45 protein-coding genes, 1 tRNA gene and 1 pseudogene (1 of these 47 only partly in view) are annotated in these 57,671 nt (G+C 40.8%); 22 read left to right on the forward strand and 25 right to left on the reverse strand.

Annotated features, from left to right (window positions below; all coding sequences use genetic code 11):
• Window positions 1–300 precede the first annotated feature (300 nt).
• On the reverse strand, window positions 301–1,884 hold the full coding sequence (locus NIES592_RS16590) for a CHAT domain-containing protein (protein ID WP_073556327.1): 1,584 nt from the start codon (window positions 1,882–1,884) through the stop codon (window positions 301–303).
• Between the two features lie 138 nt (window positions 1,885–2,022).
• The gene (locus NIES592_RS16595; RefSeq protein WP_073556328.1) at window positions 2,023–4,377 is read right to left on the reverse strand and encodes a PP2C family protein-serine/threonine phosphatase; all 2,355 of its coding nucleotides are present in this window, start codon (window positions 4,375–4,377) and stop codon (window positions 2,023–2,025) included.
• 528 nt (window positions 4,378–4,905) lie between these two features.
• On the opposite strand from NIES592_RS16595, the gene NIES592_RS25960 reads away from it, so the two are divergent.
• Entirely contained in the window at window positions 4,906–5,031 is a 126-nt protein-coding gene (locus NIES592_RS25960; RefSeq protein WP_256678157.1) for a hypothetical protein, read from the forward strand.
• 233 nt (window positions 5,032–5,264) lie between these two features.
• Here the strand turns inward: NIES592_RS25960 and NIES592_RS16600 are convergent, their stop codons facing one another.
• Together NIES592_RS16600 and NIES592_RS16605 are read right to left on the reverse strand one after the other, a co-directional pair.
• On the reverse strand, window positions 5,265–6,623 hold the full coding sequence (locus NIES592_RS16600; protein WP_073556329.1) for an esterase-like activity of phytase family protein: 1,359 nt from the start codon (window positions 6,621–6,623) through the stop codon (window positions 5,265–5,267).
• A gap of 108 nt (window positions 6,624–6,731) precedes the next feature.
• Window positions 6,732–7,115, reverse strand: coding sequence for an NAD(P)H-quinone oxidoreductase subunit M (locus NIES592_RS16605; RefSeq protein WP_062244906.1), 384 nt, complete (start codon window positions 7,113–7,115; stop codon window positions 6,732–6,734).
• Window positions 7,116–8,361: 1,246 nt separating this feature from the next.
• Between NIES592_RS16605 and NIES592_RS16610 the strand changes: the two genes are divergently transcribed.
• Window positions 8,362–8,643, forward strand: coding sequence for an Npun_R1517 family heterocyst differentiation transcriptional regulator (locus tag NIES592_RS16610; protein ID WP_009458549.1), 282 nt, complete (start codon window positions 8,362–8,364; stop codon window positions 8,641–8,643).
• Between the two features lie 720 nt (window positions 8,644–9,363).
• Here NIES592_RS16610 and NIES592_RS16615 read toward each other — a convergent pair.
• The 4 genes from NIES592_RS16615 to ctpB all read right to left on the reverse strand — a co-directional run bounded on the left by NIES592_RS16615 (window position 9,364) and on the right by ctpB (window position 13,859).
• Window positions 9,364–10,059, reverse strand: coding sequence for a response regulator transcription factor (locus NIES592_RS16615; RefSeq protein ID WP_009458589.1), 696 nt, complete (start codon window positions 10,057–10,059; stop codon window positions 9,364–9,366).
• 177 nt (window positions 10,060–10,236) lie between these two features.
• On the reverse strand, window positions 10,237–10,947 hold the full coding sequence (locus NIES592_RS16620; RefSeq protein ID WP_062244903.1) for a GAF domain-containing protein: 711 nt from the start codon (window positions 10,945–10,947) through the stop codon (window positions 10,237–10,239).
• Window positions 10,948–11,411: 464 nt separating this feature from the next.
• Complete coding sequence (locus NIES592_RS16625; protein ID WP_062250453.1) at window positions 11,412–12,380, reverse strand: glycosyltransferase; 969 nt, start codon at window positions 12,378–12,380, stop codon at window positions 11,412–11,414.
• Between the two features lie 138 nt (window positions 12,381–12,518).
• Complete coding sequence (gene ctpB / locus NIES592_RS16630) at window positions 12,519–13,859, reverse strand: carboxyl-terminal processing protease CtpB (RefSeq protein ID WP_073556330.1); 1,341 nt, start codon at window positions 13,857–13,859, stop codon at window positions 12,519–12,521.
• Window positions 13,860–14,163: 304 nt separating this feature from the next.
• On the opposite strand from ctpB, the gene NIES592_RS16635 reads away from it, so the two are divergent.
• Entirely contained in the window at window positions 14,164–14,868 is a 705-nt protein-coding gene (locus NIES592_RS16635) for a YdcF family protein (protein WP_073556331.1), read from the forward strand.
• Window positions 14,869–14,899: 31 nt separating this feature from the next.
• Window positions 14,900–15,037: pseudogene (locus tag NIES592_RS24625) on the forward strand (DUF72 domain-containing protein); the annotation flags it as partial.
• 273 nt (window positions 15,038–15,310) lie between these two features.
• Here NIES592_RS24625 and NIES592_RS16640 read toward each other — a convergent pair.
• Window positions 15,311–16,174, reverse strand: a complete 864-nt coding sequence (locus tag NIES592_RS16640) for a shikimate dehydrogenase (protein WP_178379568.1) — start codon at window positions 16,172–16,174, stop codon at window positions 15,311–15,313.
• A gap of 134 nt (window positions 16,175–16,308) precedes the next feature.
• Here NIES592_RS16640 and NIES592_RS16645 point away from each other — a divergent pair, with 134 nt between their 5' ends.
• On the forward strand, window positions 16,309–17,250 hold the full coding sequence (locus tag NIES592_RS16645) for an alpha/beta fold hydrolase (RefSeq protein WP_073556333.1): 942 nt from the start codon (window positions 16,309–16,311) through the stop codon (window positions 17,248–17,250).
• Window positions 17,251–17,344: 94 nt separating this feature from the next.
• Here the strand turns inward: NIES592_RS16645 and NIES592_RS16650 are convergent, their stop codons facing one another.
• The 3 genes from NIES592_RS16650 to NIES592_RS16660 form a co-directional block, all read right to left on the reverse strand.
• A complete protein-coding gene (locus NIES592_RS16650; RefSeq protein WP_062244886.1) occupies window positions 17,345–18,046 on the reverse strand; it encodes a hypothetical protein in 702 nt (233 codons plus the stop codon).
• Between the two features lie 752 nt (window positions 18,047–18,798).
• Entirely contained in the window at window positions 18,799–19,758 is a 960-nt protein-coding gene (locus NIES592_RS16655) for an aldo/keto reductase (RefSeq protein WP_062244883.1), read from the reverse strand.
• Window positions 19,759–20,014: 256 nt separating this feature from the next.
• Entirely contained in the window at window positions 20,015–20,563 is a 549-nt protein-coding gene (locus tag NIES592_RS16660) for a L,D-transpeptidase (RefSeq protein WP_073556334.1), read from the reverse strand.
• A 723-nt stretch (window positions 20,564–21,286) separates the two neighbouring features.
• Between NIES592_RS16660 and NIES592_RS16665 the strand changes: the two genes are divergently transcribed.
• On the forward strand, window positions 21,287–21,877 hold the full coding sequence (locus NIES592_RS16665) for a DUF1802 family protein (protein ID WP_073556335.1): 591 nt from the start codon (window positions 21,287–21,289) through the stop codon (window positions 21,875–21,877).
• Window positions 21,878–22,814: 937 nt separating this feature from the next.
• The gene (locus tag NIES592_RS16670; RefSeq protein ID WP_039990900.1) at window positions 22,815–23,072 is read left to right on the forward strand and encodes a hypothetical protein; all 258 of its coding nucleotides are present in this window, start codon (window positions 22,815–22,817) and stop codon (window positions 23,070–23,072) included.
• Window positions 23,073–23,448: 376 nt separating this feature from the next.
• On the opposite strand, the gene NIES592_RS16675 is transcribed toward NIES592_RS16670, so the two are convergent.
• Window positions 23,449–25,512 carry a GAF domain-containing sensor histidine kinase gene (locus NIES592_RS16675; RefSeq protein WP_073556336.1) on the reverse strand — a complete coding sequence of 688 codons (2,064 nt, stop codon included), beginning with the start codon at window positions 25,510–25,512 and terminating at the stop codon, window positions 23,449–23,451.
• 85 nt (window positions 25,513–25,597) lie between these two features.
• On the opposite strand from NIES592_RS16675, the gene cobN reads away from it, so the two are divergent.
• Both cobN and NIES592_RS16685 read left to right on the forward strand, forming a co-directional pair.
• Entirely contained in the window at window positions 25,598–29,437 is a 3,840-nt protein-coding gene (gene cobN, locus NIES592_RS16680) for a cobaltochelatase subunit CobN (RefSeq protein ID WP_062244871.1), read from the forward strand.
• 13 nt (window positions 29,438–29,450) lie between these two features.
• Window positions 29,451–30,608: a peptidoglycan-binding domain-containing protein gene (locus tag NIES592_RS16685; RefSeq protein ID WP_073556337.1), complete on the forward strand. Its 1,158-nt coding sequence runs from the start codon at window positions 29,451–29,453 to the stop codon at window positions 30,606–30,608.
• Window positions 30,609–30,730: 122 nt separating this feature from the next.
• Here NIES592_RS16685 and NIES592_RS16690 read toward each other — a convergent pair whose 3' ends face one another.
• From NIES592_RS16690 to lipA, 4 genes are all read right to left on the reverse strand, one after another.
• Complete coding sequence (locus tag NIES592_RS16690; RefSeq protein WP_009458621.1) at window positions 30,731–31,186, reverse strand: Fur family transcriptional regulator; 456 nt, start codon at window positions 31,184–31,186, stop codon at window positions 30,731–30,733.
• 325 nt (window positions 31,187–31,511) lie between these two features.
• Complete coding sequence (gene sigC / locus NIES592_RS16695; RefSeq protein ID WP_062244865.1) at window positions 31,512–32,762, reverse strand: RNA polymerase sigma factor SigC; 1,251 nt, start codon at window positions 32,760–32,762, stop codon at window positions 31,512–31,514.
• Between the two features lie 480 nt (window positions 32,763–33,242).
• Window positions 33,243–34,172: an NAD(P)H-dependent glycerol-3-phosphate dehydrogenase gene (locus NIES592_RS16700; protein ID WP_073556338.1), complete on the reverse strand. Its 930-nt coding sequence runs from the start codon at window positions 34,170–34,172 to the stop codon at window positions 33,243–33,245.
• A gap of 140 nt (window positions 34,173–34,312) precedes the next feature.
• Window positions 34,313–35,185, reverse strand: coding sequence for a lipoyl synthase (lipA, locus tag NIES592_RS16705; RefSeq protein ID WP_073556339.1), 873 nt, complete (start codon window positions 35,183–35,185; stop codon window positions 34,313–34,315).
• Window positions 35,186–35,342: 157 nt separating this feature from the next.
• Here lipA and NIES592_RS16710 point away from each other — a divergent pair.
• A tRNA-Pro gene (locus NIES592_RS16710) sits at window positions 35,343–35,416 on the forward strand.
• 13 nt (window positions 35,417–35,429) lie between these two features.
• Here NIES592_RS16710 and NIES592_RS16715 read toward each other — a convergent pair.
• On the reverse strand, window positions 35,430–39,899 hold the full coding sequence (locus NIES592_RS16715) for a pentapeptide repeat-containing protein (protein ID WP_073556340.1): 4,470 nt from the start codon (window positions 39,897–39,899) through the stop codon (window positions 35,430–35,432).
• Between the two features lie 368 nt (window positions 39,900–40,267).
• Between NIES592_RS16715 and NIES592_RS16720 the strand changes: the two genes are divergently transcribed.
• The 4 genes from NIES592_RS16720 (at window position 40,268) to NIES592_RS16735 (ending at window position 42,473) form a co-directional block, all read left to right on the forward strand.
• Window positions 40,268–40,963, forward strand: coding sequence for a cupin domain-containing protein (locus tag NIES592_RS16720; protein WP_256678158.1), 696 nt, complete (start codon window positions 40,268–40,270; stop codon window positions 40,961–40,963).
• Between the two features lie 353 nt (window positions 40,964–41,316).
• Complete coding sequence (locus tag NIES592_RS16725) at window positions 41,317–41,712, forward strand: hypothetical protein (protein WP_062244849.1); 396 nt, start codon at window positions 41,317–41,319, stop codon at window positions 41,710–41,712.
• A gap of 178 nt (window positions 41,713–41,890) precedes the next feature.
• Window positions 41,891–42,139, forward strand: coding sequence for a hypothetical protein (locus NIES592_RS16730; protein WP_062244847.1), 249 nt, complete (start codon window positions 41,891–41,893; stop codon window positions 42,137–42,139).
• A gap of 94 nt (window positions 42,140–42,233) precedes the next feature.
• The gene (locus NIES592_RS16735; RefSeq protein ID WP_073556342.1) at window positions 42,234–42,473 is read left to right on the forward strand and encodes a hypothetical protein; all 240 of its coding nucleotides are present in this window, start codon (window positions 42,234–42,236) and stop codon (window positions 42,471–42,473) included.
• Between the two features lie 191 nt (window positions 42,474–42,664).
• On the opposite strand, the gene NIES592_RS16740 is transcribed toward NIES592_RS16735, so the two are convergent.
• On the reverse strand, window positions 42,665–43,432 hold the full coding sequence (locus NIES592_RS16740; RefSeq protein WP_073556343.1) for an N-acetylmuramoyl-L-alanine amidase: 768 nt from the start codon (window positions 43,430–43,432) through the stop codon (window positions 42,665–42,667).
• Between the two features lie 158 nt (window positions 43,433–43,590).
• Between NIES592_RS16740 and NIES592_RS16745 the strand changes: the two genes are divergently transcribed.
• From NIES592_RS16745 to NIES592_RS16755, 3 genes are all read left to right on the forward strand, one after another.
• On the forward strand, window positions 43,591–44,421 hold the full coding sequence (locus NIES592_RS16745; protein ID WP_062244838.1) for a PD-(D/E)XK nuclease family protein: 831 nt from the start codon (window positions 43,591–43,593) through the stop codon (window positions 44,419–44,421).
• Between the two features lie 101 nt (window positions 44,422–44,522).
• Window positions 44,523–45,125: a GNAT family N-acetyltransferase gene (locus NIES592_RS16750; protein ID WP_062250451.1), complete on the forward strand. Its 603-nt coding sequence runs from the start codon at window positions 44,523–44,525 to the stop codon at window positions 45,123–45,125.
• A gap of 260 nt (window positions 45,126–45,385) precedes the next feature.
• Window positions 45,386–47,776 (forward strand): single-stranded-DNA-specific exonuclease RecJ, encoded by a 2,391-nt coding sequence (locus NIES592_RS16755; RefSeq protein ID WP_073556344.1) that lies wholly within the window; start codon window positions 45,386–45,388, stop codon window positions 47,774–47,776.
• Here the strand turns inward: NIES592_RS16755 and NIES592_RS16760 are convergent.
• Genes NIES592_RS16760 through NIES592_RS16770 form a run of 3 tightly spaced genes read right to left on the reverse strand, consistent with a single transcriptional unit; the run spans window position 47,773 to window position 48,460 of the window.
• Complete coding sequence (locus NIES592_RS16760) at window positions 47,773–48,015, reverse strand: hypothetical protein (protein WP_073556345.1); 243 nt, start codon at window positions 48,013–48,015, stop codon at window positions 47,773–47,775. The two genes, NIES592_RS16755 and NIES592_RS16760, sit on opposite strands and share 4 nt — an antisense overlap.
• Window positions 48,000–48,218 carry a type II toxin-antitoxin system HicA family toxin gene (locus NIES592_RS16765; RefSeq protein WP_062244827.1) on the reverse strand — a complete coding sequence of 73 codons (219 nt, stop codon included), beginning with the start codon at window positions 48,216–48,218 and terminating at the stop codon, window positions 48,000–48,002. The genes NIES592_RS16760 and NIES592_RS16765 overlap by 16 nt, the downstream gene beginning before the upstream one ends.
• Window positions 48,218–48,460, reverse strand: a complete 243-nt coding sequence (locus NIES592_RS16770; protein WP_062244822.1) for a type II toxin-antitoxin system HicB family antitoxin — start codon at window positions 48,458–48,460, stop codon at window positions 48,218–48,220. Before NIES592_RS16770 ends, NIES592_RS16765 begins: the two co-directional genes overlap by 1 nt.
• A gap of 132 nt (window positions 48,461–48,592) precedes the next feature.
• On the opposite strand from NIES592_RS16770, the gene NIES592_RS16775 reads away from it, so the two are divergent.
• The gene (locus tag NIES592_RS16775; protein ID WP_062244819.1) at window positions 48,593–48,790 is read left to right on the forward strand and encodes a DNA-binding protein; all 198 of its coding nucleotides are present in this window, start codon (window positions 48,593–48,595) and stop codon (window positions 48,788–48,790) included.
• Window positions 48,790–49,188 (forward strand): type II toxin-antitoxin system death-on-curing family toxin, encoded by a 399-nt coding sequence (locus NIES592_RS16780; protein ID WP_073556346.1) that lies wholly within the window; start codon window positions 48,790–48,792, stop codon window positions 49,186–49,188. The genes NIES592_RS16775 and NIES592_RS16780 overlap by 1 nt, the downstream gene beginning before the upstream one ends.
• 73 nt (window positions 49,189–49,261) lie before the next feature.
• Here the strand turns inward: NIES592_RS16780 and NIES592_RS16785 are convergent, their stop codons facing one another.
• Complete coding sequence (locus tag NIES592_RS16785; protein WP_256678159.1) at window positions 49,262–49,531, reverse strand: type II toxin-antitoxin system VapC family toxin; 270 nt, start codon at window positions 49,529–49,531, stop codon at window positions 49,262–49,264.
• Between the two features lie 96 nt (window positions 49,532–49,627).
• Complete coding sequence (locus tag NIES592_RS16790; protein ID WP_016866075.1) at window positions 49,628–49,843, reverse strand: hypothetical protein; 216 nt, start codon at window positions 49,841–49,843, stop codon at window positions 49,628–49,630.
• 206 nt (window positions 49,844–50,049) lie between these two features.
• Between NIES592_RS16790 and NIES592_RS16795 the strand changes: the two genes are divergently transcribed.
• From NIES592_RS16795 to NIES592_RS16805, 3 genes are all read left to right on the forward strand, one after another.
• Window positions 50,050–54,417, forward strand: a complete 4,368-nt coding sequence (locus tag NIES592_RS16795) for an eIF2A-related protein (protein WP_073556347.1) — start codon at window positions 50,050–50,052, stop codon at window positions 54,415–54,417.
• 401 nt (window positions 54,418–54,818) lie between these two features.
• A complete protein-coding gene (locus NIES592_RS16800) occupies window positions 54,819–55,403 on the forward strand; it encodes a thylakoid membrane photosystem I accumulation factor (RefSeq protein ID WP_073556348.1) in 585 nt (194 codons plus the stop codon).
• A gap of 285 nt (window positions 55,404–55,688) precedes the next feature.
• Window positions 55,689–56,300 carry a hypothetical protein gene (locus tag NIES592_RS16805; protein WP_062244807.1) on the forward strand — a complete coding sequence of 204 codons (612 nt, stop codon included), beginning with the start codon at window positions 55,689–55,691 and terminating at the stop codon, window positions 56,298–56,300.
• A gap of 485 nt (window positions 56,301–56,785) precedes the next feature.
• Here NIES592_RS16805 and NIES592_RS16810 read toward each other — a convergent pair whose 3' ends face one another.
• Window positions 56,786–57,671, reverse strand: the 3' portion of a protein-coding gene (locus NIES592_RS16810) for a diflavin flavoprotein (RefSeq protein ID WP_073556349.1). It continues 830 nt past the right edge of the window; the window shows 886 of its 1,716 coding nt (coding positions 831–1,716); the start codon falls outside the window, past its right edge; its stop codon occupies window positions 56,786–56,788.

Here is a 57,671-nt window from a genome sequence, read left to right on the forward strand (position 1 = left end):
GGTATTTACAGCTACACCAGCTTCCATCTAATTTCCGCACACAAAGTTTAATTCTGCTGGTTTTTCTGTAAGCTTTTTGCTGAGATTGAAAAATAGAAATAAAACACGGAGTCAAAAGGCTAGCAGCTAGGGAAAATAAGAAGTTGTAAGGATTTTCTTTACCTGACTGTGGACAATTACTTCTAGTATGTAAGTTGCCCAAAATGGTAAATTCGGCTACAAATAAACTGACTGATAATTACTTGATAGTACAAGCTCCCAGACTAATCCAAAATCTAAAATCCTTTGTGACTCCTCAGTTTAGGAACTCTCAATCATAAACTCCCAAGGATGACTATTTCTACTACCAAACTTTAACTGCATTCCTGGTTCCAGCAGAACTTCCTGGTGGTGGATTTGTTGCCAATCACTATTAGTAGAGCTGGAAATCCAAGTTGTACCGTAGGTAGAGTTTTCTCTTAGGTAATATGTTCGCACTGGATTAGCGCCTGTGAAAGTATTCCGACACAAGATTTCAGCTTGGCGTCGAGAAACAGAGGGTTGTGGAATTACAATGTCATTATCTGTAGTACGACCGATGCGAGTAACTCCGGTTTTCAGTTTATAAGTGATCCCAGCCGATCGCAAGCAAGCCATAGGCAGCAGAGAAGCCATACCAGGTATGGAAGTTTCTGGTAATTCCGTATTACCCTCTTCGTAACTCCGAATCAGTTCGCCATCAAATTGTGGATGTAGATAGAGAACAGGTAATGTCCAAGGCAGTTGGTTAAATCTATAAACTGCCAATAGATGTTGTCTTGCTTCTGCTACAGCATGGTCGATTGGCAGTCGCCTTCGCAAAGCTTGGACAAAGGTATGAATAAAAGTCAGACTTTCCTCGTCAGCAATTTGGTCACGCATTCCTAAAGCAGCAGGAACGCCATTGCGAATCAGCACCTCGATCAAACTGCTGTAAGGTATCGCCTGACCGTTAACAGCAGCAGGTTGCGCTCCCCAACAGGCATTTAAAACTGCTAATTTCACTCCCGTATGGCTGAGAACTTGTGCCAATTCCATACCATTGAGACGCATCCCAGGACGCAAATGCAAATACCCACCATCGGGGCCTCGGGAGCCATGACCTCCATAGAATAAAATATTGTAATTTCTGGTTTCTAGTTCTTGGATCAACTGCTGTGGGGTTGGTTGCACTAGTGTCTTGACTGTACAAGGTGCATATCCTTGGCTATGACTTCCCACTATAGAGCCATTAGAAAGAGTTTGCTCTAAAATAGCAGCTTCTCTATCCAGTTGGAGATTATTTTCATCCTCTCCCAGAACTAGCAGAATATTTAATGATTGATCAGGTCGCAAACGCAGTGGTAGCGGTTCAACCTCATTAGTAGTACGACTAAATAAAATGTTTTGAGACAGTGACATTGCCGACTGACCAACTTCGCGCTGCATAATTTCCCACGGCAAAGCAGTTAAATTTGGGTCACGAATTTCTAGTCGAAAGCGCAAACGTGTATTTTGACCAGCGGCAATACCACTACTGTATTCCAGACTGCCCAAGATTGGCCCATCGAACAACCAACGCCACAGGCTAATTCCCAAATGTTGCATCAAATGACTAGTGTAACTCATCTGACCAGAAGTTGGTGAAAGCAACTCATTTGGGAGTGGATTTGATGTTGTGGGTATGGCTGTGGGGGAAATATCTATGCAACTGTCAGGAGCAAACATCTCCTGCCACTTTCGCCAAACTTGAGTTAACTCCGCTGACCAGACGCAATCATGGATATCACGAGCGCCAGGGTAGGGAGCTTCAAACACACAAATAGCGAAATGGTCGGGACCAGCATTGACGAGACGCTTAACCGCCAAGTTCAGGGATGGATTCATTACATACAAACATCAAAATCAAAATTTTTCAATAACGCAGCTACAAAAGACAACAAAAATAATTGCCTTTTGTTGAATTTTTTCTTTTAACTTTTACCTGTATTATTTCAGGTTTCTACTAGTTTATCGAGTTTTTGACTATTCAGTGTGACGACGGGGTTTAGTCTGTTTAGAACCTGATTCTCGTTGATTCGATGGTGCAAAGGTACGATCAGGCTGTGGCTGACATTGAGCTATAACTTCCTGTGAGGGTGTAGAGATATCCTGTGCCTGTGATAATTTTTGGTATTCGGATAATTGTAGTTTGTACACTTCGCCTGCTTTCACCGCAGGATTTCTCTGTATAGGAGCTAACGGGTCAGATAGGTTTGTAGGTGAAGTGACACCATCTCCAACAGAGCATATCCGCACATAGAGTAATTGATCTGGATTTTGCTGTTGTGCTGTGATTACTTGACTATTGAGAATTCTCAAAACACTGCCAGCAGGTGCGATCGCTTGTTGTGGAGGTGATGTATTTGTTAATAGTTGTATCTTAGTTGTTGTCTCAATGAGATCAAGGCGATCGCTTGGCGTCGATGACCCAACAGCTGGCTCTGATTTTTCCAGGGGAGTATTCTTAATTGTGGGAACCCCAGGCTCATTTTCTTTCTTACCGAAGATTCCGCCATTGAGCATCCATAAAGTCCCAAATAAACCAGCAGCTAACACTAATCCTACAAGGATAATCAACTGTAGTGGCACAAAATTCGGTCGCTTACTTGGCTGGGTATCTGGAATGACTTGGGTTTTTTGATGATAACCACCTTCTGTTTTAGGTTGTAGGGTTTTGGCTGGGTAAACACTGCTAACAGTTGCCATATCGGATATGTCAGACAAAACAAATTGTGGTTTTGTCTGTGGTTCTGAGTATTTAAATTGGTAGTGTACTAGGGCAATGGTGACATTGTCATGTCCATTTTGGGTGTTAGCAATCTCTAGTAACTTCTCTACCACACTCATTGCGTCAGTTTTACCGTGGATTAACGGTAAAATTTCTGTCTCCCAGTGCTGTTCCACACGGTCAAAGTCACTCAAACCATCGGAACACAGTAGAAAAATACAATCTTCGTCGAGAATAAAGCGTTCTGCTGAAGGATGTAATGAACTGCTAGGACTCATTCCTAAAGCTTGTACCAAGGAACCAGAAGCACCCTGTTGGATGGCATCTCGATAAATAGCATAGCCCAACCGTACTTCACGTGAAGCGACATCATCATCAAGGGTTACTTGATAGCAACCATGGCGCGTAATCCAGTAGGCACGACTATCACCAACATGAGCAATATACATTTCATGGGCGACAGGCAAAGCCATTACCAAGGTTGTTCCCATCCGCTGGCGTCCTTGGCGACTCTCGCTATCGTTGCGCTGGCTAATTTTGTCGTTGGCAACAGCAGCCGCTCGTTGTAAATCTTCTAGTAGGGAATTTGGATCAATGTGGTCGTAAGGAACTTTAGTTAGTTCTTGTACCTGCTGTTGAATGGTTTCAATCGCCAGATTTGAGGCGACATTACCACCTTCGTGTCCGCCGATTCCATCACAAACTATTGCCAAAGCGCTGGAGTGGGGTGGTTTGCTGATAATGCTACCACTGGGTGGATAGCAGGCATCTTCGTTGCGTTGACGACTTGGACCTGTGTCACTGACTGTAGCAATTGTGATGGCAGGAGATTGAGAACGCCCTAGTGTTGAGAGTCCTTTATCTAATACTTTCACTAGTTGCTCGGCTGTGTGGATTTCTCCTTTGATCAAGGCATAACAAATTTCTTTGACAAATTCTGCGATCGCTGGTTTTGCTGTGCTTACCAACTGTTGCCAAAACTCTCCTAAATGGGCCAAACTCGCTACAGAATCCTCTTCATAACGCAATTCCAGTAGCCGGACTAAGGAGCCTTCTACCCTTAATAGTTGGGGAGTCAGTAAGCTTGAGGCCACACCTTCACTAGCCAGAGGTTGCCACAATTGTGCTATCTGCCATAACCAATTAAGTTGACGCATTGATGTAGCTTCACGCCACGCCGTAGTTAACTCACCACATAGCTGTACATCGAATGAAGTGGCGCTATATATAATTTTTAGCGGCGGTTTTTCTAAAAGTAATATGTCTTGCTCTTGACTACCATTTGATAAAGAAACTACACCGTATACCTGTGGTACATGTAAGCGGTAGGGAATTAATCTTAAATAAGGTCTGATTGATTGTAATTTTTCTGGGTCTGGCGTTTGGGGTAAATAACCAGGCTTAGTATCTAAAAGAATATATTTATCTATGACTAGATAGCGAGTGGCTAATATCTCTCCAGGATTACCCAAATTCAGACCATCTGCCACAGCCCAGAGGAAGCGTTTGGGTAAAGATGTAGAGCATCGCTGGCAGAAGCTGTGGGTTATAGGGTTGGGAGCCTGACAAAGTTCGTTTGGGCAATAGAGGTTAGCCGCATCATTTTCCATAGTTTTCCCACCGGTCAGCGATTGGCAATTTCTTTAATAGTATTGGCGGCGGTATCTAGACCGCTCAAAATTTTTTAAATTGATATATCCAGACTTTGGAACAATCGAAACAATCATAATTTAAATTTTGATCGATCAAGTCAAGTACGAAGGTGCGCCCCAACAACAATAGTAATTACTCCACCCCACAGTTACTTTGTAGACTGCTCCGTCACCGGAGAGAATAAACTGACTACTTGTCATCCAAATATAACGCCTTCACAGCTACAACTACTGGTTGAGACTAATTACCCCAGAAGAAAGAGGAGATAATACTAGTCTTTCTTTTAGTTTATAGGTAGTCCGGCATCAATAAACAAACTGAAAGAACATAGCTAATAGCTTGTCTTTACTTGCTGTTAGCAATTTGCTATAGCCAAAACATTAAGTTTATTACTTCTGCCTAGCACGTTAAAAGCAAATTTAACATATTTACTCAGTTAAAGTGTAGTTAAAGATCATAATGAAAAAAAAATTCACCGCACTGCTATGTCAGGCGATGTAATTTCAGAAGAATCACAAACCATTGAGGATAAATCCAAAGAAGTTGCTGTAGATGCTCCTGTTCTGATGGATGCTCATATCGAAGTGACAGCACACATTGTTTTGGAGTAAATCTCAGGAAAAAACAGCTTTACATCATCTTCAAAAATGCCCAAGAAACTTTAGGACAACTGCAATTTGATGAATCAGAAAAGCTAATTTGGTTGCAGTCGGTGGTTATACAGCAATATTTATTGATTTTTGAGTTTACGCATGACATTAAGTTTGTTAATAAAATAATATGAATGAGATTACATGTCTCATTAAAAATCTTAATTTTAATTTGCAAATTAAATAGTTAATGACTATTCAACATTAAATAAATTTAAAGGTTTTTCTAAGCGCAGGAGAATAAATTCGGTATTGTCAACTTGTCTAGGAGTGCGACCAAAACTATCAGCATAGTTATTATCGTTGATTACAAGCAGGGTTGTTTTATCTACAGGCAATACGCTTTCTATAGTCACGAATGGAAATGTGAAGCTGCCTGCCTTGGTGCTACTGCCTCCTATGCGATTGGGATCTGAGATATTTAATAAATCTACTAATAATTCTTTATCTACAAAACCCTGAGCATCAATTTGTTTAATATTTATTTTATAAATACGCTTGAATTGAGCAGGATATTTAAAGGCGGAATTGTGAGGATCTCCTTGCTTGTGATCACGTTCTATCACAATATATTCATGATCATTAATTGCTGTAAGTTCACCAATTGCATGGCTTTGGTGTTCTAGCTGATAAAAGAAAATTTGACCTGTGTATTGTTTGGTCGCTAAGTCAAATTCATGAATTAACAAGCGCTGCTTTAAAGAGTCATGCTTTAAAGCTCCTTCTAACAAAGCATAAAGTTTGGTTCCACTACTGTTAAGCGCCAACCCTTCAAAACCTCTAGAACCACCCAGATTTGCAGCGTCAATTCTTGCTTGCTCATCAGGTAAATTCATTAAATCTGGGTGGTCAGGAGATTTTACAAAATTTAACTTACCAATACCTAAAAAGTTGGGTAAAGGAATAGGAGCATCTAGTAGTTCGCCATTTTGTCCTACATGCAGTAAAAAAGGGCCAAATTCGTCTCCCAACCAGTAGCTACCATCACTCAAGCGGCGGAAAGATTCTATATCAAAATCTCCCCCTGTTAATAAACGATTTGTTCTGATTTCTTGGCTAACAGAGATAGTGCTACCTGGATAAAATGATTTTTCTGCAACAATAGGAAAGTTAACTTTACGATTTTTATCATTTAGTTCCAAAAAGCTTTGACGATTAAACCAAGATAGTCTTTCTCCGCTTTGTAGATTCACAGGAAAAACTTTACCTGTAGTAAAATCAGGTTCGATCGCATAAATACGTAATCTATAATCAGGCGAATTGCCCTTACTACCAAAACCATTATCTGAAATGACTAGATAAGTGCCTGCTTTTGGTCCTTTAACAACACCGGAAAAACCCTGTACAGGTTGGGCATGAACAAAAGGAGTCGTACGATTTGTCTTTTTAAATTGAGCTGTTGTCGAACCAGCAGCAAATGTATCCGCACTCAAGACAGCACGCCCAACTAGTTCTGCTGCTTGAATTGGAGACAACAGCGTAAACAGTAAAATAACAAGAGGCTGTGGCAATAGCCAAGCAGCCAGTTGTTTGAGAAAGTAGCGGTAAAGCATTGGGTAACGATTTATCGGTGGTTTAATGCCAAGATATATACCCTAATGCTTTGCTTGTACAGGAGTTAGGAGTAAAAATTTTATAATTCATAACTCTTAACTCTTCACTTATGACTTCATTAACCCGTAACTATCCTGAGCGTCAGGTGCAACTTGGGGAAGTCCCATGCTGTAATTGTTGACGCGAGCAGAGAGATTGTAACTGATTTCGCCTTTGTGCAGGAGCGATCGCAGAAAATGCTCTAGGTCTGACCCGATGCGGCGTAAATTGTAATCAGTCAGGTCTGCACCACTAGATGCTTCTACTAGTTCATCAAACTTGCGATAAACCTTTTGCAGAGCATCTTCATTCCAGGTAAATTCGTTGTCTGGGTCAACATCCAACGTTAAGACCTGATTGCTGGGAACTAGTTCGCCATCCCGGTCAATTTCTGCCGCAAAAATACGGATATGCCGGGTTGTGGACTTAAGCAGCATTGGGTTATCGTCCATAACGGTGTCAGATTCAGGTAATAGCAGTTCTCGTTTGACTAGAATACAAGCAATTTATCGAAGATGCCACGATCAGCGAATACCTATCAGGTTCTTAGCCTTTTGAGAATAGGGATATTTCTATCTTAATCTTGATTGGCGAACGGTGAGTAGCGGCCAACAGGTAACAGGGAAAGTTAATTAGGATATTGATCATTGTTCCAATTCCCAATTCCTTATCCTCCCAACTCACAGTTGAATCCCCTTGAATCTTTAGCTAAGATGGCCGCCACAACCCTCTAACCAAAAATCTGGGCCTGTTATTAGGCAAAAGATTCATCTACTTGCACAAGACTACGGGAGGTGAGGGTTTACTGCGCTAAAAAACAGACAATGAGTGGAAGATGCTGATCCTAACCAATGGAAGCCCTCATCTGTCTAATGATTTAGTAGGAGTTTGGACTCTAGCGTTGGGTAGTTACATCTTGACGTTGGTGTAGCTCAAAATTTTTCTACTCTCTGCTTTTTCATAGGATTGGCACCCAACTTAATCAATGAGAACAGTTCAAGTCCTTAGTGATTGTATTGATTTGGATATATTGTTTTTATTTTTTAGGAAAGAAGAAAATTATTTAGTGAGGAGGAACCCCTTGGTATGCATCACTGTCAAGTTTTTCGTACATGTCCAGCGAAAGGCATTTTAAAACAGTATACTTGGCTGGAATAATTTGCACTCAGTTTATATTGTCTATACAAAGAAAAATTGTTACCGATTAAGAGTTTCCCTATTAATAACTTGTACGTATTCATCAACAAGAAAAATCCTACATCTAGTAATTTTACGTAAATTTTTCCCTAACAACGACAGGCTTTCATTATGTAAAATAAAATCCGGGTTTGTACTTACGTATAACCACGACTAAATCAGTAAAATCCCAAACTGTTATTGACGAAGAGATAAAGTTGATGTAAAAACCTTTAAAAAGCCACAACAAGTTCTTACAGAAACTTTATTGTATACAATCTCAAAAACTGAATAATAGTTATGGCTTGGTTCAACCACAGTATTTGCTACAAAATCTGAGTCTTGACATTAAGAGTCGAGATAGAAACAATAGCAGGAGAAGCAAAATGAAATGCAAATTTCGTTTAAGGAAAGAAAAATATTGATTCAAACATTTTGGATTTCAAAAAAATATAAAGAATTTTTGCGCCTAGATATAGTCCCTCACCTCTATCATCAAAAAATAAAGGAATCCTAAAAACTATGAACTCTAAAGTATTACCACGCCAAATAAATAATATTGAAGTAGGCGTTTATGAATGTGAAATCCATCTCAAATTTCGTTTGATTGAGGAAAAAAGTTTATTAGGCGATCGCGACCAACTTTTGCAGGTGTTATTAGATGCTTTACTAACTGAAGGATCTGACGAGTTTCTAGAGACTCTGCAAGCTTCTGTTAAAGCCCAGGAAATCTCCGAACTGAAAGCATCACCACAAATGCGACGTCAATTAATGCGTTTACGTAACTCTACTGAAAATGCTTAGTCTTGTGAACAGTAATTACCAGTAATGGTATATCTTGTATTGGGCAGGGAATGGTGACTTTTTTGAGTTTCTCATTGGCTGATTTGTTATTTTGATGAGTCTGCTTGTGTAACCCAATCCCAATAGTTACAAGCTTCAGTACACTTTTACTCTATTGAGAAGGTTCTTTTTGGGCGTCTGGGGAGAGACACTATCCCTTTTACAGTAGCCTTCACCCTTTGCACTACGGATACAGACTGGGTGCCTACTAATGTGTTTGAACCTTGCTTTCTGGCAGGTTTTAAATTTGATTTTATATTTCCAGGGTATTGCTAGAACCAGCACTCTTGATAAATATTGAGAGGTTCATGCCATTTTGGATTGGAAATCTTTATCTGGGTATAGATTCTGTAAATCTATCTGTTGCAATCATTTTTCAAATTGGTATCACATTCTATACAAATCGTAAAAATAACAGAAATCAGAATCCTGACCTCAGAATTCTGACTTCTGGATTATGTTGATTAGACAGCAAAAAGACAAGGGGAGCCAGTGCGGTGGTGATTTCCCCATAAGCGACTACCGTAGACACACCAGTGGCTTCTGTAAAGTTAGGGTTCTCGGCATAAAGCACGTGGCGTGGAGGATTTGTATCAAGAATTTTGTGAATTGGTAAAATTTTAGATCACACAACGAAGGGTAAATGATAAAAATTTCGGCCTGCATCGGCCGCATTCTACATCACTTAGCCAAACCATGTTCAAGAGCAAAACGAACTAACTCAGTTCGGCTATTCGTGCCAGTTTTACTAAACAAACGGCTGACATATTTTTCAACATTACGGACGCTGGTTTCTAAGCGACGAGCAATTTCTTTGTTCATTAAGCCTTCTGCTACCAAATTTAAAACACTTTGCTCACGGGGAGTTAAGTCGATTGTAAATGGTGGTGGAGATTGGGCGATCGCATTTCTTTGAGTCAACAGTGCTTTGATTTGGGCGATTTGATTAGCCAAATCGGCAATATCAGGTGTCTCTCCTTCTTCAGTTGTAGTTGGAGTTTTGCTTGTCCGTCGTGCTAGCAAATTTTCGATTATTGCCACTAACTCATCAGGATCGAAAGGCTTGGGCAGATAAGCATCTACGCCGGCTTGATAACCTTGGATGCGATCGGTCGTCATGCCTTTTGCGGTTAAAAATATCACTGGTAATGCTTGAAACCGGGGGTCTTCACGGAGTTGCTTGAGAAATTGATAGCCATCTACCTGAGGCATCATAATGTCGGAGATTACCAAATCAGGTGTACTTTGTTGCATCAACTCCCAGCCCTCACGAGCGTTACTGGCAACCTGAACGTTGAAACCACTTTCCTGTAAATAATCTTTTACTGCTTCACGCAGCCCCGGTTCATCATCTACCAGTAACAATTGTGCTGACATTTACAGTTTCCTTCCTTCGACTTTATCTCCAATTTAACAGGCTGTTGGTAATCATGCATAAAGAGTGATGGACGAGCAAGCCAATCAGAATAGGGTGTAGGAGGAATGATTACAACTGTTGCACCTGAGTCTAATTTCCTTTACATCCCATACCCCTATACCCTTTGTTACAAGGATTCAAAACCTTAACTGAATCGTATTGAAATATAGGAAGATTATATTCCTTGCTTCCTGCCTAGCTGAATTTATCCAATCTAGTGAAGTAATAGCTAGTCTCAAGACTTGTTCTTTCAACGCAGAAATATTTAATGTCAAAACTTGACTTACACTGTTAAAGTAACCAAGTTCCGAATTGTACTGGCTCTGCTCACAATTTAAGACCTCTGTATCTATTATTGTGCTGATACGATGTGCAGCTAGTTGTAGCTGTTCCACATCACGTTCAGTAAACTGATGAGGCGTAAGAGTGCCAACGTGCAGTACTCCGACCACGCCTTGTTTAAGCGGTATTGGTATGCCAACAAGTGATTTCAAATCCTTTTGGCGTAGAATTGGGCTAACTATTTCGACCTCTGACAAGTTATTTAATATCATTGGCTTCATACTTGCGGCAATGCGACCAGCTATACCATGCCCAATGGGAATACGGATATGTTTTGCTATCTCTTCCTCAAGTCCAATACTGGCGTACACATCCAGGTTCTGTTGATCTGTAACAGGTATTAGGAAAGTAACAGTATCTACAGACATATACTCTTTCAACCACTCAAGCACTTTCTGAAGTGATTGATCAAGCTTAGCAGCTGTGTCGTTTTGCTTTTCACCTATAAAGACATTCCAACCTTTATAGAAATTTGGTAAACCAGCGTCATCTTTCCAATACAACATTATAAAACTCCAGTAAATCCAAAGTACTGAAAATAACAGTAATATCGCTAAGAATTATAACGTTTTTATAAATGCTGGCAGGGAAATAACATTATTTAAAATATGAAGTTTTAATGAAATTCTAAAAATAGAAGTGTAGATGTATCTGAGAGTGTAACCTAAATTTAATTATAAATATATCTAACTTCTTTAATCTTTATTACCTTTGAGATGAGAAATGTTTTTTAAGAATATAAATTTAGATGAGAGATTAGATCGTGTAGGCTGGTAATGGGTAATCGGTGAGACTACTTGCCGTCTTGGCTTATGCCGAGATGGCAAAGTAGCGAACCCGAAGGGTAATGGCAAAAATCAATTACCAATTACCTTTTCCGCAGTCAAACTTGAGTTGGTAGCTAATTAAAATTAATAATTAGCAATTAGCAATCAACTATTAACTATTCACAACTTCAAAATTCAAATATTTATAGCATCTGAATGATTTTAGCTTCCTCTGGTAATTTAGCTTCTCTTTGACCGACAGTACGCGCTCTAGCAGTGAATAAACCAATGGGAGTATTTAATAAATCTACGAGGTGAATTTTACCTGCTAAAGCCTTGATGCTATCTCTTGGTAGTTCTTTGATTAACCAGCGTGCTAATCGATAGGTGCATTCTTTTAATGTTATGTCTCGCATTAACTCCACACCATACAATTCATGTAAATAGCGATTTGAATGTCCATAACGCCGCCATTGGCTTTGTAATTCTTTGAGTGTGGTGCGGTGGCGATGTTGTACGATCGCCTTGGTCGCAAATTCTAAGCGTCCGATATTTTCTCGCTGAATTCGCCAACAGATATCAGCATCACCACCAGTTGTCAGATAGGGACGAAATAAACCTGCTTTTTCTAATGCTTGTCGTCGAATCGCTAAATTTGCTGTTTGACCGTAGGGACAAAACTGATGATTGAGGGTGTGCTTTTGCGATAAAGTATCTTGGCGGTCGGCAAATTTTTCTAGTAAATTATTGCCGGGTAGTGCTGTGATTTCACCAGCAACAATTGCCACATCATTGTTAACAAAAGGTGCAATTAATAACTCAAGCCACTCTGGCTGAGGACGACAATCAGCATCGGTAAAAGCAATAATCTGTCCATTAGCAGCGCGAATACCTGTATTACGGGCAGCGTAGGAACTTTGAATTTGATTTTCACTAAGAGGACGGATTAATATAGGAGAATTTTTAGCAGTTTGCTGTAAGATTTCAAAAGTGCGATCGCTACTATTATTATCTACTAGCAAATATTCTACCCATTCTTTTGGGTAAGTTTGAGCAAATAGACAATTAATTAATTCTGATAAATCTGTTTCGCTGTTATAAATAGGGATAACCACCGATACCCTCGGCAAGAAAGCATCAGTGGTCGTTGTGTTAGTTGATTGGTGATTCATACTATTTAGGATTTGGGATTCACAACTAGCTAGTAGTTGTTGGCTGGTGGTTAGTTGTTGATACTTTTGATAATCAACAAACAACAAACAACAAACAACTGCCTAATTTTTAGTATTCCCAAATCCTAAACCTGAGTATTAAAGTCGTAAATTATCAGCACCAAAGCTGTTTGCTTTTTGAGTAGTTTGATTTTGCAAAGGTTGGGCAAACTGATTGTTAGAAAGAATATTCAAAGCACGGGTATACTGAGGATCTTTGTTAGTTCCTAACAAATCAGGGTTAGATGCTAACTGCCGCTGTTGTTCTTCTGTTAAGTCTAACTTAATATCTGGTGTTATTCCCTTATGGTTAATATCTGTACCTTTTGGAGTGTAGTAATGGGCAATGGTAATTGCTACACCAGAACCATCTCCTAGTTCATGTACTGATTGGACTAAGGCTTTGCCAAAGGTTTGACTACCAACTACTATTGCTCGTTTATTATCCTTAAGTGCGCCTGTGAGAATTTCACTCGCGCTAGCTGAGTTATTGTCAACCAGTACCACTAAAGGACGGTTTGTTAGGGCTGTGTGATTGGCTTTACTCTCATCACTACCGCCTCTACGGTCTACAGTACGGACAATTGGGCCATTGTCTATCCACATCCGGGCAATTTCAATACTGGCTTGCAACAAACCACCAGGATTACCGCGTAAATCTAGTACAAAGCCATCAACTTGTTTGCCATTCAAATCACGGATAGCCCGTCGCATCTGATCGGCAGCATGGGCGTTGAATTCCCGTAAACGAATATAGCCAACCCGGCGGCGACCTTCTTGTTTGAGGGCATAACGTACTGTTGGAACTTCGATCGTAGCTCGTGTCAGTTTGAGGTCAAAAGCACTGCGTCCATCTCTTTCCAATCGCAAAGTCACCATTGTACCTGCTCGACCACGAATCAGCTTTGATGCGTCTTCGATCTTCATCTGACGGGTGGGTTTGCCATCAATAGCTACAATTTCATCTCCAGGCTTGATACCGGCTTTGATTGCTGGCGAATTTTCTAAGGCTTCTACAACAACTAACCGCTTGCTATTTTCATTCACCTCCATCCGAATCCCAATTCCAGAGACTTCTCCGGATGTTTGGTTGGTTAGGGCTTCAAATTGTTTAGGGTCCATAAAGCGCGTGTATGGATCTTCCAGCTTTTGCAGCGCTTCCCGGATAGCGGTGTAAGCTTCTTCTCGAGAAGAATAGTTTCTGCTCAATAGGCTTTGTCTGATTGTTAGCCAATTTTGGCGGTTAAAAGAACCATCTACATATTCGCGATTTACTAGTTGCCATACTTGGTCAACTACCTGTTTAGGGCTATCTTGTAGAGCTGCACGAACAGAACGACACCAACCCAGTCCGAACGCAGATACTGTAGCTGTGGTAGCGATCGCTCCTCCAATTAAAGCTACTTGCAGTGGCGAGTAACGTTTTGCAGATTGTTTCATGTATATAAGCTGGAATAGTTGTGTGGTTGACAATTTAGCAATCAGAAGCTTTTTAGAAAGTTATTAGTTTGCTCGGCTATACTCCCTTCATCCTGTTTTCCTTTTAATTGTCTTGAAAATATCGCAATTTCTATCAAGGAATTATCCCGCACTAGTCAACTTGCTCAGTCAGCTTACTGCATTCGCATGACACTTTCATCAGTGTCATAATTGCACTCATTATTACCTAATACCAATTACTGCTAGATGCATCAATTTTAATGATTAAAAAATATAGGTAATTTAAATTTTATATAAAGTTGTCATGAACCGTAAAGTTACGAGTATTCATAATGTTCCCCGTAGAAATACCTTGTTGAAAAAGTGGAGAGTGTTACGAAAAATTAAATTTTGCTTGGGTCTTCTCCTTAGCATTTGGCTAGTGTTTACCACTATAACTTTAGTCTCCGCATCCTCCAAGCCAGTGGACACTTTTTTCGTACTTGGTGGCAGTATTCGCCGGGAAATGTACGTCGCCAAACTGACCAAGCAATACCCACAAGTCAGAGTTTTAATTTCTGGAGGTTCGCCAGACGTCTGTATTTGGCTCATTTTTCAAAGAGAAGTAGCTGCAATGGCAAATGTTTGGCTGGAGAAGTGCGCTAGCTCGACTTTCAGTAATTTCTACTATAGTATTCCGATTCTACGTCGTTGGCATGTGCATAAAGTCATGTTAATCACCTCCCCCACACACCTACCACGGGCAAAATGGCTAGCACAGATTTTATTAGGCGCACATGGTATCTGGGTAGAAACAGAAGTGGTACACGAGCAAGGCATTCCTGGTAATCGTGAATATTGGGCGAAAACTGGATTAGATCTGACCCGTAGTTTATTGTGGGCAGGATTAAGCCAGATTATTCAGCCGCAATGTTCTCAAGTGACAAAGTTGGCAGATGTGGATATCAAAGCTTGGCAGGATCGTAGTTTTAAATGTGAACGGCAGGGAAATTTGGAGTGGAGGAGGTAAGGAGATGGGGTGATTTTGCTTAAAATTGCCCGTTCATTGTTCCCTTGAAGAGCGATCGCCAAACACAGCTCGTCACTTCCAAAAATTACTAGAACAAAACGGCGTCAAAGTCCCACCCATTCCTTGGGATAACTTAGACTCTCCACCAAACCAGTTAAATCTTTGGTAATTGGTAATTGGTAATTGGTAATTGTTAGTAGTTGTTTAATACTTACTCCACCCTTACGGGAAGCCCTCCGGGTACTCTTCGAGAAGCCGGGCTTCGCCCGTCTACGGGGGTTCGCAATCGTGACGGAAAGCGGAGCCAGTGCGGTGGACGGGTCTCCCGGCATAAAGCACCTGGCGTCCAAGACTGCGACCCCCTCACCGCTACCGCGTCTACACACCCCTCACACCCCTCACACCCTCCCCACCGCCCCATCTCCCCACTTCCCCAATTCCCTCACAATCCCAAATGTTTTTGCAAAGCTTGACGCATCACATCTACAGGTACACTTTCCCGTTGTAACCAAATTTTTAATGCTGCTGCACCTTGTTGGACAAGCATTTCTAGTCCATCGATCGCTCTTACACCTATTTGTTGCGCCTGTTGTAAAAATTTCGTTGGATTAGGAGTATAAATTAAATCGTAAGCGATCGCTTGCGATGATAGATTTGCCATTTCTGCTGCACTCAAGGGCGATTCATCGATTTTGGGATACATACCAATAGGAGTTGTATTGACTAGCAAATCTGCTTGCGGGATTAATTCGGGCAATTCATCCCATCTGTGAACATTGAGATTAACTTGTAGTGGTGAATTTTCCCAACTTTGAGAAAAATCTCTCAATCGCTGTACATTTCGCCCCACAACGTGAATTTCTGCACATCCTAACTTTGCACAACCTGCTACTACAGCCCTAGCAGCACCACCGTTACCTAAAATTACTGCTATTTTGTGACTCCAATTTTGCTGATGTGCTTGTAAAGGAGCAAGAAATCCTTCTATATCCGTGTTTGTACCTATCCAAGAGTTATTTTTCTTAATAACTGTATTGACTGCTCCTACGGCTTGAGCAATAGGTTCTACGGCTGACAAAAATCGTAAGATTGCCTGTTTATGAGGAATTGTGACGCTAAAGCCCACAACACCAATAGCTGCAAAACCCTGAATAGCTGTGTGTAAATCTTCTGGTTTAATTGGAAAGGGCAGGTAGACATAATCTATTCCCAATTGCGCGATCGCTGCATTATGCATAACTGGCGATAGTGAATGTTCTATTGGATAGCCGATAACTCCTAGCAGTTTAGTGTTCCCTGTAATCAATGTTTTGTCCTTTGTCAGTTATATGTTGTTGGCTGTTTGTTGATAGTTAGTTCCAAATAGCCAGCAACTATCAACAATCAACAATTAATTAAAGCCTACAATTATTAGAGGGTACTTAACATTTCTTTGGAATCATGCAGGCAACAACAGCCTTCTCTACAACCCCTATTCCTGGCAAATATTGGCAGTGGCGAGGGCATAACATTTACTATGTACAAGCAGGAAAATCGCAACTCCAACATCCACCTTTACTGTTAGTGCATGGATTTGGTGCTTCTACTGACCACTGGCGCAAAAACATCGCCCAACTGCGTCACGATTTTGAAGTTTGGGCTATAGACCTTTTGGGATTTGGACGTTCAGCTAAGCCAAAATTGGAGTATGGCGGTGATTTGTGGCGAGACCAACTCTATTACTTTATCACTGAGGTCATAGGTCAAAAAGCAGTACTAGTAGGTAATTCTCTAGGTGGTTATGCTAGCTTGTGTGTTGCAGCCCAACGTTCTGATGCAGTAGCGGGTTTAGTATTACTAAACAGCGCTGGGCCGTTTAATGAGAATGAGCATACAGCTGAACCAGAAGCACTGCAAACTCAAATCGAACCACCACAACAGCCAGATAATTTGCAGAAACTCTTAGGTGATGTTGCCAAATGGATTTTTCAACAACCTTTTGCCCAGTTTCTATTATTTCAATACGTCCGACAAAAAAGTGTCATTCGTCAAACTCTAGAAAAGGTTTATCTTGACAAAAGCGCAATTACAGAGCAACTAATAGAAGAAATTTCTCGCCCTGCTTATGATCAAGGTGCTTTCGATGTATTTTCCTCGGTGTTTAGAACTCCCCAAGGTGAAAAAGTGGATATGTTACTCAAGCAATTAACTTGTCATTTACTACTATTGTGGGGAGAAGCAGATCCTTGGATTAACGCTAGAGAACGTTCGCAAAAATTCCGCCAATACTATCCTCAATTGACAGAATACTTCCTACGCGCAGGGCATTGTCCTCACGATGAAGTACCAGAACAGGTCAATTCCTTACTGCGCGAATGGGTCTTTTCGGTAGTTAGTAGTTAGTTAGATTTTGTAGGTTGGGTCGAGTTTACGAGACCCAACATCATCAGGAGCAGTTGGTTTTCCTTACGTCAAATGATAAATTGAGAACAAGTATTTATTTCACCAACAAAGACTTAATTTTTTGCTCTATTTCATCACTAATAATTTCAGAACCTATAACAGGTTTATCTAGATTAACTCTAATAAAATTAGTCTCATCTTTTTCTGTAAATTTCTGATCATTATCAGAATCTTTAAGAATTTTAATAAAAATTGCGCCTGCGCTTTGTACAAGCGTCCAGTTCAATATTTGGCTATTATTTGGTGTAATTTGCTGGAGATTATTACCGGATAAATCAGATAAGTACCCTATTTTGGCATCTTGAGTATCGAGTTTTTGATCACCGTTAGTATCGCTATCAATTATTTGATATAACCAATACCTGGAAGATGATTTACCCGCTTTTTTCTCTTCCAATAAATCAAAGCCATTAATAATTGCTTTTTTATTTAATAAAATATTAATTTTCCCATCTTTTTTCCCATAAAAGATGATGTTATTGTAGTAATAATTATATCGATTTTCATAGGAATATAATCTATCTTGATTTTTATCTTTTAGACCAACAGGAATCATCAAATAGTCTGATTGCTCTTTGACAGTTAATTCACCATAAACAAGATTTTGTTCTGACTTCTGTTGAGCAGTTGCTTGCGTGTGTTCTGATTTCCTAGTAATACCTCCCTCACAAGAAAATGAAAGTGCAGCTACAAGAGTAAATGCAGCTATTTTTTTGAAGAAAATATGATTGTCCATTCAATTGTCTCAACAGGGTATTCGGTAATTGGTAATGGGTAATTGGTGAGACTACTTGCCGTCTTGGCTTATGCCGAGATGGCAAAGTAGCGAACCCGAAGGGTAATGGGAAAAACCAATACCCAATGCTTAAGCTATATATCATAAATTATTAATCGGACATGATATAAAACAAGAAAAGCCCGCACTACAATGCGGGTTCCTTTCTTTGTAACACTGACTAATACTGTTTCTCTATGAGTCTGGTACGTTTGGTCATAAGCAGGACAAGGGAAACAAAGCTTCCTTGTCTCAGCCAAGCAGGAATTTATAAATACTAAAAATGCAAAAACCTGGTCAAAGGGGACCAGGTTATGCAAACTCTTTGGTGATCAAGTTGATGTTATCGTTCAGAGTTAAAAAAGTAGAAAACTAAGGTGGACATCACTAGCAGTAAACCCAGCATAATCTTGTTTTTCCGCTCCGGGATTTGGCTTCTCCTAACTAGGAGAATATACCACTTTAATATTACTGTTATGCTGACAGCTTACTTGGGCTTCTGACGGGGGACACCAAGTCATTTGCCCAATTCAGTTTGGTTGTGCTTTGTTTGGTGTCCTAATTATTAATCTATCATCCTAAAAATTAGTCGCAAGTGCCTTTTAACTCAAGTTAACGAGTCTTTAAGTTTCTCAATATAACAGATAAATTTGTTGGTAGTTGGTAGTTGTTTGTTGTTTGGAAGAACCAAAGATCAACCACCAACAACATAATCACCAACTCCACATCACAGGGTTATCATCAAGATGATCAGTAACAGTACGTCCAATAGCATCAATTTGTTGCAGTTCAGCTTCTGAAAGTTGAACATCAGCTGCTTTGGCATTATCTTGTGCTTGTTCTGGGTAACGCGCACCTGCGATCGCTTGAGTTTGAGGTTGAGCAATCAACCAGGCTAGGGCTAACTGAGCTAGACTACACTGATGCTGTTGTGCGATTGGACGCAGTTTTTCTAAAGCTTGTTGCGCGCGAGTAAAGTTTTCTCCTTGAAATAGCTTGTTATCTTTACGGTTATCTTTGGGATCAAATTTATGATTGGGGCCAAATTTCCCTGTCAACAATCCCTGGGCTAATGGTGAGTAGGCAAGAATAGATATATTGTTTTCCACACAATATGGCATAGCATCTTTTTCTACCTGTCGCCAAAATAAAGAATAGGGCGGTTGTAAACTATCAATACGTCCGTACTGAGCTGCTTCTTCTAATTGGCTGCGGGAAAAGTTGGAAACACCAATAGCCCGAATTTTACCTTGTTCTTTTAGGTGATTCAGAGCATCCATTGTCTCTGCAATCGGGACAATCTCACTATTAAACGCACCCGAAGGCCAATGAATTTGATAAAGGTCTATGTAGTCGGTTTTGAGATTTTGGAGAGAGCGATCGCAAGCCTCTATAACTTGATTGTACTTGAGATGGCTGGCAAAAACTTTAGTAGCATACTCGACGCGATCGCGGACATCAGATAAAGCTTCAGCAACAATTCGTTCTGAATGCCCGTCACCATATACCTCAGCAGTATCTATTGTAGTAATACCAGCTTCAAAAGCTGCACGTATAGTTTGAATTGAGTCCGCATCTTCAATTCCTACCCACATTTTTTTACCAGCTTGCCAAGTCCCCATGAGGATAGGTGTAATTTTTACTTCTGATGTACCCAAGCGTCGCTTTTGCATGTTTAAACCCTAATTAATAATGCTTTTTTGAGCTTACGCATTTTAGGTAGGTATATCATTAATCAAGAAACTACCCAAGCTATTGCACTACAATTACAGGCGTTTCTATATCTATCTGGTGGAATAATTCTTCAACCACAAAGGTTTTACACATCAACAGAATTATTATATGAAAGACTAACACAAGAAAAAGAGGCAGGCTTCAATAGTCTTTTTTACATGAAACTTTTGGGTATTCAGGATAAAACCAACCAACCTATTGCACTACAGTTACTGGTGTTCCTACACTTACCTGCTCAAATAATTCTTGAACATCATTGTTGTACATACGAATACAACCGTGTGAGGCTGCTTTACCTACTGATTCAGGATTAGGAGTGCCATGAAAACCAATCCAATTTGTACCATTTGTCCAAAATCCAATCCAATAGCGGCCAAGGGGATTTTTAGGGCTTCCTCCTGGAATAGACTCACCTGTAAAAGGATGCAACCAAGTCGGATTTGTGATCATATTAAGTACTTGGAAATTACCGATTGGAGTTTCCCAACCTGATCGACCTACTGCTATCGGATAAGATTTAATTTTGGTTTTGCCTCGATAAAGAATTACTTGACGTTGGCTAAGAACAATCTTTAAACTAATAGGCTGATTTATGGAATTGACTGTAGATTTTCCTTCATTTTGAGAGTATGGTGTGCTGATGGATTGAGCTTCTGTAAGAATACTTATTAAAGTACTAGCGCTAGCAATCACAACAACACTAGCAAGTGTTGAACGCAAACTTATATTGTTTTTTTTGCTCATTTTTTCTCCAAACAAATCTTGAATTGTGCAGTAAATTGCAAAAATTTTGGTAATTGGTAATTGGTAATTAAGATACTGATGATTTTTCTATGCTCAATGCCTAACAAAGAAGCATAATATCGTAAGCAGTTAGCCGAACTTGATATCAGATATTCTCTGATATGCAACTAAATATGCTGATTTAGAAGTGTTTACTGAATATGGAAATTTCTTCTTAATACTTATCTGTGATGATTTATTGGTCTTCTGTCTCAAGGTTAGTGTCAGATTACATTATTTTGTAACAAAAAATACATATGGATGATTATTTTATTACGAAAATAAAATTTTGTATCGTCCGCATCAAGGCAAAGTTTCCGAGTGCAAGGAGGAATAAATATGCAAGTTGTTTTTCTATCTTCTGGTGAGAGGTAGATATTTTTGCAATTAAACCAGGTATTGAGTTTAGTTAAATAGTAGATTTACCAAATTTTTCTTATTTCCCAATCTAAGGACAAAATTGCATAAATTCATTGATCATGAAATTCCTATAGCTAAACTATGCACTTATTTGCGTTTTCCTGTGCGAGTCTTAGCGTTTAAAAATACTACCAATCCAAACCAGTACTCAGCAACTTGAAGCCAAAAGATTTCTTCTATAAATGTTCCTCAATTCATTTCCCCAGATGGTGGCATGTTGCATTACTCTTGGCGTCAAATAAAATCAGAGTTAAAGTAGATCTTATGGTGACTACAACTTTTCACGCACTTAAAGAATGGGCAGTTGCCGTCACTGCTTTAGAAGCAGGAAAAACAATCATGCTGCTTCGTAAAGGCGGTATTCACGAACGTAATGGACGCTTCCAAGTTGTCCATGACGAGGTTTTGCTCTACCCAACTTACGAACATCAACAACCTTTTTTACTTAAGCCTGAGTATGCTAATCTTGTTTATCCTGTGACACCAGGCTGGCATCCACAAACAATCCGCATTGGCAGTTGGGCAAAAATTACCGATATTTTTCCAGTTTGTGATGAATTAATAGTTAATGCTTTGCTTCCCTTTCATATTTGGAACGAGCATTTTATTAGCGATCGCCTCAAATGGAAAGCACGTCAGCCATTATATATTTTGCTACTAAGGACATACAATCTATCCCAAGTTCGGGAAATTCCTTATCTACCTGAGTATGGTGGTTGTAAATCATGGATTCAATTGGATGAAACAATTAATTTACAAGGAGCAGAACCGGCTTTATCAGATTCTACTTACAATCAATTAGTAGCAGAAATTCGTGATATTGTTGGTGACAAGTTTTATGTACCATGCGTTTAAAAAGTAAAAGCTTGGGTTAGGCAATAGGCAATAAGCAATAAGTAAGAAGGCTCTTTGATGTGTACCTAGCTTCGCAGAAATTAAATAGGATTCCTATACTTACTTTTAAAGTACAACTAGAAATGTTTAGCAGCGGCAATTTTTTGATGAGCCGCGCTTATCAATTTAATTAAGAATTTTTATAAAACTCATCAGATAATAAACAAGTATTTGAATTTGTTCATCAGTGGGATATATGGCAATGTTATATAAATTGTGAGAATCGCAAAATCCAGATCCCGACTTCTCTAAGAAGTCGGGAATCTTGTTGTTCTTGGTGCAAGTTATCAGTTACAACGCGTTTTAGTTTTTAGTCTTAACTTTAGTTCACGGCTTGATGCAAATATAAATAATAAAAAATCGGGCGTTGCTGAATTTGGTGATGAATTGTGTTTATCTACATTTTGTAGAGACGTAGCATTGCTACGTCTCTACTACGTCTGTACGCATTGCTACGTCTCTACTACGTCTGTACGCATTGCTACGTCTCTACTACGTCTGTACGCATTGCTACGTCTCTACTACGTCTGTACGCATTGCTACGTCTCTACTACGTCTGTACGCATTGCTACGTCTCTACTACGTCTGTACGCATTGCTACGTCTGGTCACACCCGTAAATTGTAAATTCATATTTTGATTCAACAACGCCAAAAATCGTATTTGTCGATACACCCTTTTTTGTTTACAGCACCTAACATAATTGGAACACAAGTGTTTTTATTGCTGCCTAAGGTTAATGTAAGGAAGATGCGTAATTTTGTCTCAGACTCAAGAAAGATTTATTTAAGTGTATGCATCTAGAAAACTAAGCAAAAAACTACCCCAATGGGGTGATGTTAGGCTTGACAAAAGTCTGTCATTATGCGTGTAACTATAACAATACAAGGGAATTTACTATGCAGCAAAGAATGTGCTGGTTATCTACATCTGGCGATAATGGGGATAAGATTTTGCATTTGCAGACTGCACCTCATCAACCGTGGCGTCCTTATACAGCTTTTCCTCAATATGCTGTACCAGATTACAAAATTCCAGGCGGCTCTAGAGGTTGGGCAACTTATCAGAAGCTTTTAAAGGCAGGTTGGACTTTAGTTCCAACTGCATTAGCAAACGAGTTTTCTACATCAAATGCTCCTGTAGAACTCAATTCATAGTTGATATACCTATAAATCTTTTGTATAGGCTTTCACTGAATAATCAATCCCCGTGATTACAGTGTCCACAACTACAGCATATACTCCCTCATATCATGTTTGCTTAAATACTTATTACTGTCCCGTGGGCTGGTAATAGGTAATGGGTAATCGGTAATGGAAAAAACCAATAACCAACACCGAGGCATAATATTATAAGGAGAGAGACGTTGCAATGCAACGCCTAGTTGGGGTCGTTCTTTTTTATTGGTAACGGTTTCAGCTATTTTATATTTCTTTACATAGTGATTGTTTATTTCCGCCTACTTATTTTGGTCGGACTTGAGATTACCTAACTTCTGATGAATGTGGGGGAATAATATCTGCAACTGTTTCATCATTCATACTTCATGATTGGTTCTGATTGGACTGGTATCCAGACTGTAAAAATTGAACCAACACCAACAGTAGATTCTACTTCAATTCGTCCCCGGTGTAGTTCCACAAGTTGTTTAGTTAATGCCAAACCCAGTCCCGTACCTTCGTAACGGCGACGGTAGGGGGTATCTAGTTGATGAAATTTTTCAAACAGTAATGGTAACTGTGCTTGAGGAATGCCAATACCAGTATCTTCAACTTGAAATACTGCTGTGTCAGCTTCCATCCACAGGCGTAGAGTGACATTTCCACCTTCAGGGGTAAATTTGATCGCATTACTTAACAGATTCCATAAGATTTGTTCTACTCTTCTAACATCGGCAGTAAAGCGATCGCTGTTTTGATCAACAAGTAACTCTAGTTTCAAAGTGACTTGCTGGCTAGTGGCTTTTTCCAGTAACGATGCAACTATATTTTCTGCGGTCTTCACCAAAGAAAACTCTGTAATATTTAAAACAGCTTTGCCTGCTTCGATCTGGGATAAATCCAGAATATCATTAATCATTTCTAAGAGATGTTCGCCGCTGTCATGGATGGTTTGCAGATATTCACGTTGGCGTTGATTCAAATCTCCCAAAGACCACTTCAGTAAAGTTGCAGACATACCAATTACGTAAGTCAAAGGTGTAAGTAATTCATGGCTGATGGTGGCAAGAAATTCATTGCGGAGGCGACTAGCAGCTTCCGCAGCAACTAAAGCATCATGCAACGCCACTGTGCGTTCAACGACTCTTTGTTCGAGAGTTTGTTTTTCTTGAGTTAGCGATCGCATTAACTCAGCTTGATAAATTGCGATCGCCAATTGTTCCGCAACAGAAGTTAGGAGACTTTTTTCACTCCCAGTCCACTGACGTGTTCTGTTGCACTGATGAGCAATCAACAGTCCCCAAAGTTGATCTTCAAATACAATTGGAGCTATGAATTTTGAGCGGACTTTAATAGTTCTTAAAGCATTCAACAAACACTCTTCTAAAACATAAGTTTTTTCAACATCATCTACAGCCACAGTCAAGCCTTGGCGATACTTTTCCCACCATGCAGAGTTGGGTACAAAGCAGTTTTCTTCCCTGTAGTTCAACACAGAAGGAATAGTATCGTCAACACGAGATTCATAAATTACACAATTTGAAGATTGCACTAAATTAAGTGATAATGAAAAGCCTAAGGCATTATTGTTTACCTGACCAAGATTTGGAGTGCCGAAACGAAATATTTCATGGTTTAGGGATGAATAATTTGGCTGTCCTGGTTTTGGCTCAATCACATCGCCTAAAAAATTATCTTGAGAGAATAGCCCCGCAGGTAAATTGTTGTTGTTATTTAACTTCTGAGGACGGTTAAAAAGCTCCCCTACCTGTGGATAAACTAACTTGCAAATTACTAGCCGATCTAATTCCAAAAACTTCCGCACTTGCTCAATTGCTGTTGCGATAATTACCGACAAGTCTAGACTTTGGCGAGTCTGAGTTGTAATCTGATTCAATAGGCGCTCTTGAGCAAGTTGTTTGTTGAGAGCATTCTCCACTGGCTGACAAACAGAAGCCAGAGGAGTTGTAGAACCTTGTGGTTGTGTGATTTCCTGATTTGACTGTGGCAGGAAAAAATCTAACAATAACAGCGTAAACTGACTTTGGAGTTTGACATCATTAGGAGCAAGAAGTTGACAAAAATAATTGATTTTATGGTATTGGCGAGAATTGCTTGCAAATAAATCTCTGATATTTATTAGGAAAGAGGCGATCGCTTCACAATCGAATGTTAACTTAACACGCAACTGCTCCGGCAAATCCGCTTTTGGCTCTGGAAAACCAATCATCAAAGCACTAAAACCCTGAGAAATGACAACTGTAAATTTTTGTCTCTGCCATTCTTCAGGTTTACTGATCTGCTTGAGCACAGCTTCTGTCAGAATCACAAAATCACCTTCCACTGCTTGAGCCATCTGCTCTAACAATTCGCCAAGCTGATTAAATAACTCTAAAGGCAAGGTGCGAGAAAAGCTCAAATCAGGGGAACTAAGCATGTTCAAAAATTCGTGAAAAGAAGCTAGATGCAGTCGCTGAATTATTCGCGTTCTAACCAACAGTTTAAGATCCTCAGACAGGAATATGCATCGTATTAATGCCACTCCGGGAGGTTGGAACCTCCAATCAGAAGGTGTAAGCTTCCTAGAACAAACTCCAGCTCCCCTTGTATTGCTGACGGCTGCTGACACCGACATTCAAACTTTGGCAGCTACAATCCCCAAGTTACCTACAAAATTTCCTGCATTTAGAGTTGCTAACCTATTGAACTTGCAGCATCAAGTTAGCATTGATAACTATGCCGAGCAAGTTTTACAACAAGCACAAGTAATTATCCTGCGCTTACTAGGAGGACGTTCCTATTGGGCTTACGGGTTAGAGGTAGTGCAGGAAATAGCACAAAACAATGATATAAACTTCATTGTAATGCCAGGGGACGATGCTCTTGATCCTGCTCTTATGTCCCACTCTACCCTGCCTTTGGGTGTTGTGAACAAAATCTGGCGCTATTTCAACGAAGGTGGCACAGAAAATATTGCTAATGCCTTGCAATATATTGCTGATCATTGCCTTTCCACTTCCTTTAATCCACCACCACCCCAGGTAGTTCCGCGTATCGGGCTGTATTCTTGGTTGGGGAAATTGGCAGGTGGGAAACTTCCCATCACTGCCAAAGTCGGTATCCTCTTCTACCGCGCCCATTATTTGGCGGGAAATACCAAAGTCATTGATGCTTTGTGCGAAGCTTTGGCAAAACGGAATTTAGAACCTGTACCAGTGTTTGTTTCTTCGCTGCGTGAACTTGATGTGCAAGAGGAGTTGAGCGAAATTTTTCAACCAAAAGACTCGCAGTCAATATCTGTACTGCTGAATACTACTAGTTTTTCTTTGGCGCGGTTGGAAACAGAAGCACCCCAACTAGAACTGTGGCAAAAATTAGATGTGCCTGTTTTACAGGTAATTTTAAGTGGTGGTACTGTGGAACAGTGGCAGGCACAGTTTCAAGGACTTTCCCCCCGGGACATCGCTATGAATGTGGCACTACCAGAAGTAGATGGACGGATTATTAGTCGGGCTGTATCTTTTAAAGCAGTGCAAACTCGGCATCCCCAGTTAGAAACTGATGTTATGGTTTATGAACCTGTGCGGGATCGCATTGAGTTTGTTGCGGAATTAGCAGCTAATTGGGTGCGTCTGCGTTCTAAGCCGCCCCAACAACGACGTATTGCTCTGATTTTGGCAAATTACCCCACCCGTGATGGCCGCATAGCCAATGGTGTAGGATTAGACACACCTGCTAGCTGTGTAGAAATTCTTCGGGCTTTACAGTTGGCAGGGTATGAGGTGGAAAAGATTCCTGCTACTGGTGATGAATTAATCCGGCTGCTCACTGGTGGGGTAACGAATGATCCGGAAGGTAGGGAGTTGCGTCCAGTGCTGCAAAGTGTTTCTGCACAGGAGTATCAGGAGTATTTTGCTAGTTTGCCCCAAGAAGTGCAGCAGGGGATTTGCGATCGGTGGAGAGAAGGAGGACAAGAGGGGCAAGGAGGAGTAAATTATTTTCCCACCCCTCACACCCCTCACACTCCCCCCTCTCCCTTGTCTTTTCCCGATCCCCAATCCCCGATCCCCGGTATTCAACTCGGTAACATCTTCGTAGGCATTCAGCCCGCGCGGGGTTATGATCTTGACCCGAGTTTGAATTATCATGCACCAGATTTAGAACCAACTCATGCCTATTTGGCTTTTTATTACTGGGTAAGGGAATGTTTTGCTGCGGATGCTGTGGTACATGTAGGTAAACATGGGAATTTGGAATGGCTACCTGGTAAGAGTGTGGCTTTATCGAGTAGTTGCTACCCAGAGGTAGCTTTGGGGGCGCTTCCCCATTTGTATCCGTTTATTGTCAATGATCCTGGTGAGGGTTCTCAAGCTAAACGACGTACCCAAGCGGTGATTGTGGATCACTTGACGCCGCCTTTGACTCGTGCGGAATTATATGGTGGTTTACAGCAACTGGAAAATTTAATTGATGAGTATTACGAGGCAGAGAGTTTAGATCCAGGGCGTTTAAGCGCAGTTTGCTCGCGCATCCAAGAATTAATTCTCAAAGAAAATCTTCACCTCGATTTGAAATTGGTTAATAGCCAAGAACAATTACCAATTGGCAAAATCGATGGTTATTTGTGTGAATTGAAAGAAGCCCAAATTCGTGATGGTTTACATATTTTTGGGCAATGTCCAAGGGGTAGGCAACTACGAGATTTAATTGTAGCGATCGCTCGTCATCCCAATCGTTATCATCATGGCTTGACTCGCGCTATCGCTGAAGATTTGGGCTTAGATTTTGATCCGTTGACAGCAGATTTTGCTACACAACTATCACCTCACAGCCAGCAAATTCTCCAAGAAAAATTTCAGCTTCCCTGTCGCATCGTCGGCGATGCAGTGGAAGTTCTAGAAACCTACGCCGCCACCCTCGTAGAAAATCTCATCTGTTCCCCCACCCCTCCACCCTCGACTCCCTCCCTCACCTGGATACACTCCCGCCTCCTTCCTGCTTTGCAAAAAACTCACCAAGAAATTACTCACCTGTTGCGTGGACTTGATGGTAGGTACGTCAAGAGCGCCCCTGCTGGTGCGCCTACCCGTGGACGACCGGAGGTTCTACCCACAGGTAATAATTTTTACACTTTTGATATTCGTGCTTTACCCACAGAAATAGCTTGGGATATAGGTAGAAAAGCAGCGGAGACTTTGATTGAATGCTACACACAAGAGCATGGAGAGTATCCTAAAACACTGGGTTTATCCCTGTGGGGAACTGCCACTATGCGAACTGGAGGTGATGATATTGCTGAAGCTTTGGCTTTGTTGGGTGTACAGCCTGTTTGGGATGGTGCAGCAAGGCGGGTTGTAGATTTTGAAATTTTGCCGTTGTCAGTGTTAGGACGCCCACGGGTGGATGTGACATTAAGAATTTCTGGATTTTTCCGGGATGCTTTTCCTAATCTAATAAGTTTATTTGACCAAGCAGTTGCAGCAGTAGCAATCTTGGATGAACCTCCATCATTAAACCCGCTCGCCGCACAAGTTCGTCAAGAAACAGATTTTTGGATGAAACAAGGCTTGAGTTCACAAGAGGCGCAGGTGCGATCGCGTTATCGGGTTTTTGGCTCTAAGCCAGGCGCTTATGGTGCTGGACTGCAAGGTTTAATAGAATCACAAAATTGGACAGATGATCAAGATTTAGCGCGTGCCTACATTAACTGGAGTTGCTACGCCTATACTAGTTGCCCCTCTCAAGAAGGATTAGGAGAGTTAGGGGGCGTTTCGGCACCTGAAGCCTTTGAGCAACGTCTATCACAGATGCAGATTGTCTTACATAATCAAGACAATCGTGAACACGACATCCTTGATTCCGATGATTATTACCAATTTCAAGGAGGTTTAACAGCAGCAGTACGTTCTATCCAGGGGACAAATCCCCAAACTTATTTTGGTGATAATTCCATGACTGCTAAACCGCGAGTCCGGACTCTCAAAGAAGAAATTGCTAGAGTATATCGTTCTCGTGTAGTCAATCCGAAATGGATAGCAGGAGTCATGCGCCATGGTTATAAAGGTGCATTTGAAATGGCAGCGACGGTAGATTATTTATTTGCCTACGATGCTACAGCCAAATGTGTAGAAGATCATATGTATGAGGGAATCGCACAAGCGTACTTGTTCGATCCTGTTGTCAGTGAATTCATCCAGAGTAGAAACCCGTATGCCTTACGTGATATAGCTGAGAGGCTTTTGGAAGCACAAAAACGCGGTTTATGGCAGGATGCAAATTTACAGACACTCGAAAATTTGAGAAACTTAGTTCATCAAGCAGAAGCAGTAATAGAACAAAAATCAACTTATCTCGAAAAGTAGTGTAGGGAAATCTATGGACAATCTTGCGTATTTGCACGTAGCTTTTGCCTACGAGGAGTCTCCGTCAAGTGAATTAGTTTTCCTAAGTTCTTGGTTGGAGAACACAGCGGCACCAGATTGGAAACGTCTTTCCGCTAAGGCTTGGAAGCATATGCTTCCCCTTGTTCTCAGTTTGTCTATTCTCAGTGCTGTTGGTAGTGCTTTGGCATTGGAAAGAGGTGATCAAGGGCCTTCTGTTCGCTCCTTGCAACAAAAGTTAAAAGAAGCGGGTTTTTATCAAGCGCCCATTACCCAAGTATACGACTTTGATACAGAAGCTGCCGTCCGGCGTTTTCAAAAAGCTGCTGGCATTCAAGTAAACGGCATTGCTGGTCCAACAACCTTGCAAACACTACAAAAATGGCCCAAAGGTAGTAGTAGCCAACTCTCAAAACTCAGTAATTTGAGTAATCCAATTCCTAAAACTAGTACCGTGAGTTATAGAACTCAGCAACCCAGTACTGTGAACATTACTACAGCCAACAAGCGCCGCAATCCTAATCTATTACAGAAAGGTGACGAAGGACAAGCAGTCAAAATCTTGCAAGAGCGCTTACGAATAGCAGGCTATTATTACGGAAAATCTACGGGTATATTTGGTCCGATTACCGAAGAAGCTGTGAAGCGGTTCCAACAAGCCTATAACCTCAGAGTTGACGGTGTTGTGGGACCAGCAACAAGCCGGAGATTACCACCAGTGGGTGTTGGTTATGGAGATGATACACCTAAACCAGCAAAAAATAGAGATAATCTCACAGTAGGCGATCGCGGTGAGGTTGTGAGAGTCCTGCAAGCACAGCTGATAAAAGCTGGATATTTACAGGGAGAGCCAAATGGCTACTATGGACCGTATACAGCCGATGCAGTAAGGCGATTCCAGGCTGATAACTACCTCAAAGCAACTGGTATTGCAGGTCCTACAACTAGAGCCAAGTTGTACAGTATGCTAAATCCTACTTCTAAATCTAAGAGTGAATTTAGTGTTCTGGAAATACAAAGACGACTTCAAGAGCGTGGTTTTTACAAAGGACCCCTCAATGGTGTGATGGGAGATGAAACAAAACGAGCTATTAAACAAGCTCAAGAATTTTATGGCATCAGTCTCAGTGACGTGAGAAGCGGAACATATTAGCTCCGCTCAGTTGTCAGTATTGATACTTAACAGCTTGCCTATCCCCACTCACAGCCAGTCGAAAACTGTTCAAACAATTTTTTTCTTTGATCTCAGCACATCCCCAATGGTTTACTCAAGTACTACAAAGGCATTAATGCTCGTTGACACTTGGGGCAAACAGCATGGATTGTCAGCTGGCAATCAAGCAGTTGATAACCTTCTTTTTGAGCAGTTTTCGCACCAATTTTTAAGATAGAGTCATTTTTGAACTCTATAGTTGTGTTGCATCTGACGCAGATGAGATGGTGGTGATGATAGGGATAAGGTTGGTTCAATTCATAATGCTTATGTCCTTCTCCCAACTCCAGTTCCCGCAAAATTCCCATCCGCGCCATCAACTTGAGGGTGCGGTAGATGGTTGACAAGCTAATTCCTTCGCCATTGGATTCTAGCCTATGATACAAATCCTCTGCACTGAGATGTTCACCTTGCGGAAGATCCTGAAAAATGTGTAGAATCGTTTCTCGCTGGGGTGTTAAACGCCAGCCGCGATCATTAAGTTCTGCCTTGAGTGAAGCAGCTGTGTAGACAGTCATACTAATTTTTCTCAACAAACCCTTTCAGCTGAGAATATAACAAAACTTGAGGGTAATTTGCAACAATGATGTCTTATTGAGAACATTTACTAAATGCTATGGCACGAGCTATGAAAAATTAATAGGTAACACACTCTATTGTGATCCCCGTGAGAAAAATATCTTGACGAAATAAACTTTTGAGACACAGTTCCATTAACTGCAAATCATTTGCCATAGCTTAGTCAGGCTTTTGGGGAGGGGGATCAAAAATAATTGGTTGTTGGTTGATTGTTGGCTGTTGTTTGGAGTTACTACCATCTAACAACTATCAACTATCAACTCATTAGCTCAGAGACTCCAAATAATCGCGAATCAGGTTGCGTCGCTTGGGTTGGCGTAACTTTTGCAGTGCTTTGGATTCAATTTGGCGTACTCGTTCTCGTGATAAGTCAAGAGCGCGCCCAATTTCTGCTAGCGAGTAAGGCTGACCGTCTGCTAGTCCAAACCGCATGAGAATCACGTCCCGTTCACGGTTGGTTAAATCTGCCAACAGGTGCTGCAAGTCTCTTTGTAATGATTCTCGCATGAGCATATCCTCTGGCGTCACACTGTCGGTTTCCAGCAATTCGCCTAATTCTGTGTCTTTATCTTTACCAACCTTGGTTTCTAGAGAGACGGAGCGAGGCACCCTTAACAACACTTCTCTAACTTGGGTAGGTGTCATTTCTAACTCTTGCGCCAAGTCTTCCAGAGTTGGGGTACGACCTTTTTCTTGAGCAATTTTACGTTGAGCTTTTTTGATTTTGTTCAGCTTTTCTGTAATGTGAACAGGAAGGCGAATTGTCCGGCTAGAAGTTGCGATCGCCCGTGTGATCCCCTGACGAATCCACCAATAGGCGTAAGTGCTAAAACGATAACCCTTGGTTGGGTCAAATTTTTCCACAGCTCGCTCTAAGCCCAAAGTTCCTTCTTGGACTAAATCTAACAATTCTAGACCACGATTTTGGTACTTTTTAGCAACAGATACAACTAGGCGGAGGTTCGCCTTGATCATGTGTTCTTTGGACTGGAGTCCATCACTCTGAATTTTCTCCAATTCCTCCACAGTCAATTTGGCAATTTCAGCCCAGCGCCGTTTCCCTTGTCCTAAAATTTGTTTGAGTTCCAACACCTCTACACCAGCAGCGCTCGCCCACCTTTCGATAGAAGGGCGATGTCCCAATTCCGATGCTAAACGCTCCTGAACTTCGATGACTCGGAGATAAGGTATTAGTATTTCGTCTCCTTGCTTGGCAGCATTAGACAAGACTATCCGCATCCGCAAGTAGCGCTGAACTTTCTGAGCTTCTGAAACCTCTTCATCCCGCCCTAACAGTCTAACCCTACCAATTTCCTGAAGATACAGACGCACCAGATCTGTGCTGCGACGGTTAGCGCTAACAGCAAAACTGGCGGGATCTTGAGCAGCCATCTCCAACTCTTCCAGATCGTCTACTGGTAATTCAGTGTCATCAATCGTAAGATCCGGGTCAAACATTTGAGAGGATTGTTGGGTTTCGTAGGCGGCTTCTGCGTAAAAAGATGTTGCTGGCATAAGGGTCGTCTCAATGGCTCCAGGTAACAATAGATTGCGGTCAGCTAAATCTAATCAACTGTTGCTATTGTTCCCGTGATTTACGAAGAACTAACACGGTTTTAAGTAACATTTGGGTTTTTTTTCGAAAACCATACTGGTTTTTTTATTACATCTCCATAACTCAGCTATTAGGCTGCTTTTTCCAGTGAACCAATAGCTATTCAAAGGCAAAGCCAGACTAAAGATTACCAATCTTCCAGTCAAGATTTCAAATGTAATTCAGCTTGACTGTCACTTTTACAACGTGGTATAAACATGCATCAGTGAAAAACTTATTTATTACAGGCATAGTCATATCTACATAGCTATGCAGATACTTTCCTGAAGATTTGATATTTTTTGGTCAGGGAATTTTGGTAATTGGTAATTGTTATGAGGCATCAACCACTAATGTACAGACACGATTACTCGCGTCTCTAACCACTAACCACTAACAAATCATTCGTTATATTCCGGCTTGATATCGCGTAGCATCAGTTCTAAGAGTGCCTGTCGCGGAGTAACTTCAGCTTGGAGTAGATGATACACTTGTTCGGTAATGGGCATGGAAATATTTTGCTGCTTTGAGCGCAGCATCAAAACTTTGGTGGTATTAATCCCTTCAGCAGTTCCTTGGAGATGGGTGAGAATTTCTGTAAGACTTTTGCCACAGGCTAATTGGTAGCCAACTTGGTAATTGCGACTCAAAGGACTGTTACCAGTGGCAAGCAAGTCACCTAAACCAGATAAACCGTAAAATGTTTCTTGCTTTGCACCCCAGTGAACACCGATGCGAACCATTTCTGTTAAACCACGGGTGAGTAACGCAGCTTTCGCATTGGTTCCCAACTGCAAACCGTCACATACACCAGCAGCGATCGCCATGACATTTTTCAGTGTTCCTCCTAATTCCACCCCCAAGGGATCAGCATTTGTATAAACCCGGAAACGATTGGATGAAAATACCAGCTGTACAACCTCAGCAGCACTGGTAACATTGCTGGCAACTACCGTTGCGGCTGGTAATTCCTGTTGAATTTCTTGGGATAAATTCGGGCCAGAAAGAACAACTACAGGATGATTGGGAAAAGCTTCTTGCCAAATTTGGGAAGGTGTGCAGGTGGTTTGTGGATCTAAACCTTTTGTGGCTGTAAGAAAAATAATTTCTGGAGAAAGGGGCAAACCTTGGAGTTGAGAAACTACATCTCTAACACCTTTCATAGAGACAGCAGAAACAATGATATCTGCATCCTCTACGAGTTTCTCCAAAGTTCGCGAACTACGACGCGACCAAATATGTACTTTATGATCATTGGCTTTAGCCAAAGTTGCTAAAGCACTTCCCCAAGCACCCGCGCCTAGAATTACTACTGATTTTGAATTTGTCATTTGTCAAAGGTCAAGGGTCAAGAGTTAATAGTTAGTAGTTAGTGGTTAGTAGTTAATTGTTTACTACTTACCCCACCCCTCATACTCCTAAACCCCTCACACTCCTCACACTTCCCCATCTGCCCATCTCCCTTTCATTATCACCCCCGCGGATACCTTTCCATCAATTCCCTGACTTGTTCAGCATGATAAGAGCTTCTTGTCAAGGGTGAAGAGACAACTTGTAAAAATCCTAATTCTTCTCCGAATGCTTGCCAAGTAGCAAATTGGTCTGGGTGGATAAACTGATCTACTTTTAGGTGTTTTTGAGTTGGTTGAAGATACTGTCCAATCGTCAGAATATCACAATCAACTGCACGTAAATCTTGCATAACTTGGCGAATTTCCTCATCAGTTTCACCGAGTCCGACCATAATTCCGGATTTAGTGTAGACACTGGGAGCAAGTAGACGCGATCGCTTGAGTAATTCCAAGGTGCGATCGTAATTACCTTGGGGACGCACACGGCGATATAAACGCGGAACTGTTTCTGTATTATGATTGAGGACTTCCGGTTTGGCTTGGAGAATTAACTCCAGTGCTTCCCAGTTACCGCACAAATCCGGAATTAATACTTCAATAGTAGTGTGAGGTGAAATTGTACGAATTGCTGCAATACAACGGACAAACTGTGATGCGCCTCCATCCGGCAAGTCATCTCGATTGACAGAAGTAATCACCACATGGTTCAGTTTCATCCGGCGCACTGCTTCCGCCAGTCGTGTGGGTTCTGTGGGGTCTAGAGGTTTGGGTTTTTTCTCAAAATCAATATCACAGTAAGGACAAGCACGTGTACAAGCAGGCCCCATGATTAAAAACGTCGCTGTTCCCGCATTAAAGCACTCACCAATATTCGGACAGGACGCTTCCTCACAAACCGTATTTAGGGCTAAATCCCGTAAAATTTCTTTAACATTACCGACGCGCTCCCATTGAGGCGCTTTCACCCGCAACCAGTCTGGTTTAAGAATCACAATCCACTTTTACCACTTAAATAAAGTTAGTTATCAAACTTAATGTTAGCAAGCTTTGAGATCAAGGCTGAAGTATGAAGTATGCCCTACCTTTTTTCTTTATTTGTCATTTAACCAAGCTTGTGATAGTCTATTATCTATATTGGCATTATAGTGCCGGGATGTAGCGCAGCTTGGTAGCGCACTTCGTTCGGGACGAAGGGGCCGCTGGTTCGAATCCAGTCATCCCGATTATTATTTGAGTTTATCCTATTTCAATAGCTCCCAAAGCCTTGAGATTGGCTCTTTGATCTTCAGTCAAGCCAACCACAGCAGTAATGTTCATTCCCTCATAAGGTTTAGAAATCTTTAAGGATAAAGGTAATTCCGATTCATCTGTATGCATGTTTCTCAGGCGAATCATTCCATCATGAATACCACTGGCTATTAACTGCCTATCAGGACTGAAGGCAATTGATAAGACTTCATCAGCATCTTCCTCAAAAGACTTAATCAGCTTATGTTCATGAATATTCCACAGATGTATAGTTCCATCCTGAGAGCCACTAAGGAGGGTATGTCCATCAAGACTAAAAATTACCGAATGTACCCAATTTTTATGTTCCGTTATAGTTTGGATGCACTCACCTGTTTGGATTTGCCAAATCTTCACAGTGCAATCATTACTACCACTAGCGATAATCTGACTATCCGGACTAAAGGCGATCGAGCGGATTAAATTATTATGACCTTGCAATATCTTAATTTCGTTGCCTGTGTGAACATCCCAGATTCTAACGGTATTGTCATCACTACCACTGGCAAGTAGCTGCCCATCTGGACTAAACAGAACCGTCCGCACCCAATTTCCATGACCGCGTAAGATTTTTGGAGGTGTATCCCTATGAACATCCCAGATTCTAACGGTGTTGTCATCGCTACCACTCGCAAGTAGCTGACCATTTGGGCTAAATGCAACTGATCTCACCCAGTGATTGTGATCTTTAAGAACTCGCAGACATTGTTTACTCTTAGTTTGCCTGATATCCCAAATTCTGATTGTATGATCGTCACTGCCGCTAGCAAGCAAGTGACCATCTGGGCTGTATGCTACTGACCAAATGCGACTTGTATGTCCTCTGAGAGTAGTGGCAATCTTGCCATTACGGATATCCCATATCCTAACAATCTTGTCTTCACTACCACTAGCAAGGTACTTACTATTGGGACTAAAAGAAACTGACAAAATCCAATTAGAGTATCCCCTCACTGTACTTAGACATAGACCTGTGTTAGCATCCCAAGTTTTCACTGTTTGGTCGTCACTTCCACTAGCAATTCGTTGACCATCCAAACTAAAAGCTACTGACCAAACTCGATTATCGTGTCCATACAGAATGTTGCGGCATTGATTAGTTTGAATATCCCAGATTCTGACGGTGTTGTCATCACTACCACTAACAATTCGTTGTCCATCAGGGCTAAAAGCTACTGACCTCACCCAATTCTCATGTCCCAGCAAGTTTGTGCAACATTTTGTTGTGCGAATATCCCAAATTCTGACGGTGTTGTCATCACCACCACTAACAAGTCTTTGTCCATTGGGGCAAAAAGCTACTGATCTTACCCAATTCTCATGCCCAGTTAGGGTTTTGAGGCAATTACCTGTGTTACTATCCCAAAGTTTGATGGTTTTATCTTCACCACCACTTGCTAGCATTGTACCTACAGGACTAAATGCTACTGACCAAATCTTACCAACATGTCCTGTCAATGTTTTTAAGTTCTCACCTGTATCAACATTCCATATTTTTATTGTTCCATCTTCACTAGCACTAGCAAGCAGCTTGCCATCATGACTAAAGGTGACTGAACGTACACAACTAATATGTCCTTCCAATGTGCAAAAGCATTTACCAGTTTTAATATCCCATATCTTGATACTTTGGTCGTCGCTGCCACTAGCAAATTTTTGACCATCAGGGCTAAAGGCGATCGAGCGAACCCAGTGATTATGTCCTTTACAAATCGAACGTCTTTGACCCTGAAACAGGCAAATTTCGCCATTAGAAGAACCGATAGCCAGAAATTCTCCACTGAATGCAACTGACAAAATGCTACCAAAAGGTTCTTTGAAAAGAGAATCATCTAAGTAAGCACCTGTAAAATTGGTATTTTGTAGGTTGGCATGGGTTAAATCAGCTCCTTGAATGACAGTATGGCTCAAATCTTCTCCTGCTAGAGCCTCTGGATCAATTTGCAAAAGAAGTGTTACAGCATATCCAGCCACATAACCTACTTCTTTTTCTGTTTTACCACGTGTGGCCTTTATTATCTTCAGCAAGCGATCGCCAGCAGTTTTTGAGCGATCAAGCATGTGTTCGAGCAAGTTGAGAACTGCTTTTGTTAAGTCTCTTTGTCTGTTTGTCAGTTCTCCGAATTTAAAAGCATCAAATAAACGGTTCAGTGATAAAGTCGAAAATTCTTTGAGTGGTGCAATGGGTATAACTTTACCTTGTTCATCGACTTGACGTTGAAAATAAGATAACCAAGTATATGCTTGAGGAAGAGCTTTCTTATCTATATGTAATGATTCTGTTGCTAAATCGACAAAATCAGGAGCTAATACTCCCAGTTGTGCAGCTAGTTTGTAGGCGATAAAGAATTCTAGAAAGGAGCGATGAGCAAGTTCGTAATCACCATCAGCATTTCGAGTCAGCATAGACTGACCCATCATGTCATAGCTCCAATGGTCAATTTCTTCTGGCTGTTGAACAACAGCACCAAATAATCGTCGAATTCGATCTGGGAACTTGCGATAGTTCAGCTGCATTTGATCGGTAACGAACATTTCCCAAGACAGTTCACACAGAAAGTACAGCTTATCAGCAGCAGAAGTAAAGGTACGCTCTGCTTTGATATCCCGGGCCATTTTCTCTCGAACAGCTAATAAATAGATGTGAGACAAATCTACTGGCTGACCTACTTCAATTTTAGGCAGTGCATCCAGTATCAAGTCAATCATCACAGGCCGTCTCGCCAAATCCAAGAGTTTATTATTTCTCGTGACCTGTTCTACGATCGCATCTCTTTCTGCAAGAGTTTTATGTTGCAACCGCGAGCAAAGCATTTGACAAATTTGGTTGTCACTGAGTGTCTGTAATTCCAATACTTCAAATTGGGGACCCAATTTTTTAGTCGAAGTTGGCTGTTCTGTTTCAATAGAATTTAATAAAGCTGCATTCAACAAAGAACGACCTTTTTCTAACTTAGGGAGATGTTCTGCGCGACAAGTGAGAATTACTTTGGCTCCTGTTTCTACGACTTTAGCTAGCTCCCAAAAATTATCAATCACCTTGCGGCGATCTACTTTACCCGCCATTTCATCAAAACCATCGAAAATGAGCAGGAGCTTGCCCATACTATTAAGTTGTTTGAAGACCAAATTAGTCAGGGGAATATTGTGTACGGAGAAGAAGAACCAAGCTAGAACATTCTCTACATTCAGTGCTTTGGTATAATCCCGTAGAGGAATTAACAGAGGTAATCGAGGTCTAGTTTTACCCTGGCGCTTGGCTTCCTGATACCGTTTTAAAGCAGTCCCAGCGTAGTGAAATGCAAACCAAGTTTTGCCTGTACCAAACTCTCCAAGAATAGATATATGTTTCTTATCAGGATCATCTAGCCAGCGATCTATATAGCCATCAATCCAGCCATCGGCTTCATGGTAACAACTGACGATTGGTTCCCCTGTGATTGGGTTGACTCCCTCTTGTTTAATACAGGCTAAAGGAACATAGGTTTTGTCATTAATACCTCGCTTCTTCAGTTGTTCCTCTAACCATTTAAAATATGGGGTAAAATTGACGCCTTCATCAATGAGTTCATCGAAAGTATAACAAAATAGTTCTAATTCTCTGTGTTTTCTATACTCTGCGATCGCTTTACTGGCAGCATAACTAAATTTTAGTTCCTTTTTTTCCTTATACTCCTCAATAGCCTCACGTGCTGCACGGCTAATCCGCAAATCAGCAACCAGCCATGCTTCATTGGGTTTATACTCTAAGACTGCTTGACATAAACCATCCAAGTGATTCAGGTTAATCTCTCCTTCCACACCTCTTGTCAAAATGCGATCGTATCCTCCCCGCTTGGGAATATGGATGATGATGTCAAAGAAGTCATCTTGTCTTGTTCCACCAGGTATGAACTCATAGCCCAAAGCTTCAAACCAACTTCTTATTTTCTTCTCAAGATGGGAAGGTTGTTTAAAGTCAGTTTTTTGAGGAAAGAGGTTTAGTTCCCCTTGATAGGCGAAATTTGCATATGAAATTTGAGACGACCAACCAGCTTTGCTATCACTATTAAAGCTATCTGATTCTATCTTTGACTCGGATAAGTCTGATTCACCTGATGCTTGAGACACAAGGTTGAGATCATCCATAATTTGCGCTTGTGAGGCTGCATTGTGACTCAACCATGCTCTTTGTAGAGCAGCGCGAAAATTTCTCTTGCTGACTTCCTCACCCAGAGCCTCTGAAAGCAACTTCCAGAACTTATGACTGACATCTCCCTTGAGATAGTTGGGTTTATAGGGTGAGCCTTCTGCCATCTTTTCATAAGTCAAACCCTGCCAAGAACCGCGCAGTACGGCTAGTTCTGGGTCAGTCAGCTTCCTACCTTTGGCTTTGTATACTGCTGACTCTACAATCTCGATTACATCTTGAAAATTCATGAGACTGTGGAACATGAGGATTTTTTATCATGATAAAGCATGAATTGGTTCATTTATATACAATTAAGTAAATATACTTATAAATCTTGGTTATTTCTAAACATATCTTTATAAATTTTTAATTTTTTTTGGGATCGTACCAATATCATAACAATTCTATTACTGTTATCATTCGACTCATGTCAATCAAAGTGACTGTCACTGAAACAGGTTGACAAATATTTTACCAAGTTGTCTTTACACAAAAGCATGTAAGCCCATGCTTTAGCAAGATTATTTGTTTATGAAAATTAATTTCTCAGAAGGATTAGATTGTGGACAGTAAGCATTTCATCTCAATTACCCCTAATGATGGGATGCTAAGGGACTTGTCAAAAACACAGCATCCAACACGGTTGTATGGCTGGGGATACACAGGAGAAACTCTAAATTTAAGCGGAAAAGGGACTTATTTCGGGTTTGTCGTTGATGGTCAAACTGATGTGATTTCCTATCACGCAGGGTTTGAACTAGCTTTTACCCTCACCAAAGGAATGTACTTTAGTGTTCCTGGTGCTGTGTCTGTTCGGGGTGGATGTGGAATTGCGATCGCCAGTCTCAGCTATCGTGGGATGTTCATGATTGGCGGACCAATTGAGCAAAAGGGTAGGTTGCGTTACATGGATGGTTGCTCTGATTCCCTGTTGATCCCACCAACGATAAAAGGCGATCCTTGTCTTAACCATTTACATTTTCCACCTGGTATTAGTCAGACACGACACACTCATCCTTCGATCAGGATTGGGGTCGTTATAAAGGGTGAGGGACATTGTGAAGTTCCAGAAAATGAAGATGGAACCGGAGGAATTGTGGAAATTCCTTTGATTCCAGGTCAAATATTTATTATTCCACCCGAAGGTCATCACAGCTTTTTTACTAGAGACAGCAGGTTGGATATTGTTGCATACCATCCAGATAGTGACATCGGACCAACTCATGACGATCATCCGATGATCAACCGGACTTATGTCAATGGGATATCGGCTAGGGAAATTGAGGAAATCAGAACGAAGAGTATTGTCTGATAAATTACGTAGAAGAACTGGAGAAATTATTTAGAATTATGGACTAAATAACATGCAATTAATTTACATATTTACCTCACCCCGCCTACGGCACCCCTCTCCGAGCTCGCGGAGAGGGGCTGGGGGTGAGGTTGTGTATTTTATTTAGTTCGCGTTCCTTAATTGCCAATGCTCTTAAAAAACACTCACAATTTTTCATAATTTCAAGAATAACTGACTTTAGTATACTTTTGCAACAAATTTAAACATGAAAAAACTTGTGATTTCATGTTGCATTTTCATGAAATCGAGTGTAAGCTAAGTATCAAGTCAGGTTAAAAGCCTGATTTGACCAATAGAAACAAAGTAGCCCCATGTTAGAAGGACTTTTCGGGACTCTTCAAGCATATCTACCGAATGAATATCAAGGTTCAATACCGCGCAAATTGATTGTAGAGTGCAACATGATGAGGAGTGGCAAAGTCCCGGAGTTCCTAGTTACCATCGTAGGGCATCCGAATGAAGATTTTCGATTTCAGAAAGCAGACTTAGACACCTATATTTTGAGACGTCAGCTGCTGTTAAAACCTTGTGGTGTGGTGTTAATGGAGAACAGAACCACTGCGATCGATTGTTTAGAAGCAGGTTTACTAAATATTCTTCAAACCACTGGTTTTGGAGACGTAACCCTCACATTTCATAAGGGCTATTTTCTGTGTAAAGTAGCGTTTTCTTATCGAAGAAGTCTTGGAGACTACCTTAACAATTAAGATTTTTGTCCTTTGAAATACCAAGCAGTTATGAAACTGATGGTGGGGATTGAAAAATAAATAAGTTTTGACTATCCAAAGAGAGTTGAACACCAACCCAGGGACTAGTTTACGTGGAGTACCACGCGACTAGTCCCTTGTTTTTTTTCAAAGGAAAACCTATAGGAGATTACTTCTCATGGACTGTAAATATAAAGATCATCCTTTTCCTCCTTGTCGATTTGAGCAACATCCTCGTAATCCTAATATCTATTTTTGTCCCCACTGTCGGGAATCGTATGATGTGCGAGAAGTAGGAAATAAATTTCCTACCTGGCTACTGTTGATGATTGCAATAGTCATTTTAATGATTGTTGCTGGTAATCCTAAATCTCTTCAGGAGACTGAGGAAAATATTCCTACTTCTAACCCTAGTCAACTTGAGTAAGGCTCTTGTATTTGTTACTCTCCCTTACCGTAGTTGAGGGTACATTTCATGACTAAATTCGAGTTTTAAGCAAGTTTAAGTAAGGGGAAAAACTATGAAAACTAATCTGCAAGACGACTATAATCTGCTATTCAAGTTCGCTGTTAAGGGACTCAAGTATTTTGTATTAGCATTAGTTGGCTTTGCGATCGCCTATGTTATATCTACAGTGCTTAACATTGTCCCTATCGCTCAGATACTGTTATCATCCATTTTATGGCAATGGATGATGCGTATAGCTGTTTTCATTTTCTGTTTATTTGCGATCGCTATCATTCTGGATTCTTGGCGGTAGCATTTTGTTGAGATTTTGCCTTTCACATTTGGCTGCTGAGAATTTAAAAAACATTAAATATTTATCTTGGCTGAATTCCACTCAGCCAAGAACAAAATAGCGGCTCAGTCAATGAAAAACTTATCCTGAGCAGCCTGGCTGAGTTATGAAATAGCCTAAATATAGCTAATTATTTAGGAAAATAAATCACATTAAGCTGCTTCTACAACCTTTCCATATGCATCAAAAATAAAATGCTGATCTCGCTCAGCCTTACTTTTATCAACCCACTTCACCCAATAGTGTTTTTCTTCGTATCTGAAATCTAAAATAGGATATTCTCCAGGCTCAATATCTACTAAAGCTTCTTTTGGTATCTCCGATGATTGTTCTGTAGTAGGTTTCAATACTGTTTTTTGAGTAACTTTCAAAAGATATTTTTTTTCTTCAGCAGGTTTTGGTTCATCTGTGTCTGTATCTCCAATTAAACCATCCTTGATTGCTTCAGCCATTTTTTCAGCATTGAAGCGATCCATGTCTGCTTTGGAATCACAAAAACAACACTCTACTAAAATAGCCGGCATGGAGGTATTTTTAATGACAAAAAACGGGGTGCTTTTGACTCCCTTATTTTTAAATCCGAGTTTAACAATTTCGTTGAGAACAGACCTAGCTATAGCTTTAGACGTATTACTAATAGCAAAAACCTCTGTGCCATTCGCTTGCCCATTAAATGCATTAAAATGTATGGAGACAAAGACATCTACATTGTTGCTATTAGCTTTCTCAACTCGTTTTCTGAGTGACTCTCCCACAGTTACAGCTGTTGTAGGAGTGCAATTAATAACACTATGACCTGCGGCTGCCAACTTTTGCATCAAAAATGTACCAACCGCTTTCGTTAATTTATCTTCTTTTTCGACTCCAACCGCCCCTGTATCTGGAGGACAATTATGTCCTATATCAATTCCAAATTTCATTTTTATATTCCCAGCTTTTTGCTTACTTAAGTATTTACTACTTACCAAGCACTATAGCAGTACTGTATCATATTTGACATAAAATCAATCTAAAGTTACAAATTGTATGACTTGAGGTAAAGCGATCGCTTTTTTACAATCAAGGCTAATCTAAAAGAATGCTATCCACTCAAACTCCACTATTGCGACTTTCCCAAGGACAACTCAACCTGCTAGAACGTTGTCCACGGCAGTTTCAACACACCTACTTAGAACAACTCTATTCTCCCACCGAAATAGAACGGGAAGAACACCAGACTTTAGGGAGTCGCTTTCACCTGCTGATGCAACAGCGAGAAATGGGCTTACCTATTGATAGTTTTTTGCAAACAGATGCCCAATTGCAAAGTTGGATGACAGCTTTTACGAAAGCAGTTCCAGAAATTTTAACACCTATTAATCATAGTCAAACTTTTCGAGAAAGCGAACATTTCCGCACCTTACAGATCCAAAATTACTTACTCACCGTCGTTTATGATTTACTAATTGCAGATAATCAACAAGCACAAATTTTCGACTGGAAAACTTATCCCAAACTACCCAATAAACGCAAATTAGAACAAAATTGGCAGACACGTCTTTATATGTACGTATTAGCTGAAACTAGCGATTATCTGCCAGAAAGTATTTCCATGACATATTGGTTTGTTCAATCTAAAGGTAAACCACAAAGTATTAAATTTATTTACGATTATAACCAACACAAAAAGACTGCCAAAAAACTCAATCAACTACTAAGTAAACTAACCACTTGGCTGGAAGATTACCAACAAAAAAAAGATTTTCCACAGGTTTCAGAAAGCAGTAAAACTTGCCAATATTGTCACTTTACCAAGAAGTGTAATCGTAATTACGCTCATCTTGCCCAGAAACCACAAGGAAACTCTCTTCTCCAAGAATTAGACACCAACCTCACGAATATCGCTAATATTCAAGAAGTATCTCTATAAAAGGAATTGTTAGTGTTTGGTAGTTAGTGGTTGGTAGTTGGTAGTTGATTGTTACGACACCCAAACATCAAACAACAACCAAAAAACAACAATATGATTTTATGCATTCACAAGAATTTGATGCGGTTTATGTCCGCGAATTAGAAATTGACGATATCGCCCCTGTCTATCATTTAGGAGAAGAACTATTTACCAGTGATTTGTATCCTTACTTATATCGTTGCTGGGATGAATGGGAGGTGATTGGACTTTATAACACCGATCCAGAATACTGTTTAGTTGCAGAAATCGATGGACAACTTGCAGGATTTATTTTAGGAACCATCATTACCAAAGCATCCTGGACTTATGGATATATTCTCTGGCTAGGAGTCAGCCCAAAATTTCAACGACGTGGTGTAGGTGACAAACTGGTTGATACTGTCATCGCCCGCATGATTGAAGATGGGGCGCGGTTCATGTTGGTAGACACAGATCCAGAAAACGTAGCAGCAGTGAAATTTTTTAGCCGCAAAGGTTTTGGTAACATCCGCCAGCATATTTTCTTGTCAATGAATTTAAGCAAACATGAACATTATGGCAGACTAATTGATTACGAACGACAAAAAGCCGAAAGGGCGGGTTATAAGCGATCGCGTCCTATCCGCACTCGTAAAGCTGAAGCGATCGTCAATGAAGTAGCCCTGAATGAATGGTCTCATTAGTGAATCTCAACACCAAGAAGATTCTGTCATCTAAACATCTAACCTTCTTTGTGTCTTTGTGTCTTTGTGGTTCAAATATTAATTTAATAACCACCAAGACACCAAGACGCCAAGTAATATCATGTTCGCTTGATTACTTATGCTGTCGCGTGGGCTGGTAATTGGTAATGGGAAAAATCTCTTGCCCAATGCCCTATGACCAACAACGAAGCATAATTAATACTGTAAGCAATTAGCCGAACTTTATAGAAACATTTTATATGTATGCCCAGCAGTGGATTTTGACATCAACAGAACAACCGCCTGAGTGGTTCTTAGAAGCTGTCAAGGAGTATACACCCACATCTAGCGGACAGTTTGCAGCACAGCTGTTGTGGCAACGTGGTATAGCAGACATACCACAATTAGCGGCTTTTGTCAATCCCAAAAATTACTTACCTGCAAGTCCGTTTGAGTTTGGGCAGGAAATGCATCTAGCGGTAGAACGCTTAGAAAGGGCATGGAAATTTGGTGACAAAGTTGCCATTTGGGGAGACTTTGACGCCGATGGTATTACCTCCACAGCTGTGTTATGGGATGGCTTGGGGCAATTTTTTCGCCAAAATTCGCAGTTATTTTATTACATTCCCAATCGCTTAACAGAATCCCACGGACTCAACTGTCAGGGCATAGATAAGCTAGCAAATCAAGGATTTAATTTAATTGTAACTTGTGATACTGGTAGCACGAATATTGATGAAATTACTTATGCTAATCAACTGGGTATTGATGTAATTGTTACAGATCATCACACTCTGCCAGCAGAACGTCCACCTGTGACGGCGATTATTAATCCTCGATATTTGTCGAGTGATCATCAATTGTTTCATCTTTCTGGAGTGGCAGTTGCTTACAAGCTAGTAGAAGCTTTGTATCAAACTTTGCCAGAGATTCCGCAACAACCATTAGAAGATTTGTTGGATTTAGTTGCAGTAGGGTTAATAGCTGACTTAGTGCAGTTGAGCGGAGATTGCCGCTATTTAGCACAATTGGGAATTGGACGGTTGCAAGAAGATTTTAAACTACCACCCGCCCAGCGACGACGCCCAGGGGTAGGACGATTGTTGGAATTGTGTCAGAAAAGTGGCGATCGCCCCACGGATATTTCCTTTGGACTTGGCCCCCGTATCAATGCTGTCAGTCGCATTCAAGGTGATGCTAGCTTCTGTGTAGAATTACTGACTAGTCGCGACCAAGCACGTGTTCACCAGTTAGCGGAAGCAACAGAATTAGCCAACTCTCGCCGCAAGTCTCTACAAAAAGAGGTCGCCCAACAAGTCAACCACAAGATCAGCCAAATGGACTTGTCAACCACCAGCGTCATCGTTTTAGCCGATCCTCAGTGGGCTGTTGGCGTTTTGGGATTAGTAGCAGGACAAGTCGCACAAGAAATAGGACGACCGACTATTTTGTTAAGTACAGAAGGGGTAGGGGGAGTAGGGGGAGTAGGAGGAGAAGATATTCCTCACACCCCTCACACTTCCCCCACTATTTCTCCTCTTCTAGCCCGTGGATCTGCGCGTTCCGTTAACTCTGTTGATCTATACCAGCTAGTCAAAAATCAAGCCCATCTGTTACATCGTTTTGGTGGACATCCCTATGCGGCGGGGTTGAGTCTACCAGTGGAAAATATTCCTTTATTTACAGAGGCGATTAACCAACAATTACGGCAAACTTTGGGTGGTACAACTTTAACACCAACAGTACAAGCGGATTTGGTGGTGACAGTGGCGGATTTGGGGAAAGAATTATTTTTAGAATTAAAACTTTTAGAGCCTTGTGGTATGGGTAATCCGGTGCCAAAATTACTGATACAAAATTGTTGGTTTGAAAATGCTTGGCATCGCAATCAACAAGATTCTCGGGGCAATAAGATACAGTATATTAAAGCCGAGTTTGATATTCGGGATGAGTCTACCAAAAATCCTTTTCCTGGTGTGTGGTGGGGACACTACAAGGATGAATTGCCACCGGGACGCTGTGATTGCATTGTAGAGTTAGATTACAATACCTTCAAAAAACGTTATGAAATTCGCTTAATTGCCGTGCGTTCTTGCGAACAATCTGCACGACTGACTCCACACTCCATGCAAATATTAGATTGGCGCAATATCACTACTCCCCCTACTCTCCCCAATCCCCCATTATTAGTTAAAGAATGTCCTACCAGTTGGGATGATTTACGGGTATGGTTGAGACGATCGCTTCACAATCAGCAACCACTAGCGATCGCCTGGTCTAAAACAGAACATCAACCCCCAGAACAAATTTGGTTGACATTGGTAGGAATTGCCAAATATCTTAGTCGCACCAATCAATTAGTTACTCGTGTTCAGCTTCTGCAAAAACTTGGCATCAGTGACCAAAGTTTACACATGGGTTTGAGAGCATTAAGATATTTAGGTTTTACAATCCAAAGACAAGATCGTTATCTGCAAATCAACCAACAACCAAATACTGAATCTGCACTTGCAGAAACTGCTATTGCTAAGTTTTTGGCTGCTGTTCGCGAAGAACAATTTCAGCGCCAGTATTTCGCTGAAGTACCTATATCAACAATTCAAGCGATCGCCTGCAACATCAGTTATCAGTTAGCAGTTACCAGTTATTAAGCTATCAAGCGTGTAGTAGAGGAATTGTTAGCAAAGTGATAAAAGCAATAACTAATTGCTAAGAGAGAAGCAAAGCATCCAGAGGCTTTAGAACAATTAGAAGTATGCCAACAGCCAGAGATGTTGTTAGCAGCAGCGCCAGTGATGATGACAAAAGGTTTGGGTGTGGTTGCAAATGGGACGATCGCACCTTCATCCAAAACAAGCGATCGCCCCTGAAAAATCACAACTGTTCCCATTCATCTTTCTCAATCTCAGCTTGGCGCAATATCTCAGCCAAAAGCCCCTTACCAATATCACCTTTATGAGGATTTGGTATTCTTACGGTGATATCATCCTTGACCATAAATTGATGCTTGCTACCAGAATATGGTCCCTCAAATCCTAATTGTCTCAAATAGCGGATTAACTCAGGGCGCTTGATAGGGCCGAAAGTAGGCATTATGCTACTTCCTTAATTGACAATTCCATGCCATCAACTACAGGTAATGGCAGATTTCGGGAAACCCGCAATAAAATCCACTCTTCCAAAACTTCTGCTAATTCTTCTCTACAGGCTTCTAAAGTATCTGCATTTGCCCACACACCCTGGAATTCAGGAATTTCTCCGTAAAACGTGTCATTATCTGATAGTATTTTGTACTTGGCTTTATGCATTGCAGCTTGTATGTATTTTGTCAACATAACAGGGTGTTTTAATGATCTAGGAACAGTTTAGCCAAATTAACTGCTATGCGTACCCTTCATCCAAAATAAGCGATCGCATCAAAAAGTTACAGTGCTACATTGATTCTATCCTCATAGCTTGACCTAGCGATGAACAGCATTACTATTCAAATTCCTGATGAAGACTTAGAAAAACTGCAAGCAACAGCTACTCGCCTTGGTGTGTCGATAGAAGAATTAGTGCTAATGGGTGTCGAACAATTGCTCAAACAATCAGAAGTATCCTTTCAAGATGCTATGGATTATGTACTCAAGAAAAATACTGAACTTTACAAACGTTTGGCCTGATGCGTTATCTCACTTTAAAAGAGATCTTAGAACTTTATCAACGCATCATTGAGCAATCTGGTGGTTCGGCGGGTATTTCTAATCTTAATGGATTGGAGTCAGCCATAGCTCAACCACAGACGACATTTGCTGGAGAAGAACTATACCCAAGCATTCCTGAAAAAGCTGTAGCACTTGGTTTTTCACTAATCAAAAATCATCCTTTTATAGATGGTAATAAACGCATTGGTCACGCTGCAATGGAAGTTTTTTTGGTATTAAATGGTTTTGAAATTAGTGCAGCAGTGGATGAGCAAGAACAAGTAATTTTAAAAGTAGCATCCGGCGAATTAGGGCGGGAAGAATTTACTGAATGGCTTGGCAAGCATATAGTAGCTAAGCTGAGTTTTCAGGAGTAGAGAAAGGCGATCGCACTCTTCATCCAAAACAAGCGATCGCGTCACTTTACAAATGTCTGGGGTAAGGCACTACTCACTTTAATTGCACTGTCTGAATGTTAATCTCTGTGAGATTAGTCAGTCTGACATCATTAGTCAATAATGTTGCATTTAAAGATTGTGCAGTTGCAGCAATGATTGCATCTGGAAGCCTGAGTTTATATTGTTTGCGAAGTGAAATGGTTAATTTTTTGATATCACTGTCAATACTAACAACTGAAATTTTATTTAAAAAATCAATAATTTGTGTTTCTTCATCCGGGCGGAGGTTGGGATAAGACAACAATTCAATTTCCGTAATCACTGAAACTAAAATATTGTCCTGATGCTAATGGGTTTGCTAACCTACCACCTAAAAAGTAGAGTACTATATTGGTATCTAATAATATTAAAGGCTGTGTCAACTCCATTCATCCCTAATTTGCTGCTGATATTCTAAAGGATCTTGAGTTAATTTAATTACACCTGCATACTTGTTTAAATCAAAGTTTATTTGTTCTTGTAATTCATAAGCTTTTAATATTTGTTCGATTTTCTGCCAGTCTTGATAATCAATCAAAACTGCGACTGGACGCATAGCTTCATCAGTCACAATTTTTTTGTTAACAGGTAGCATAACTGTTTGCTTGAGATACGATGTTAATCTTTTGATCTTAGCTTTTTTACTTGTAAGTGATCGCACCTTCATCCAAAACAAGCGATCGCATTTAAATTAGTTATCAGTTATCAAGCTATCAGGCACATGGTGGAGGAACTGTTACTCAAGTGATATAACTAATAACTATTAAATACGTCCAGTCTCAGCAATTCCAACTGGAACCCATGAACGCACAGCATTACCCAAGCTATAAATACCAAGTCGGGGGCAGCTTACCAGCTAATTCTCCCACCTATGTGACACGGCAGGCAGACGAGGATTTATATACAGCACTGTTAGCAGGAGAATTCTGTTATGTCCTCAACTCACGCCAAATGGGCAAATCTAGCCTGCGGGTGAGAACAATGCAGAGGTTGCAACAACAAGGAATTGCTTGTGCGGCGATTGATATTACAGCAATTGGGACTTGGGATATTACCCCAGAACAATGGTATGCAGGGGTAATCGATAGCTTAGTCGGTAGTTTAAATTTCTATAACAATTTTGATTTAGAAAGCTGGTGGAGTGACAATCATTTGCTGTCGCCAGTGCAAAGATTCAGCAAGTTTATTGAAGAAGTTTTGCTAGTAGAAATATCTCAACAAATAGTAATTTTTGTTGATGAAATTGATAGTGTGCTGAGTTTGGGTTTTCCGATTGAAGATTTTTTTGCTGTGATCCGCAACTGTTACAACCAGCGTGCAGATCAGCCAGTGTACAATCGTTTGACGTTTGTGTTAATTGGTGTGGCGACTCCCAGTGATTTGATCGCAGATAAAAAGCGCACACCGTTTAATATTGGTAGGGCGATTGAATTGCAAGGATTTCGGTTAGAGGAAGTTGCTTCACTTACGCAAGGATTGGTAGGAAAAGTAACTAATCCTCAGGCTGTGATGGGTGAGATTTTGGCTTGGAGTGGTGGACAGCCGTTTTTGACGCAAAAGTTGTGTCAATTGGTGATTAACCTCACCCCAACCCCTCTCCTTGGTAAGGAGAGGGGCTATGTTGAGGAGTTCGGAGAAAATGGATCTAATCCCTTTGTTACGAGGGACGGAGGGGAATTTTGTGACTTTCTAGATGACAGAGAGTTCGCAAGGGATATTCTCTCTCCTACTAGGAAAGAAGTTTATACGAAAGAGTGGGTAGAAGCTGTTGTCAAATCACACATTATTGAAAATTGGGAATTTCACGACGAACCAGAACATTTGCGGACGATTCGCGATCGCATTCTCAGGAATGAGCAAAAAGCGTGTAGATGGTTGGGATTATACCAAAAAATTTTGCAGCACGGAGAATTAGAGTGTGATAATCGCCCTGAACATATGGAGTTACGGCTGACGGGGTTGGTAGTAGAACGAGAAGGAAAGTTAAAAGTATACAACCGTGTTTACGAGGCTGTTTTTAACCAAAACTGGGTGACAAAGGCATTGGCAGATTTACGTCCCTACGCCGAAACATTAGAAGCATGGGTTGCTAGCAATAAAGATGAATCTTGGCTGTTGGGTGGACAAGCATTACAGGATGCCCAAGCCTGGGCGATGAGCAAAAGTTTAAGCGATTTAGATTATCAATATTTAGCTGCTAGCCAAGAATTAGATAAGCGCAAAATGCAAACTGCCTTAGAAGCAGAAAAACAGGCAAGGCAGATTTTAGAGTCAGCGCGACACAAAGCCCGGCGACAAACTTACATTGGGGCTGGTATTTTAGGATTGTCGCTGCTAGGGGCTGTGGTGGTAGCAGTAGCAACAGAACAAGCTAGACAAAGGGCTTTTACTGCGATCGAAGCCGAAAGACTTGGTAACAACGCCATCGAAAGATTTAAATGGAACCAAATTGATGGTTTATTAATGGCGATGGAAGCCGGACAAAGCCTCAAAAGTTTAGTGAATCAAAAGCAATCTCTTGTTGATTATCCTGCTTTTAGTCCCATCCTCAGCATTCAAGATATTTTGGCGCAGATTCAACAGAAAAATTCCTTTGGAGATTCTAGCGCTTTTACCAGTACCAGTTTTGCATTTAGCCCGGATGGCAAAACAATAGTTCTTAGCAGTGACAATACAATCAAACTTTGGGATCTCACTACAGGTCAAGTTATCAAAACTCTGAGTGGCAATGAAAGTGAAAAAACCATGGTGTTTAGCCCCGATGGCAAAATAATTGCTTCTGGCGGTTATGAAAAAACCATCAAACTTTGGGATGTCGCCACTGGTAAAGTAGTCAAAACCCTATCCAGTCAAAATAATTCGATTTCTGAATTAATATTTAGTCCTGATGGCAAAATCCTTGCTTCCCGCAGTATTAACAACATTATCCAACTTTGGGATCTCACTACAGGTAAAGTCATCAAAAGCCTCTCTGAACATACTGATTTGATTAATAGCATCGTATTCAGTCCCGATGGCAAAATCCTTGCTTCCGGTAGTTCGGACGACACAATCAAACTCTGGGATGTCACCACTGGTAAAGCCATCAAAACTCTGACTGGGCATGTTGATAGGGTCACTAGTGTAGCATTTAGTCCAGATGGCAATATGATTGCCTCTGGTAGTGATGACAAAACTATTAAACTTTGGGATGTCACCACTGGTAAAGCCAAAACCTTGACAGGAAACAGCTATTCGGTCAGTAGTGTAGCATTTAGCCCAGATGGCAATACTATTGTTTCTGGTAGTTCTGACAGAACAATCAAACTCTGGGATGTCACTACTGGTAAAGCCACCCAGACCATACATGGGCATGATAGTAGTATCACAAAGGTAGCATTTAGCCCGGGTGGTAATCTGATTGCTTCTATTGGTTACGACTACAAGATTAAAATTTGGGACTTCACCAATAGTCAAAATATTAAAACCCTAAATGGTCATGAATCTGGGATCAGTAGCATCGGATTTAGCCCAGATGGCAAAATACTTGCTTCTAGTATTTCTGACAACAGGATCAAACTCTGGATCAAACTCTGGGATGGCAATACTGGCAAAGCTACTAATAGACTTTTAGAAGATAGCGCTGGGGTTATAAGTGTTGCATTTAGTCCAGATGGCAAAACAATTGCTTCTGGTAGTGGTGACAAGACAATTAAACTCTGGGATGTTACTACTGGCAAAACCATCACAACTCTAACTGGGTATGATTCTTATATTAGTAGTATTGGATTTAGCCCGGATGGCAAAATACTTGCTTCTGGTAGTGACAACACAATAAAACTCTGGGATATTGCCACCAGCAAAGAAATTTTCACTTTATCTGATCACAGTGGTGCGATCGCAACTCTCAAATTCAGCCCAGATGGTAAAATACTGGCTTCTGGTAGTTCTGACAAAACCATCAAACTTTGGGATATTGCCACTCGTAAAGTCATCAAAACCCTCACCTATGGTAGTTCGGTGACAAACATTGCCTTTAGCCCAGATGGCAAACTACTTGCTGCTGGTAGTTCTGACAAAACAATCAAACTCTGGGATATCGCTAGTGGAAAAGTTATTCAAACTCTGACTGGACATAGCAATCTTGTCAAAAGTGTAGTGTTTAGTCCAGATGGCAAAATTGTAGCTTCCGGTAGCAATGACAATACCATCAAACTTTGGAACGTCGCCACTGGCAAAGAAATTCGCACTTTCACAGCACATACTTCTTTTGTCACCAGCCTTGCATTTAGCAATGATGGTAAAGTCCTCGCTTCTGGAAGTGCTGACAAAACAATCAAACTTTGGCGTTTAAATCTAGATGATGTCCTAGCAAGGGGTTGCAGTCATCTACAACAATATTTTATTTCTCATCCAGAGACTTTAGAAAAACTCAAAGTTTGCCAAAATCAATCTCTGTTTTTAGCAGCAGCCCCTACTTTAGTTATCCAAGGTGAGAAGTTAGCAACAGAGGGTAAATATGAAGAAGCTGTTGCTAAGTTTCAAAAAGCGAAAAAGTGGGATTCTAAGTTAGACATAAATCCCGAAGTCAAAGCAGCCCCAGCTTTTGTGACTCAAGGAATCGAACAGGCAATTCTGGGTGATTTTTCTGGTACTTTTAAAAGCTTGAAACAAGCACAGAAACTCGACCCTAAAATCGATCTTGATCCATATACTGAAGGTGTACAAGATAACACTGAATTCATTGCCAAACAACTTGCAGCAGAAGGTTTCATTAATAAACAAAGTTTAATTCCCAAAGCACAAGAGTATTTAAAGCAGGGTGATTTCACAAAAGCTGTGGCAACATACACAGAGATTGAGAAATTACAGCCATCTAAACAAACCTTGGCTAATTCTTGGAATAGTTTGTGTTGGGAAGGTAGTTTACGTGGTTACGCCAAAGATGTAATGTTTGCCTGTGAAAAAGCTGTGTCCCTTATACCCGATGATGGCAATATCCGTGATAGTCGCGGTTTGGCAAGGGCATTAACTGGTGATACCAAAGGCGCAATTGAAGATTTTGAAGCATACATCGAATGGATTGCTGATCCCCAGGCGAAAGCAAAACGGCAAAGTTGGGTGAAAGATTTAAAGGCTGGTAAGAATCCGTTCACACCGGAGGAGTTGCAGAAGTTGCAAAGCGAGTAGGGGTGTGAGGGGTGTGTAGACGCGCTTTGCGCGGCTTCCCGTAAGGGTGGGGTGTGAGCCAAGCTATCAAAATTAATGTGGTGAACTACTAGAGATGAAAAATAGGCGATCGCGTTAATCCCAGCACAAGAAGCGTTATCTCACCTGAGTTGCACCTCGCCCTGAGTACACCTTGAACTGAAGTTCAACCCTCATAGCCCAAGTCCGTTAAAACGAACTCAAATGCATATTCAGTAAGCTTTAGCTTACTTGAGCCAAAGACTAGTAAAATTTATTTGTTGCCGGACAAAAAAGTAGGTGCAAGATCTAAGTTATCTTAAAAATTGGTAGCAAGCGTAATAATATTATGTGCTGAATTCAGCATCCACTGACAAAAAATAGAGGTTAAAAGGTTCCTTTTGATGAAAGGCATAAAGTTGCAATTTTTACCAATTTTTTCTCTTAACTGGCGGCATTTTTTGCCCTTTTTTTTGCTGCTTGTGTGCCTGTTCTCCCTAAGTATGTCACCAGCTTTTGCAGGTTTGAAAGATGACAGATATGATGGCAACATTTTTGTAGTTTATGCTGGCAATGGTTCACTGGTTCCACCCAGAGCTACACTAGCAACTGCCTTGAAGGAACATAAACCAGCATTATTGGTTTTCTATGTTGATGACAGTAGTGATTGCAAAGAGTATGCAATTGTTGTCTCGCGTTTGCAAGAATTTTATGGTGCAGCTACAGAGATAATTCCCGTTAATGTAGATACGATTTTACCCACCCAAACCTATAATTCTACAGAGCCAGGTTATTATTACTCTGGTGCTGTTCCACAGATTGCCCTGTTTGATCAGTCTGGCAAAGTAGTATTAAATAAGACAGGCCAAGTACCGTATGAAGAAGTAGATGATCGACTGCGGGAAGTGTTTGATTTATTACCACGTTCCCAATCATTAGAATTAAAACGCCGCTCCTTCAATGAGTTAAACAGTGAGTTGACAGAATAAAACTTGGGGCAGACTAAATTCGTCTGCCCCACATTTTTAGTACAACTTGCTACTGCATATTCAAAAAGTATCAGAGAAAATATCCAAATAAGCATAGAAAATAAATGGAGAATAACCAATAACTGAAGAAAAGCAGAGGGTAGTCCCAATGAAAAAATTTCACCATCAAACATGAAAAACCTCACACCGAAGAAGTTACATTACTTTATTTATGGGGACTTCTTCTGCTCTCTGCCTCCTGCCTTCTTAATATTGACTCTTGACCAATGACTAATGAAGTGCTTTATGGTGTCAAAGGTTTATACTACAGAGGAGCTAATCAATATTTTGGCAGCCGAACGCCAAGCTTGCTTGAAGGGCGATCGCCTCAAATTAGAGGTAAATGTCTCTGGCAATCCTGTGATTGATCAATTTATCAGAACTGATGGGCTGCAAAAGTTCACCGCCTATCAAGATTTTAAAGCAGCTATCCATGAATATCAAAAAGAATATCTCGTTTCTGGGATTATTTGGCGTGAATTAAATGTTAAAGGCAAAACCATTACTTATCCCGAAGTAGATTCGCAATTAATAGCTTTATCTAGTGACTTAGATATTTTAAAAGCAGCAAAAAATTCCATCTTGGAATTTTGGAATGAAGTCACCTCAGAAATGGATTTATATTTGAGTGTTAATAACAGTAAACAATATCAACCAATAATTAAAGCTGACGTTGATAGAATTGCCCAAAGAACAGAATGGGCAAATATATGTTGTTTTGAAAAATCTAACTTTTTAGAAATAATTTTGCAGTTGGGATGGGGTCAACCACAAGAAGCATGTTATAAACGAGGTTTTCCTACCTCAGGTAGTGAATTTATTCATGCAGTCATCCCTGGTAATTATCCAATTGGTTAATTTATCTGTGCTATTGACTCTCAAAATTTCATAATTCATAATTCATAATTCGTAATTTTTTTTGACTCAGTGGGAACGCAAAGGTAAGCGCACCAGGTACCAGAGTTTTGAGACTCTTACGTTGAGTAAACAGTAACCGTATTAAGCTTAGTGTCTTTGTGCCTTGGTGGTGAAAAAAAATCTCTTTTTGAAAAAATCTCTTTTTGAAACACTAAGACTTTAATACATAAAGTAGAGACGCGAAACTTCGCGTCTCCACAAAATTAAATTAGTAGTTGATGATTCCAACAACTACCAACCCTTCGGGTTCGCCAGTCCCCCTACCCTTACGGGAAGCCCTTCGGGTAGTTCCCTCCGGGACGCTACGGCGAACGCAGTCGCTCATGGGGGAAACCCCCAAGACGGCGCTGTCTCACCGCTTGTGCGTCTACGTGACGGGAACCGCCTTTTTGGGGGGCTGGACTCACCACCAACTAACAACTAAATTAATAATGATTGCCAGCTTTGCGATGATGAACAGCTGTCATGCCATCGGGCTGCAATAACTTACCATTGTCAACAACAGCATATACTACCCAATGGTCGCCGCACTCCATGCGTTTATTAACTGAACATTCCAGATAAGCTATTGAGTCGGTGATGATTGCACAACCGTTATCTGCAACTGCTGTGGAAAAGTCCTTAAATCTATCTTCTCCTGGGGCAAAGTTTTTGCGGAAGTGTTTCATATAATCTTGGTAATTTTCTTCACCCAAGATATTTAAGACAAATTTACCACCTGTGTGTAGGATGGATTCCACGGCTCTTTCTTTAGCGATCGCCACAGTAATTCCCGGCGGATTAAAAGTTGCTTGTGATACCCAAGTTCCCAACATTCCCGTAGAAACTTCACCTTGCTTGGCTGTGACAACACAAACAGAACCAACGATGCGACCGACAGCCTGTTCCATAGGCGTAGCAGCAGCTTGAGTAAAACGTGGTTTTTTCGCTCTTCTTAAGGCTTGAGCAAAATCTGTCGCTATTTCTTCACATTCTTTGAGGGTGACATCTGTAGGTTTAAACCTTGCTTTTAAGGTTTCAAACCCAAACTTGTAACCAGCATCTTTGAGTTTACCTTCAATCAAATCAAAGGCTTCACCACTCCAACCGTAGGAACCAAAAACACCAGCCAGTTTGCTGTTGTCACCAACGGCGAGAACAATACCCAAAGCTGTATGAATGGGTGTAGGTGCATTCCCACCAATAGTTGGAGAACCTATAATAAAGCCATCACACTTTTCGATCGCAGCGCGAATTTCATCAGGTTGAGCAAATTCGCAATTAATTGATTCGACGGCAACTCCACCTTTAGTTAGTCCCAAGGCAAAGGCT

The sequence above is a fragment of the Fischerella major NIES-592 genome (assembly GCF_001904645.1).
GTDB classification, from domain to species: Bacteria; Cyanobacteriota; Cyanobacteriia; order Cyanobacteriales; family Nostocaceae; genus Fischerella; species Fischerella thermalis.

What these genes read in the sequence shown, in the direction of transcription:
- NIES592_RS16665 (WP_073556335.1), top strand. Translation starts at nt 21,287, where the DNA reads ATGGTGACTACAACTTTTCACGCACTTAAAGAATGGGCAGTTGCCGTC.
- NIES592_RS16745 (WP_062244838.1), top strand. Translation starts at nt 43,591, where the DNA reads ATGCTATCCACTCAAACTCCACTATTGCGACTTTCCCAAGGACAACTC.
- NIES592_RS25960 (WP_256678157.1), top strand. Translation starts at nt 4,906, where the DNA reads ATGTCAGGCGATGTAATTTCAGAAGAATCACAAACCATTGAGGATAAA.
- NIES592_RS16715 (WP_073556340.1), bottom strand. Translation starts at nt 39,899, where the DNA reads ATGAATTTTCAAGATGTAATCGAGATTGTAGAGTCAGCAGTATACAAA.
- NIES592_RS16690 (WP_009458621.1), bottom strand. Translation starts at nt 31,186, where the DNA reads ATGACTGTCTACACAGCTGCTTCACTCAAGGCAGAACTTAATGATCGC.
- NIES592_RS16700 (WP_073556338.1), bottom strand. Translation starts at nt 34,172, where the DNA reads ATGACAAATTCAAAATCAGTAGTAATTCTAGGCGCGGGTGCTTGGGGA.
- NIES592_RS16755 (WP_073556344.1), top strand. Translation starts at nt 45,386, where the DNA reads ATGTATGCCCAGCAGTGGATTTTGACATCAACAGAACAACCGCCTGAG.
- NIES592_RS16770 (WP_062244822.1), bottom strand. Translation starts at nt 48,460, where the DNA reads ATGTTGACAAAATACATACAAGCTGCAATGCATAAAGCCAAGTACAAA.
- NIES592_RS16725 (WP_062244849.1), top strand. Translation starts at nt 41,317, where the DNA reads ATGTTAGAAGGACTTTTCGGGACTCTTCAAGCATATCTACCGAATGAA.
- NIES592_RS16645 (WP_073556333.1), top strand. Translation starts at nt 16,309, where the DNA reads ATGCAGGCAACAACAGCCTTCTCTACAACCCCTATTCCTGGCAAATAT.
- NIES592_RS16760 (WP_073556345.1), bottom strand. Translation starts at nt 48,015, where the DNA reads ATGGGAACAGTTGTGATTTTTCAGGGGCGATCGCTTGTTTTGGATGAA.
- NIES592_RS16795 (WP_073556347.1), top strand. Translation starts at nt 50,050, where the DNA reads ATGAACGCACAGCATTACCCAAGCTATAAATACCAAGTCGGGGGCAGC.
- NIES592_RS16800 (WP_073556348.1), top strand. Translation starts at nt 54,819, where the DNA reads ATGAAAGGCATAAAGTTGCAATTTTTACCAATTTTTTCTCTTAACTGG.
- NIES592_RS16615 (WP_009458589.1), bottom strand. Translation starts at nt 10,059, where the DNA reads ATGTCAGCACAATTGTTACTGGTAGATGATGAACCGGGGCTGCGTGAA.
- NIES592_RS16600 (WP_073556329.1), bottom strand. Translation starts at nt 6,623, where the DNA reads ATGCTTTACCGCTACTTTCTCAAACAACTGGCTGCTTGGCTATTGCCA.
- NIES592_RS16635 (WP_073556331.1), top strand. Translation starts at nt 14,164, where the DNA reads ATGAACCGTAAAGTTACGAGTATTCATAATGTTCCCCGTAGAAATACC.
- sigC (WP_062244865.1), bottom strand. Translation starts at nt 32,762, where the DNA reads ATGCCAGCAACATCTTTTTACGCAGAAGCCGCCTACGAAACCCAACAA.
- NIES592_RS16750 (WP_062250451.1), top strand. Translation starts at nt 44,523, where the DNA reads ATGCATTCACAAGAATTTGATGCGGTTTATGTCCGCGAATTAGAAATT.
- NIES592_RS16595 (WP_073556328.1), bottom strand. Translation starts at nt 4,377, where the DNA reads ATGGAAAATGATGCGGCTAACCTCTATTGCCCAAACGAACTTTGTCAG.
- cobN (WP_062244871.1), top strand. Translation starts at nt 25,598, where the DNA reads ATGCATCGTATTAATGCCACTCCGGGAGGTTGGAACCTCCAATCAGAA.
- NIES592_RS16670 (WP_039990900.1), top strand. Translation starts at nt 22,815, where the DNA reads ATGCAGCAAAGAATGTGCTGGTTATCTACATCTGGCGATAATGGGGAT.
- NIES592_RS16790 (WP_016866075.1), bottom strand. Translation starts at nt 49,843, where the DNA reads ATGCTACCTGTTAACAAAAAAATTGTGACTGATGAAGCTATGCGTCCA.
- NIES592_RS16735 (WP_073556342.1), top strand. Translation starts at nt 42,234, where the DNA reads ATGAAAACTAATCTGCAAGACGACTATAATCTGCTATTCAAGTTCGCT.
- NIES592_RS16675 (WP_073556336.1), bottom strand. Translation starts at nt 25,512, where the DNA reads ATGCTTAGTTCCCCTGATTTGAGCTTTTCTCGCACCTTGCCTTTAGAG.
- NIES592_RS16765 (WP_062244827.1), bottom strand. Translation starts at nt 48,218, where the DNA reads ATGCCTACTTTCGGCCCTATCAAGCGCCCTGAGTTAATCCGCTATTTG.
- NIES592_RS16650 (WP_062244886.1), bottom strand. Translation starts at nt 18,046, where the DNA reads ATGGACAATCATATTTTCTTCAAAAAAATAGCTGCATTTACTCTTGTA.
- NIES592_RS16605 (WP_062244906.1), bottom strand. Translation starts at nt 7,115, where the DNA reads ATGGACGATAACCCAATGCTGCTTAAGTCCACAACCCGGCATATCCGT.
- NIES592_RS16740 (WP_073556343.1), bottom strand. Translation starts at nt 43,432, where the DNA reads ATGAAATTTGGAATTGATATAGGACATAATTGTCCTCCAGATACAGGG.
- NIES592_RS16805 (WP_062244807.1), top strand. Translation starts at nt 55,689, where the DNA reads ATGGTGTCAAAGGTTTATACTACAGAGGAGCTAATCAATATTTTGGCA.
- NIES592_RS16780 (WP_073556346.1), top strand. Translation starts at nt 48,790, where the DNA reads ATGCGTTATCTCACTTTAAAAGAGATCTTAGAACTTTATCAACGCATC.
- NIES592_RS16655 (WP_062244883.1), bottom strand. Translation starts at nt 19,758, where the DNA reads ATGCAAAAGCGACGCTTGGGTACATCAGAAGTAAAAATTACACCTATC.
- NIES592_RS16590 (WP_073556327.1), bottom strand. Translation starts at nt 1,884, where the DNA reads ATGAATCCATCCCTGAACTTGGCGGTTAAGCGTCTCGTCAATGCTGGT.
- NIES592_RS16775 (WP_062244819.1), top strand. Translation starts at nt 48,593, where the DNA reads ATGAACAGCATTACTATTCAAATTCCTGATGAAGACTTAGAAAAACTG.
- NIES592_RS16730 (WP_062244847.1), top strand. Translation starts at nt 41,891, where the DNA reads ATGGACTGTAAATATAAAGATCATCCTTTTCCTCCTTGTCGATTTGAG.
- NIES592_RS16685 (WP_073556337.1), top strand. Translation starts at nt 29,451, where the DNA reads ATGGACAATCTTGCGTATTTGCACGTAGCTTTTGCCTACGAGGAGTCT.
- NIES592_RS16660 (WP_073556334.1), bottom strand. Translation starts at nt 20,563, where the DNA reads ATGAGCAAAAAAAACAATATAAGTTTGCGTTCAACACTTGCTAGTGTT.
- ctpB (WP_073556330.1), bottom strand. Translation starts at nt 13,859, where the DNA reads ATGAAACAATCTGCAAAACGTTACTCGCCACTGCAAGTAGCTTTAATT.
- NIES592_RS16625 (WP_062250453.1), bottom strand. Translation starts at nt 12,380, where the DNA reads ATGAATCACCAATCAACTAACACAACGACCACTGATGCTTTCTTGCCG.
- NIES592_RS16610 (WP_009458549.1), top strand. Translation starts at nt 8,362, where the DNA reads ATGAACTCTAAAGTATTACCACGCCAAATAAATAATATTGAAGTAGGC.
- NIES592_RS16620 (WP_062244903.1), bottom strand. Translation starts at nt 10,947, where the DNA reads ATGTTGTATTGGAAAGATGACGCTGGTTTACCAAATTTCTATAAAGGT.